This is a genomic window from Brucella sp. NBRC 12950, assembly GCF_030268145.1.
Classification (GTDB): domain Bacteria; phylum Pseudomonadota; class Alphaproteobacteria; order Rhizobiales; family Rhizobiaceae; genus Brucella.
The window spans coordinates 343,975-399,854 of the sequence record NZ_BSQC01000003.1; the positions used below are offsets into that span (position 1 = coordinate 343,975).

Here is a 55,880-nt window from a genome sequence, read left to right on the forward strand (position 1 = left end):
TCGACGTGAGAAGCCCCGCCCTGTTTGCAAAAGGTCATGTGCCAGGAGCGATCAACTTGCCGTATGGTAAGATAATCCGATCAAAACTCTCCGATTGGCCTGAGGGCACGATGTTTGTCACCTATTGCGCAGGCCCACATTGCAATGGCGCAGCACGCGGTGCCTTGCGGCTGGCTGAGCTCGATCGACCGGTCAAGATCATGGCTGGCGGTATCGCTGGATGGCTTGATGAGGGGTTCGAACTTGCAACAGGGGGGCTGTGAGTACGGTAATTCGCCGCGCCACTCCAAAGACGTGACCGAGCTTCTAAACTTCGAGACCATGCCGCGTTTTCACGCTGCATGGTAGATCAACCAAAATTCCGTGAACTTCCAAAGAAAGTCAGGCTGCTTTGAATTGGTTGCATTCCGAGACGCGGGAAGGCAGCCGACTGACAGCTATTAGACAAGCTTGCCGAACAATCGGACAATTCAGCAATCGACAAGGATTACAATGTGGGATTCCCCTGCCACCGACTTGAAAATTCCCGTGCGGCTTGGATAAAGGCACTGAACGCAGCAGGTGGATTTTTCCTGCCTGGATAGTAGAGCGCGAGAGGGGCAAGGGGGGGTGTCCAATCTTCAAGAACACGCACGAGACGTCCCCGCGCAATGTCCTCACGCACATCTGCTTCCATGACATAGCCAAGGCCAATTCCATTTTGAGCGGCAATTCGAACGAGGCTTGGTTCATCCAGGGTTATGGAGCCTTGCACGTCAATCTGCACGGCCTCGCCGTTCTTCTCAAAGCGCCATCGGAAGAGCGCGTTATTTGGCAAGCGCGCGGGTATACAGCGGAAGCGATAGAGGTCGGTGGGAACGATTGGCTTGCCGTGTGCGCGCACAAATTCGGGCGACGCAACCACCGCATTGCTGCGCGCGCCACCCAGAGAAACAGCGATCATGTCGCTTGGAACGAGGTCGATCGGTCTTAGTCCCATGTCGAAGCCATCGGCAACGATGTCGACCAGCCTCCCTTCAGTGACCAGATCAATATGAACCTGCGGGTGCCGCCGAAGAAAGGACAAAATAAGTGGAGCGATGATTTCTCGAGCAGCGGAAGCAAAAGCATTGATGCGCAAGGTGCCCATCGGTGTCTCCTGAAGCGATTGCACCGCATGCATTGCGTCATGAATGTCAGTCAGCGCTGGTCCCACCCGCTCAACAAGGGTCTGTCCGGCATCAGTCAGTGACACGCTTCGCGTCGTGCGATTGAACAGGCGAATTCCGAGGCGTTCTTCGAGCTTGGCAATCGCGTTACTCAAAGCCGTCGTGGACATGCCTAACTCGAGTGCGGCGGCGCGAAAGGATCCTCGCCTCGCGATGGCAAGAACCGCATCGAACTCGATGAAAATAGATCGCGCCATTATCCCTACTTTCGAAATTCGTCGTCCCGCTTTATCCTAATTATCACATCAGTCGTCCAGGTCTAAACTGACAATTGCGGTTCTTGGAAGAACCGGCGAGTAGTCAGCAAGGCTACACACTTGACCTGGAGAGCCCAAATGGCTGTCAAACTTCCCAAAAGCATCGAAGATTATTTTGCCGCCGACCGCGATGACGGTACCGACGCTGTCACCGCGTGCTTTACCGAAGACGCGATCGTCAAGGACGAGGGCAAGACCCATATCGGTCTGGATGCTATCCGCGCCTGGAAGGAAGGTTCGGTCAAAAAATACAGCTATACGGTCGAGCCCTTCTTCATCGCGACTGAGAACGGCAAGACATTGGTAATCAGTCACCTTGTTGGGAATTTTCCGGGAAGCCCGGTCGACTTGCGCTACTTCTTTGTCTTGGTGAACGAAAAGATCACCGAGCTGGAGATCACGATATGACATCGTTTCTCACACTGGAAGGCCGCCGCGCGCTGATTACCGGCGGGACGCTCGGCACGGGAGCCGCAACTGTCGCTCTCTTCCGAGAATTAGGTGCCCGCGTGTTGACAACTGCACGCAACAAACCTGAGGACTTTTCCGATGAGCCTTTCGTTGCGGCCGACCTCACCACCAACGCAGGTGCGCAGACCGTCATCGAGGCGGTGCATAGGCAACTTGGCGGGGTGGACATTCTCGTCAACGTTCTGGGTGGTTCATCCGCGCCGGCAGGCGGTTATGCAGCACTTGGTGACGAGGATTGGCAAAAGGAGTTTGCCCTCAATTTTTACCCTGCAATCAGGCTCGATCGTTCCCTGATCCCCCTCATGATCGCGCAAGGCGGCGGGGTTGTTGTTCATGTCACTTCTATCCAGAGCCGGCTGCCGCTCCCCGAAGCAACAACCGCCTACGCTTCCGCAAAGGCAGCTCTGAACACTTACAGCAAAAGCCTATCTAAGGAGGTCACACCCAGAGGAGTACGGGTGGTCCGGGTTTCCCCCGGATGGATCGCCAGCCCAAAATCCAATGGCCTGGCACTGCGATTGGCGAAAGAAGCCGGCATCGACTATGCCGGCGGTGTGCAAATGATCATGAAGTCGCTTGGTGGCATTCCTCTGGGTCGGCCCGCCGAGCCGGAAGAAGTAGCAAATCTCATCGCTTTTCTGGCATCCGATCGGGCGTCGGCCATTAGCGGGACCGAGCATGTGGTGGATGGTGGCACCATCCCGACTGCGTGAGGGTTTCTACTGCAAGCAATTTGCATTGGGAAACAAGACTACTCGGTTTTCGAGTGTTACCCTGGGAATAGAAAATAACGGCAGCTTCGGACACGCATGATGGGCCTGATCGTCTGAGTTGAGGATCGGAAGCTGCCTGGCTGGCGCAGACATACCGCAACTGCGTGAACGGCAATTTGCAATGCGTGCACATGCAGCTAATATCAGGGCAGTGAAAAAACTTGTCGCCACCGCGAGCAGAGATGCTGGAGCAATCAGTCGCTTTGATCTGTTGGACCCAACGTTCGGAGTTATCAGATCGAGTTATGTCTTTTGCGAAATGTATTTTAGTATCAGACACAAAAGGGAGAGCAGAGTGATGAAATCTCACATTATTTCCATCGCGGTTGGTATGGCCAGCTTGGGCGTTCCCGCTCTCGCCGCTGACTTCAACTACTCCAGCCTGAATGGAAGCTGGCAAGTCAAGGCCGTTTCAGTACCGAAAGAGGGCGTCCAGGCCCTCGTAGATAATGACCCTCAATATATGGGCGCAATCATCCATTTTGGCCCAAACGATATTACCTGGACCAAGGGTACGAAAATTCGGCCGATTGATCCTTCGATCGACAATTGTTCAACTTCCCCCAGCTTGGCACCGTGGAAGGCTGATCCGGATGACGCGGATCAACAGCCCATTAAGGGCGGATTTAGCGTGGTTTGCCGAGACGATGTTTGGGGAACAATAGTTCCTGTCGATCACAAAACCGTCAAGCTACATTACCTTGACAACGGCGTCCTTACGCTCACGCGACAATAAACGAGCTATATATCACCGATTGGGCGGATCGATCGTTCGTCCAATCTGCGCATCGCTAAAGACTATGCCGCTCGCAGATTGTCTGTTAACTCGCTGGAATTCGATCACTGCGATAATTCGGCGCATAGCTTTACACCCTTACTGCTTGTGGCCGCGCTCATGTGCGAGGTCCGGGTTCGCGCGCTATTCTTGACGTTGTTAGCAGTCGCCAGGAAGGCGCCCAATCCCGCAAATTCGCTTGGCATTTCACACCTGCCACAAACCGGTCGCTCGATTTATGACGCTTTCAGCGTCCACGAAGGAAGCGGGTGCGGGGGATCAGGTGTGGACCTTTCACCGTGAGTGGTTGCGGCAGACTTGATCGCCTATTCAGGCCACTCGATTCCGCGGCCATTAGAAAGCGCATCTCGGCTTACTCGGGTCGTCGCGCTTCGAAACTGATGATTTCATCGTCCTTGCGTGGGGCTTTTCCGTGCAGGTAGTTGCCTGATACAACCACATCGACAAAGCCGGTGCGCTGAAGAGCCATCGACAACTCTTCGACGCCCCACCACCGCAACTTAAAAAAATCGAGTTCGGATTTCACAAGATTTCCATCCTGCCAAAGCTCATAGCGGAGATGGGCTAGGGTGGTCTGCGCGATATAATCTGTTTCCACCCGATGATCCGAGAGAGTGAGCAGATCGCCGTTTTCCGTTTTCCAGCTTCGAACTGACCCTGTTGGCCCAAAGAAACTGCCTATTGCATCGAGGTCCAGGAACAATTTCGCGCCGGGGATGAGATAATCATAAAACCGCCTCAGTACAGTGATCGCCGAGGTGGTATCCGTGACCAGCTGAAACGATCCCGCGGGGATGATGACGGCTGCAAAGCGTTGGCTGTAGGAGAACCCTTCGAATGTCTGTCGTGTCACCCTCGCAGAGAGGTTCCTCTTCCTGCATTCCTCCTGGCAGTAACCGAGCATCTCGTTAGACGCGTCAAATCCCTCTATTGAGAATCCGGACTCGAGCAACGGCACATAAACTCGACCGTTACCGACCGCAGGTTCCAGGATCGGACCTTCGAGTTCCCCAAGGCGTTGCTGATAATACTCCACATCGCCAAATGAACGTCCGACCGGCTTATCCAGATTATAGACCCAAGAAGCCAGTGTTCCGTAACGATTGTTCATTCGAGACCTGTAGGATTGATCTTGCCACGACGCTTTCGCCATATGCGGAAGCGACTGTCTTATAATTGAAGGAAATGACTCTCGCCAGTTTTAAGTGGCCATCCATGGTGCGGGAACGGCCCTTCGTGCACACGCCTGCTTTTGGCACAAGGCAGCCATTATCAGTATCGGGCTTGAATGCCAGCTTCCGGTGGGCATTGAGCTTTCAATTCTGCAGCTGTACCCACATTAGAATTTACCGAAAGCCGCGACCCTTGCTTTGATAAAAGGCAAGGTTTGATATGGCTTGTTCTACCTTACAGAAAACTCTTTTGACACGCATTCTTCAGTCTCAACCGCTCAATCCTTTCTGTCATCCCGCCAAACCAAATTCACATGGTGGTCCTACGATCTAAGATGGGTTCGTCCATTAGAAGGTGCTTTTCGTGGTACCGCAATTTTAGAGGCTGAATCCAGGAGCTTACGAAAGGTTGGACATTCGAGATGGCTCGTTGCGCTGCAGTCAGCAACATGCCGAAGTGTATCACGCAAAACGCGCAGCCCAGCCATCTGTCTGTCTAAGTCATCGGCCTTCGCACGCAACTCTTCCCTCGGAAGTTCTAAACGGCCTTCTTGTCCAAGAATTGTAGCAATCTCGGTGAGTGAGAAACCTGCCGCTCTGCCAAGCGCGATCAGGGATAGCTTCAACAAAACATCTTTATCGAACTGCCGCCGCAATCCATGCCTTCCCACCGATCGGATTAATCCAATTTCCTCATAGTATCTAAGGGTAGACGGCTGTACGCCAGCGCGTTCAGCTACTTCACCAATATCCATCGTTTTCATACTTGACCTCAAGTTGACTTAAAGTCGTACGATCTCTTGAAGCAAAGAATATGGCAAGGGAAATAAGATGGATAATATGCCAAAGGCGGCTGAAGTGGCTATCTGGCGAGACAATCGCGCTGTTGCGCTGTTGATGGCGGCGACGTTAACGGTGATGGCCAACGCAACGATCAGCCCGGCGCTGCCCGGATTGCAGCACTTATTCGTAGATGAACCCCATTCTGAATTGCTGACGCGGCTTTTGGTGACGGCCCCCTCATTAAGCATTGCGCTTCTAGCGCCTTTGGTAGGGCTCGTCGTGGATCGGATTGGACGGCGCGTTCCGCTACTTGTCGGCATTATTCTTTTTGTAATCGCGGGCAGCGCCGGATTGTATCTCCCTGACTTGCTGACCATATTCCTTAGTCGAATTGTATTGGGGGTTGCCGTCGCATTTATCATGACAGCGCAGACAGCACTGATCGGCGATTATTTTTCGGGTGAGATTAGGAGTACACTGACAGGACTGCAAATCTCCGCACGAAATTTTGGCGGTTTGGTTCTCATCCTATTAGCGGGCTTGGTCGCTACAGTGTCGCCCCGATGGGTCTTTGGTGTGTACGGGCTGGCACTCCTGGTGCTGCCGCTTGCATGGGCGGCGATCGTGGAGCCGCGGCGGTCATTAGACGTTGGCCGGGCTTCCCATTTGCCGGGATCGGAGGGGAAGCCGAAATGGGCGCTGCTTTTTTTTGGGTTGGTCATCCTGCAGTCGGTAACCAACATGTTCTTCTTCATTATGCCTACGCAGTTGCCGTTCTTCCTCGATGCCCAAGGTTACAGCAGTGCCAGCATGACGGGTATGACGCTCAGTCTTTTGATGCTGAGCGGAGGCACAGTAGCATTGGCCTACTCGCGGATACAGCGCACCATAGGCTATGCCGGTGTCTATGCATTTGGCTATGCTGCTATGGCATCTGGTTTTCTGCTGTTGTTGAATTCGGGCGAGGCTTTGTTCATTTTGGCTGGCGCGGCATTAATCGGTGCTGGTTATGCTGCAGTTTCGCCGACGTTCGTCGCGCTGACACTCGCAATGGCACCGCAGCATCGACGGGGATTGGCCGGGGGAATACTGACCTCCTCGGTTTTTGCAGGCCAATTCATGTCGCCACTGCTCAGTACCCCAGTGATCATGACTGCGTGCTATGACGGACTATTTGTGTGTGTGACGGTTCTTCTGGCATGTATGGCGATTATCGTGTGTGCAGCCATCCGGTACGGAACTCGTGAAACGCGAAGCTAATTTTTGGGTACCGGGATGTCGCCCCTGAAGCGGTACCACTACTGACTGCCCACTATTACGCAGGAACAGGGATCATCATTGATGATCCTTACAACGCGTTGATCGCAACGCAACTAGCAAAAACTGAAACCGGGGTGGCATGCTTGTGCGCTGGACTTCTGGATTTTGTGACGAGCCGCTTGGTCAAATACCGACACATGCGTTAATGGCGGAGATTTAGAATATCCCGCTTGCCCACAGGGTCTGGCAAAAGTAGATGGATGTAAACTTGCCCAATGTGTTCACCTTAACTCATATAGGGACTGGACGCAGGCGAATGTTTTGTATTGATCGACTGTTCGGCGATTTTAGTTCTGATTATAGTTTAGGAGACGAAGACATGTATGTCCGATTGGCGAGCTTTGTGACTGCCGGTTTGATTTTTTTGAATGCAGCAGTGGCTGACGAACCTTCAAAGGTGCGTGATATCACTGGCGCAAACGAAATCTCAGAACGTAGCAATGAGTTTGCGAACGATCTCAAAGCGCTCGGCATTGAAGCGAAGCTGAAATGCGGTCTATTAATCGGGACGCAAAACGAAACCGGACAAGAAAGCTTCGGCGGGATTTGCGATATGACGCTAGCAGGTAAAAAGCCAACGTCGATCATGCTGTGCAACGATACGATGATTGGCAAACTGACCATCAAAGCTTTCGGCTTCAGTGAGAACAAGAACGAACTTGCGGCATTCACGAACATGAACTGCCAGCCGGGTGGCTAACACTGCGTAATCCCTTCGCGAGCTATGGGCTTGCTAAAAATCCGGGTGCAGTTCGATTTAGGAAAACTCCGGCAACACCAACACCGAAAAAGCCCTAGTCCGAATGATATGCTTGGGCTTACCTACAAGTGTTTTTTTGGACGGAGTTGCAGAGAACTGCACCTATCCCGGCCAGACAGCTGCGAAACGTTTCACCGAATTGCTGTTCTGGCAGTTACTTCGAAAGCTTTTGGTACCGCTTGATGAGGCGATCGCGCTTGAGCTTTGAAAGACGTTGAAGCCAGAAAATGCCGTCGAGCTGATCGATCTCGTGTTGATGGCACACAGCTAGAAAGCCATCGGATTCTTCAGTTTGCCCCGTGCCATTGATATCCTGATAACGCAAATGAATGCGGGCGCTTCTTTCAACATCGTCCACCACACCTGGCATTGAGATACTTCCTTCCTGATGGCGAATTTTCTCATCGGAAGCCCAGGTGATTTCAGGATTGATGTAGGTCTTGGCGCTGCCGGGGCCGGAAAGCTCCAGCACCACGACGCGCGTCAGAACGCCGATATGCGGAGCTGTGATGCCGATGCCGGGTGCTGCGCGCAGCGTGTCGAGCAGATCCTGTGCAAGAACACGCAGATCACTATCAAAAGCGGTGACGGGTGCTGCTGCTGCACGCAAGGTTGCATCCGGAAATTTGACGATTTCTCTAACGGTCATTCTCTGCTCTTCGCTGTCTGCCGACTGTGGAGCTGAGCAATGTCTTTATTTTGCAGAATGCGCAAGCGGGCACTGCAATATGCAGTGCCCGTCAATGGTTCAGAACGAGACTTACTTGGCGTTCAGGAAATCTGCGACTTCGAGCAGGATAAACTCGTTATTTGCAGCTTCGCCGATCTGGCGACCGCCCGAGAACGGCAGATTGTTATCATTGGCGATCAGGATATGCGTATCGTCTACGCGCATCACGTCTTCAATGGTGAAGAACGGGAAGGTAAACTTCCCCTTGAGGTCGCGTGCAGCTGCGGTGTTCAGGATTGCCTTGTTGTCCGGGTCCTGAATGTCCATCAGATTGATATGACCGATACGGTGGATGTAACCGTCAGCGTCGATCTTTGATGTATCGACGAGAACGATATTCTTGACCTTGGCCGGCAGGGGATAGCAGGCTGAAAGATCGTCGGTCTTGCACTCAAGGCTCGGATCACCTTCGCCATTGTCACGCTCGATGACCAGCGCACGGGTGTCGTCGATGAAGTTGAAGTCACCAATAGCAGTTGCGCCTTCAGCCAGACGGAAGCGGTAGCTGTTGCCAGTCCATTCGCCTTTGCCGGTGTCAAAAGTGATGACGCGCAGGAAATCGCCTTCCGGCTTGCCGCTGTCGTCATAAAGCGGCTTTTCAAGCATGGCCCAGAGCTGGTTGGTCTTTGGCTGCAATGCCATGCCTTCATAGCCGCCCGAACGCTGAACGCGATAATCCTTGCCGGCAACCGCTGGCACGACGACGCCCGGTGTATCTGGCCCGGTCAGCTGCTTACCATCGAGCATGGTTGGATAGACGGCTTTCACGCGGCCATCGAGACCAGCGCGAATGATGTAAGGGCCAAACTCATCACCAATCCAGATCTCGTCATTGAGATACTGAATGCTTTCCGGGTCAAAATCCGCACCCGTCAGGTAACGGCCATCGGTGCCTTCATAGGCGATGCGGAACGGCACTTTCTTGTCGGGATCGCGCAAAAATACCGACTCCACGCGCTCAACCTTGCCGGTTTCAAAATCAGGCTTCATGCGGTGGAAGAACAGCAGTGCATCCGGGCTGTTGGCCTTGGTGCCAAAACCGTTGTCGGTCAGTGTGAAAATGCTGCCATCGGCTGCACGATTCATAGCAAAGCCTGACATGCCCTGTACCGGCTGGCCGATGAAGGGAAGCGAGATGCCGGTGGTGTGGCTGCCATAGGCTTTGCCGACATCGCCCATGACGCTCATCGGCTTGTCATTGCGTGCCTTGCCGGTGAACTTGCCGGAAACCCAGGCATCGCGGGGTGCATCGGCAGGCGGTGTTATCAGCGTCAAAGCTGGCAGATAGGCGTGACCTGCCAGTTTAGCGGTGAATGACTCTTCAGCCATGGCCGAAGCCGTCATAGCAATCGTGGCAATGGAAGCGAGAAGATAACCAAGGCGCATAAGGGACCCCCTAAATTGCGAAAACAAACGCAATGGTCCTTAAAGGGGCCCTGTGACGGGTGATTATCATCACGATTAAGGTTTGATGACAGCTGCTAAGGAAGCTTGATCACGACGAACTGGGTAAACTGGTCGGCATTGAAATTATTGTCAGACACCATCACCAGCGTTTTCGCACCATCGATTTCCGGACCCCATGTGATGGATTCGATATTGTCGATATCGAGGCCGAACGTACCTTCATCAAGACGCAGCAAGAGTTCTTTCTTCAACGGTGTGGCTGCGATCCCCTCAAGCGATGATTTGCTGTTCACATCAGTCGCACCTTCGAAGGATGCGCGATAAACGCTGATGCGATTGCCCACACCGTGAGCGTAGCTTCGCTCCACAGTGAGAAGATTCGACCCATCCGTCATGAACTCGCTTAATCCATTGTCGTTCCAGAAAGGCGGTAGCGTTGCCTTTGCGAAAACCGGATCAGTTTCATAGACATGTTCGGCGGTTGCTTGACCCGATGCGATATCGAAGGAGATGATGCGCGACTTGCTGCCTTTATCAAGCGTGGCAATCTCGCCATCCTGAGCCAGCGCATTTTCAGTGCCTGCAAGCAGCGTCTTGCCGTCCGTAGTGACGGCGAGACTTTCAAAAGCCAGATTGCTTCGCGTGCCGCGCGTCTTATTCTCATCTGGCAAATACGCTTCCGGCAGTTTGAATTCACGAACAAAGCTTCCATCGAGCTTCATTTCACGAACAGAAGGCTTGCCTTTGCGGTCGCCTTCGCTGGACCAGTAAAGCGTCTGGCTTTGAGCGTTGAAGCGAATGCTTTCCGCATCGACATCCTTGATTGCAAAAGGCTTTCCCTCGGCATCAAGCAGGGTGTTGGTTTCCAGAATATCCAATCCGTGAATGCCGGATGCGTCAATATCGAGTTTTAGTTTGTAGAAACGGGCAGGTGCCTTCTCTGAACGGTCATCAGAAATTGCATAATAGATATTTTGGGCCGGATCGTAATCAAGACCGGAAATGCCGCCAAACTCAACGCCATTGAGTTTCAGGCCCGTAGGCAGAACAAACTCGCCGACCAAAGCGGACACTTTTTCTTGCGCAAAGACAGGAAGCACTGTGCTGAGAAGAAGTGCCGTCAATGGAATGGTCGAGAGCGTTTTGCGTATCATATGTCACCTGTCTGATTGATCCGCAGACAATTAGCCCAAGTTTTTTACACCTGCATGAATACGAGAGAATTTGAAAAATTATTATTTAAAAACAAATAGATGGATAAAATAAGCTGTTCTTGTGGGCGGCAGACTCCTTGTTTAGTGGGTGAGTTGCCCTCTCAATAGCCGGCAAAGCAAGTTTTACCAATTAATCGGCAAACTGTTATACCAGTGTCATCTAGCTTTCTTATCTGACCCTCACACGCATTACACAGTGGGGATTTCTGATATGCGCAAACTGCTTCTTGCTCTCGCCTCAGCAACCATGCTGACGACTGCGGCTGGTGCTGCAACCGTCTATCCAATTGACCGGGCGACAATCCTTGTCAATTCGCCCTTCGACTTCAAGGTTGAGTTCGATAAGGTCGTTAAGCCAGAGGACGTGAAAGTTACCGTTAATGGCCAGGACTATGAAGCTGTTTTTGGCAGCAAAGCCGAGTTTACCGCTGAAGAAAAAGGCGCAGAAGACAAGGTTTTGGGTTCCGCTCTCATTCTTCGCGGACTGAAAATCGGCAAGGCCGGTGACTACAAGGTTGAAGTTTCTGCAGGCGACGAAACCAAGTCAGTCAATTGGGATGTCTATGCGACCGGCAATGAAGCCAAAGCCAAGAACATCATCTTCTTGATTGCTGATGGTCTGTCGGTTGCTCACCGTACAGGCGCGCGCATCATGTCGAAGGGCATGAGTGAGGGTAAAGCCAATGGTCGCCTCAACATGGATGATATTCCGCCTGTTGCTTTCATCGGAACGTCTTCTACCCATTCGATTGCGACTGACAGTGCCAACACCATGTCTGCTTATATGACCGGCCATAAGTCACGCGTGAATGCACTTGGCGTTTATGCCGACCGTACGCCTGACAGCCAGGACGACCCAAAGGTTGAAACCATTGCAGAAGCAATGCGTCGTGAAACCAAGAAGTCCATCGGCATTGTTTCGACATCCGAACTTCAGGACGCCACACCGGCCGCGCTGGTCGCACATACGCGCAAGCGTTCCGACAAGGCTGATATTGTTGGAATGATGTATGATGTGAAGCCTGATGTCATTCTTGGTGGCGGTTCTGCTTACTTCCTTGCAAAGGATGTTCCAGGTTCCAAGCGCAAGGACGACAAGGATTATATTCAGTTGTTCAAGGATGCCGGATACGCGCTGGTCACAAGTAAGGACGAGCTTGCTGCATCGGGTGAGTCAAATCAGGACAAGCTCCTCGGTCTTTTCCATACCGGCAATCTCGACGTCACGCTTGATCGCGAATTCCTCAAGAAGGGTACGGTCGACAAATTCCCCAACCAGCCAGGTCTTGTGGAAATGACCAAGACGGCTCTTGAAAAGCTCTCCAAGAACCCGGAAGGCTTCTTCCTGATGGTTGAAGGCGCATCGGTTGATAAGATGAGCCATCCGCTTGATTGGGATCGCGCACTTGTCGAAACCATCGAGTTCGACAAGGCCGTTGGCGTTGCCCGCGAATTTGCAGAAAAGAACCCGGACACGATGATTATCGTCACCGGCGATCACACCCATGGCGTTGCCATCATTGGAACAGTTGATGACGAAAAGCCGGGCGATGAAATGCGCGAAAAGGTTGGCACTTATGATGCCGCCGGATTCCCGAATTACGAAGACACCAATGGCGACGGTTACCCGGATCGCATAGATGTTTCGCGTCGTCTGTTCCTCGCCGCCAATAACGGTCCGGATCATTACGAAACCTTCCGTCCAAAGATGGATGGCGCCTTCGTGCCGGCCGTTAAGAACGAGAAGGGCGAATATGTAGCCAATGAGGCTTACAAGGATGTTCCGGGCGCAGTCTTCGTTCAGGGCAACATTCCTAAGGAAGATGACACCGGCGTTCACGCTGTCGATGACGTTGTTCTTCAGGCAACGGGTCCAGGCTCCGAGGGTCTTCGCGGCTATATGGAACAGAGCGATGTTTACCGTGTGCTTGCTGACACCTTTGCGCTCGGCAAGGCAAAGTCTGAGTAATCTTCGTTTGAGTAAGGGCAGGCGGGTTTTCCGCCTGTCCACTTACCTTCAGGAGGATAGGATGCGCACAGGACCGCATTTCAATCGCAGGCAACTCATGCTTGGTGCATTGGCAACTGCGCCTTTGATGTGCGTTGCAAACAGGGTACAAGCCGCAGAGCAGCTTGGCTTTGACAATCTGTATAAAAGCTTTGGCGTTCTGGGTCTGGAGTTTTCCGATCAGGTCAAAAATGCTTCCGGCAAGGAAGTGGCAATCAGCGGGTTCATGGCACCGCCACTCAAGGCTGAAGCCAATTTCTTCGTACTGACCGAAATTCCGATGTCGATCTGCCCATTCTGCTCGTCAGATTCGGATTGGCCCGATAATATCATGGTCGTCTATCTGGCATCCAAACAGACGTTCGTACAGTTCAACGCGCCGATTCTGACGCGCGGTACGTTGGAATATGGTTCATGGACAGATCCTGAAACGGGTTTCGTCAGTCAGCTTCGTCTGCGTGATGCTTCTTTCGAAACGGTCTGACGATGATGCTTGCCAAGCCATCGGGCCTGTCGCTCGATATTGCCGATCTGGAAGTGCGCTTTCAAGGTTTGGCTCTCCCTGTGCTTTCCATTGAAAAGTTTAATCTGGCTGCTGGTGGTCATCTGGCAATTACCGGTGCCTCCGGCTCGGGCAAAAGCACGATGGTCAACGCCATAACGGGGCTCGAACCTGTGAAATCCGGCAAAGTGGTGTGGGGCGAAACGGAAATCAGCAGCCTGTCTTCCTTCAGGCGTGATGCATTTCGTGCGCGCAACATCGGTCTGGTGATGCAGGATTTTCACTTGTTTCCCGGCCTTTCGGCACTGTCCAATGTGCTATTGCCGCTCAAATTGAGTTTTGGGGTGAAAGCTGACGATCGCACGCGCGCTCTTCAATTGCTTCAAACAGTCGGAATAGCTCGCCCCGACCAACATATCGAAACGCTGTCGCGCGGTGAGATGCAGCGCGTGGCTATCGCGCGTGCGCTTCTTTCTAAGCCCGGCGTGATCGTGGCCGATGAGCCGACAGCAAGCCTTGATCAGAAAACTGGGGCGGATGTCGCTGAGCTTCTGGTTCGGCTTGCCACCGAAGAAAAGGCGACATTGGTGGTCGTCACGCATGATCCGCAGTTGATGCAATATTTGCAGCGCCGCATCCGCCTTGAGGGCGGAAAGATTGTAAGCGACAGCGTGGAGATGGAATTGTCATGATCGCATTCATTCTTGCGGATCTGCGCCGCTTCTGGAGTGGTGCTGTCGCCATCATCGTTTTGCTGGCATTGTCGGTTGCATTAAGTTCGGTCGTGACCGTGCAGGAACGGGCTGTGCGGCTTGGCACGGCGCGGGCATCTGACAAGTTTGACCTTGTGATCGGTGCCGCAGGAAGTGACACGCAACTCACACTTTCGTCGGTCTTTTTGCAGCCATCGCCTCTGCCGCTTATGTCGGGTGCGATGCTGGGCAAACTTGCAAATGACAAGCGTGTGGCCTTCGCGGCTCCAATCGGCTTTGGCGACAGCGCGATGGGCTTTCCCATTGTTGGCACGACAACCGAGCTTATTTCCGCCCTGTCACCACAGCTCGCCGAAGGCACGATGTTCGCACGTCTGGGGGAGGCGGTTATTGGTTCGGCAGTCGATCTAGCGGTCGGCGCTAAAGTCAATCCAATGCATGGAACTGTTGAAACTGGCGGACATGCACATACGGAGCTGAGCTATCATGTAGCTGGCAAAATGGCTGCGACCGGCACTGCATGGGATCGGTCTATTCTGGTTCCCATTCGCACTGTCTGGCAGCTACATGGCATGGAAGCTTACGAAGAGCACGAGCATGGCGACCATGCTGAAAAGCCGGGTAACGGATTTGGTGTGCTTATCAATGAAAAGCCGCATGACCATGATCACGAAATCGACGTCAATGCGCCGCTTGATGAGGCTTTCGATGCTGATAGCCCTGGTGTTCCGGCTATTCTTGTAAAGCCAAAGACCATTGCGGATGCCTATCGGCTGCGGCAGGAATATCGTTCTGATCGCACATTGGCGATCTTCCCGGCAGAGGTTCTCACCCGGCTCTATTCGACATTGGGAGATGCACGCCGCCTGCTGCTTGGTATCGCAATCGGTACGCAGGTGATTGTGGTTTTTGCTTTGTTGTTGGTTGCGGTCATGCATATAGGCGTGCGAAAGCGTCAAATCGGTGCGCTGCGGGCGCTTGGTGCGCCGGTTCGCTCCATCATGGCGATTGTCTGGGGTGAGTTGTTTTTCCTGCTGATGCTTGGAATCTTTCTTGGACTGGCAATCGGTTATGCGGCAGCGCGTGCCATCACATCATGGCTCACAGCAACAACAGCAGTCAGGATGCCGGTGGAATTTGCAATGAGCGATGTCTGGCTTGTTATTGGCTTTATCGCGGTTGCGGCAGTGGTTTCGCTCGTTCCGGCGTTGATGACACTGCGGATGAGTCCGGCGTCTGCTTTACGTTCATGATCTAAAAAAGTGGCCGCAGCATCATTTCCAAACCTAGCAGCAGCAAAGAGATCAGAAAGCCGCGCCTGAATATGACGGGACTGATTTTCCTGCGAATGACTTGTCCGGCCCACATTCCAGCAAGGGCTGGAACAATTGCCATGGTGGAGATTGCGAGTTGATCAAGAACCAGCACTCCTTGAACCCCGAGACCTAAAGCCAAAGCGATTGTCGATATGGTGAAGGACAGGCCCAGTGCTTGAACAAGTTCGTCTTTCTCAAGTCCAAGTGCTTGCAGGTAAGGCACTGCCGGAATCACGAACACGCCAGTCGCTCCCGCAATAAGGCCTGTGATCGCCCCCACGATCGGTGACAGCCAGGTCTCAAGTCCCGCAGGCACCTTGAAGGGATGCGCCAGCAGTGTGAAGGCTGCATAGAGGCTGAGACAGGCGCCCAATGTACCGGTCGTGATGGTGGCATCACTCTTCGCCAGCCAGGAAACGCCGAGCATAGTTCCGGCGATGATTGCGAGCATCATCGGCCATAGCCGTCTGACCAGCGCGAGCGAATTTGGTCCTGCAATCATCTGCCAAATATTGGTTGTGAAAGACGGTACCAGCAGGAGGCTTGCCGCTGCCAGTGGAGAAATGAAGCTGCCAAGCACGCCCATTGCCAATGTGGGCAAGCCCATGCCAGTGATGCCTTTGACAATACCGGCAGCAAAGAACGTAGCCGCAATCATGAATACAAGTGTCGTTGATAAATCGAACATGGCCTTGCATGGACGATCTCAAATACTGGAACAATGTGGAAGTTCCGCATCATGGCTTCGGCTGGCCCGAAGCCTAATTATGCGATAGTCTTGCCTGATGCGCTTTGACCTGACTGACCTTCGCTTGTTTCTTGCTGTGGTAGATGCTGGCAGTATCACCCATGGAGCGGCGGATGTTGGACTTTCACTGGCGGCTGCGAGTGAGAGGCTGCGTGATATGGAAACTCTCAGCGAAGTGATGTTGCTTGAACGTGGGCGACGCGGCGTCACAACAACCGAAGCTGGCGACGCGCTGGTGCATCATGCTCGTGCGATCCTCCAGCAGATCGCGCAGATGCGGGGTGAGCTTGGCGAATATGCAAAAGGTCTGCGCGGGACAATCCGCGTTCTGGCCAATACCGCTGCGATGACCGAATTTCTTCCGGCGCGGCTTGCTCCCTGGCTCGCGCGCAACACTCAGGCCGATATCGACCTGAAGGAGCGACAGAGCATTCAGATTGCCAGAAGTATCGCAGGAGGTTTTGCGGAGATCGGTGTTCTGTCCGATACCGTCGATATCAGCGGCTTGCATTTACAGCCCTTTGCTATTGATCGTTTGGTGCTGGTCAGCGCGAGAGATCATCCGCTCGCCGTACGTAACAGCGTTCGGCTCGACGAATTGCTCGACCAGCATTTTATCGCGCTGAGCACAGGCGCATTACAGGATCACATCGATGCGCAGGCTCTGAAAATCGGACTGCGACTTAAGACGCGTATCAAGTTGCCGACCTTTGAGGGTATTTGCCGGGTGGCAGGCGAGGGCGTGGGCGTTGCCATCATACCGGAAACGGCGGCGCGGCGTTTCCGGCGATCTTCTTCGATAGCGATCATCAAGCTTTCCGACAGTTGGGCAACGCGCCAACTGGCAGTTTGTGTGCGAGATGAAACCGCGTTGGCGCCTCTGGCAAGGAGCCTGTTTGCACATCTGACCTCATACGAGCGACAGGCTTGATATATTCTGCGAAACAACCTGACTTGCGGCTGTAATCAGCCGCTTGCCGGTGTCCGCACTGAAAAAATGCAGCTTATCGACGGCTGCCGTCAATTGCATATGGTCGCTGATCGGGAGCTGAGGCGGAAAGGCTGCAGTTATCCGCTGCTCGCCAACCATACCATGCACGAGGCGCTGGGCGCCGAGTTCTTCAACATGATCGAGCATGAAACTAAGTGCGTTCTCACCGTTCTGGGCCAAGACAAGATCCTCCGGCCTGATACCCACTGTTAGAGAACCGGATGAGGGAAGACTGCCTGAAAGCTGCAGAACAGCTTCATCGATCATCAGACGGTTGCCGTCGAGCCGGGCGTTGAGGAGGTTCATGGCTGGTGAACCGATAAAGCTCGCAACAAAAGTCGAGGCTGGATTGTGATAAACCTCAAGCGGAGTTCCGATCTGCTCGATACTGCCCTTGTTTAACACGACAAGACGATGCGCGAGGGTCATGGCTTCGAGTTGGTCATGCGTTACATAGAGCGAAGTCGTGCCCAGTCGCCTTTGCAGTCGCTTGATCTCACCGCGCATGGTGACGCGCAATTTGGCATCAAGATTGGATAGTGGTTCGTCAAAAAGGAAAACGGAAGGCTTGCGCACGATTGCGCGCCCCATGGCAACCCGCTGGCGCTGACCACCCGACAATGCCTTTGGTTTGCGATCAAGGAATGGTTCGATCTCCAACATACGTGCCGCTTCCGCCACGCGCGTCTCGATTTCGGCTTTTGGGGTTTTGCGATTGCGCAAGCCATAAGCCATATTGTTATAGACGCTCATATGTGGATAAAGCGCATAGTTCTGAAAGACCATTGCGATGTCACGATCAGCAGGTTCAACGTCGTTGACGATGCGACCGCCAATGCTGACCTCACCCCCTGAAATGTCTTCAAGACCAGCGACCATGCGCAGCAATGTGGATTTTCCACAGCCTGAGGGCCCCACCAGAACGATAAATTCACCCGCACGGATATCGATGGATACGCCTTTCACGGCTTCCACTCCACCAGCATAGACCTTCTTGAGGTCCTTCATGATGATACCGGCCATTTTTCTCCATTTCCGCAAAGCAAAATGTCCCGCGCTTTGCATCTTCAAATTCGAGTTTCCAAAGCGGGATGCGCGTGAAAACAAATGGATAGAGCATTTCCAATGACTCAAACAAAACAGGAAATGCGCGAAAGCGCCTACTGCTTCTCCTGATCCCGCTGATCCAGCCAATCGGCGGTTGCCTTGCTGGCTTTGCTCGCGGCATCTTCAATCGCTGTTCCAGAAAGCAGCTCGGATACAAGATTGGCACTGAAATGGTCGCCCGCGCCGATCGTGTTTTTGACAACCGCGCGCTTCATGGGTGTAACATTTCTTATTTGCTCGCCATCATGAATGGTGATGTCGCGCGTACCATCGGTCATGACGAGATGCTTCAGGCGAGAACCACAGAAATGCTGTGCTTTGCGCCAAAGCGCATTGTCACCCAATTCCGGAAAGTCGCCTTTTGAGCCGATCATGAGATCTGCGGGTCGCTGCACGGAGTTTTCAGACAAGGGAAACTGAGACGCGACCAAACCTATTTCATCGAGCGCTTTAAGAATCGTCGCATCTGGATTGAAGCAATTGATATAGGCGGCGTCGGCCTTAACGTCTCCATCAAGCCGGAACAATCGCATCGGCCCCTCGGCCGGCGTTAAAATCGTGCGTTCTCCGGAAGGCTCAAGCAGAATATCGGTGATGTGGGTACCACTATCTCGCTTGCATACATGCTGCATATCAAAGCCGAGCTCCAAGAGCTCGGAGCGGGCTGTTTCGCCAAGCCCATCATTGCCAAGCGAGCTTACAAGCGCCACCTCATGTCCCAGTGCCAGAAATGGTGAGCCTGTGAAATAGCCACCGCCGCCGAGTCTTGTCTCACGCTTTCCCCACGAAACGCGGGAGCCGGATTTGAGTGGCCCGTGGAGCTCCCAGATTCGATCATGGTTGAGATGTGCGATTACCAGAACACGCGCCATTATTTCTCTCCTGTGCCAGCAGAGAATGCTTCAACGATGTAACGTTGCGCCAGAAGAAACATGCCGAGCACGGGCAATACGGAGAGAAGGCTGGTTGCCATCAGTGGTCCCCAGGGGGTTTCAGCACCATCCACATCAGCAAACATGGCGATGCCCGTGGTGAGTGTCTTTCGGCCGGTGTCTTCGAGAACGAGCTGCCCCCAAAGGTAGATGTTCCACGCTCCCATGAAAGAAATCACAGAAAGTGCAGCAATGGCAGGCAAAACGTTCGGTATGGCCACGTCCTTGAACTGTTTCCAGATACCGCAACCATCGATGCGCGCTGCTTCAAACATTTCGTCTGGAAGCGAACGGAAAGATTGTCTGAAATAGAAGACATAAAAGCCGATATAGGGGATCGAAGGGATGATCATGGCCCAATAGGTATCGAAGGCATGTATCCTCACCACCGCGATATAGGTGGGAATGATCGCGAGAACCGTCGGAAAGGACATGGTGGCAATCACCACCCAGAAGAGGAAATGTTTGCCGCGAAACTCCATTCGGGCGAAAGCATAACCCGCAGGCAGGCTGATGATGAGCTTGCCCAGTGTGATGGCAGCGGATGTCACCACGGAGTTAAACAGCCACCACCAGATCGGATAACGATCAGCTGCAAGCTGGAAGTTCGACAATGTGATCTGTTCGGGCCAGAACCGCAGCGCCTTTTGAGCAATCAGTTCGTTTGGTGTGAAGGCAGATGTGACCATCCACAGCAATGGAAACAGCGTCATGAGCGACAGTACAATGAGAAGAATATGGAGTGTGCCGCGCTGGAGCGTGGCGCTGAGAGAATTTGCAGTCATTGATAATGCACCCGCTTTTCGCCGAAGCGGAACTGTGCCCAGGTTATGAGAAGGACTGCCACGATGATGATCATGGCAACTGCACTCGCTCTGCCGAATTGAAAGAACTGCAGGCCCTGCTGCCAGAGGAAATAGAGCAGATTGGAGCTTCGGCCCGCTGGTCCGCCTCCCGTCAGAACGTCAACAACGCCCACAATATCGTCGAGCACCGAAAATACGGTTGTAACCGAAATGAAAAACGCGGTCGGTGTGATCAGCGGCAGTTCGATAGTGAAAAAGCGCCGCCATGCACCAGCACCATCCAGTCGAGATGCTTCGCGCAATGACTGCGGAACATTGGCAAGCGCCGCGATCCACAACAGCATGTTGAGGCCGAAACTTTTCCAGAACGTGACGACCGATACAGATAAGAGTGCGAGATCCGGATCAAGGTGCCACATGGATGTCGGCAATCCGAACCAGACGAGAACTTCGTTGAAAAGCCCGTTGACCGGATTAAGCAGCCACGACCATGCAACGCCTGCGACAGAATAGGCAAGGATAGTTGGCAGGAAGAAAGCGCCGCGATAGATGCGTTCAAGCTTGGAGCCCTGCACCGCATGGATCATCACGGCGATAATCAGCGGTAATATGATCTGTGTCGGAACGAGAATAATGCAGTAAAGCACCGTGTTCCAGGCTGCGAGCCGAAAATCGGCATCAGCAAACAAGCTTTTGTAATTGTCGAGCCCCACAAAGCTGACATCGGTTGAAAGCAGGTTCCAGTCAATAACCGACAGAACCGCGGAGGCAATGATCGGGCCATAAAGGAAAACAATGACGGAAACGACGGCTGGACCCGCGAAAATCCACGGAGCCAGCTTTGCAAACAGAGATTTCGACATTTCGCGTCAGGCATCCACCAGCACGGTTGCAAGTTCGTCATGAGCCGATTTGAGGCCGGATTTGATATCCGTTTCTTTCAGCAACATGCGTGATACCCACTTGCGCCAGATGTTCTGGCCTTCAAGCCCGCGCTTGCCCGGCCAGATGGTTTCGGAAGTCAAACCGTCGGTAAGCTGACCCGCAGCAGGTTTCATGAAGTCGTTAATCAGCGGAATGTCGTGAACGGATGTGTTAAGATAGCCAACTTCCGACCAGATCTTCTGGCCTTCAGGTGAGGCGCAGAATTCGAGAAACGCAAGTGACGCCTTAGCCTGTTCGTCATTCTTCGCATAGACCGCGAGAAAGTTTCCGCCGCTGTTCATGTTGCGGGCATGGCCGGCAATGCCGGGGAAGCGCGCCGTGATCGCCTTAGCATTACCAAACGGGAAGCTTACAGCGCGTGTCGAGCTTGTGGTGCAGATCGCAAGCGCGCCAGCTTCAAAAGCGGCATCCTGCTCTTTGCCGCTGACGGGGGTCCAGAGCCCTTGGTGGGCTGGCTGGCAGAATAGTTCCATGCCCTTTGCAGCCTCATCGCTGTTAAGTGCAAGCTTGCCTTCGGGGTCGATGATGTAGCCGCCCGCATTCTGAATGAATGACTGGCTGGTCCATTCATTGTTGGAAAGAGCCAGTGCCGACCGATAGGTGGCATGTCTGCCCTTGAGCTTTTCATCAAGTGTGTGTGCAGCCTTATAGAGCCAATCTGTATCTGGATAATCCGGAAGGTCTGGATCAAGGCCGGCTTCAGCCCAAAGAGTGCTGTTGATGAAGGTTATCGGCGTCGACATTGCCCATGGCAAGCCAATCACAGCATCGTCAATGGTGACCAGCGGCATCAGCGAAGGAACGAAGTTCGCAATAATGGCCTTTGCCTTGGTATCATCGATTTCGTTGAGGTCGCGGGCACCAAGAGTGCGGCGTGCGAAATAGCCGAACTTCCAGCCCGTTACCATGATTGCTGGTGGTTTGCCCGCAGCGATACCAGCGAGCGCTTTGGCAGTCGCTGTTTCATAATCGCCATCGAAGCGGTTGGTGACGGTGACGCCACTCTTCAATGCGTTGAAGGCGTCTACGACTTTCTGAAATGGTTTGTCCGGTCCCCAGATGCTGGAGATTTCAATTTTGGCATCGGCAGAAAAAGCCGAAGAAATGCCAAAGGTGCTTGTGGCTGCCAATGAAGCGGAGGCTGTCAGAAAACTACGCCTTGAAAGTTCAACCATGTCCGTCACTCCTGTGTCCGATTTGGGCACAAACTATCGGGCGTGAATGACATGCGAATTGTGAGTTTCGACCGGTTCTTGCGCTATTTGCCCGTTTAATGACCGTCTTGGCGAGATTTTGTCGTATTCCTGTGAGGTAAGTTCGTTAGGTCTGCCGCGACGTAACAATGGCATGAACTTAAAATGGCACAACGACCTCTTCGACCATCGGATCGGCAGGATCGGATCCGCGATCGTCTGATCAGACAGGGCGATACCACTTGCGCGGAGCTCGCCGGTATATTCGCGGTTTCAGAAGAAACGATCAGACGAGACCTCGCCTCTCTGGAAGAAAGAGGGCAAGCGATGCGCGTGCATGGCGGTGCGCGTGCCGTCACGGCAAAGGGACTGCCGCATATTGACTTGCGTATCGGAGCAGATCGTGAAGCCAAGGAGCGAATTGCCCGGATTGCCCATGGATTGCTCAAACCGGGTATGTCGGTATTTTTCAGTGGCGGTTCAACCGCCCTGGCAACAGCGTGGGAGGCGCGTCACGAACCACCGATCATCGCCACATCGCTGATGGTCGATATCATGATCGTCCTGTCTATGGGCGGGCAGACTGATCTTACGCTTTGCGGTGGGCAATTCGACAAGCACTCCCGTGCTTCCTTCGGTTTTGAGGCGATGGAAATCATCTCGCGCCGTGTTTTTGATGTCGCCTTCATGGGAGCAAGCGGGTTTGATGTGCAGCGTGGATTGCTTGGGCCGTCGGACAGGCATCTCCAGCTTGCGCAGGTGGTGCGGCGGCAAACAAGAAAGTTCGTCGTGCTGGCAAGCCACACGGCTCTGCAAAGATCGGACAAATTTTCGATCCTGCCAACATCGGGCATTGATCTGGTGATCACAGATCAGCCGCCGCCAAATGCGGTTTATGCAGCGTTGGAAAGAGCAGGGGTGGAGATCATTTACTGATCTTGAAATCGGCCCGGACCAGATGGGCCGGGCCGATGTTTTTTTGGCAGTCTTATGACTGATGATGGCTGACAGACTTTTCCGCGTCTTTGGTCTTTACAAGCGATATGACAACGCCCGCACCAAGGATCGCAAAGGTAATGCCGAGCGACCAAGAAGGCGGGAATTTTTCCCAACCCATCAGATCCGCAATGAACATCTTGGAGCCGATGAAGATCAACAGGATCGAAAGCGCGTACTTAAGATAGGCGAAGCGATGTAGGATGGCCGACAGGGCAAAGAAAAGCGCTCTTAGGCCAAGAATTGCAAAGATATTCGATGTGTAAACGATGAAGGGATCGGTGGTGATCGTGAAGACCGCCGGTACGGAGTCTACAGCGAAGATCAGATCCGCAACTTCGATCATGATAAGCGCCAGGAATAGTGGCGTCGCGAAGCGTACCATCTTGCCGGTCGCGCTGTCTTTCAACCGTACAAAGAAGGCATTGCCGTGCAGTTCATCCGTGACACGCATGTGTTTACGGGCAAAGCGCAGCAGCGGATTTCGGCTCATATCCGGTTCGTCATCTTCTCCAGAAAACAGCATCTTGATGCCGGTGATTATGAGGAAGACCGCAAACAGATACAGCACCCAGTGGTAGTTTGCCACGATTGTAGCGCCAAGGCCGATCATGATGCCGCGCAACACGATCACACCGAGAATACCCCAAAATAGGACGCGGTGCTGATATTTGCGCGGGATTGCGAAGAAGCTGAATATCAGCGCGATAACGAAGATGTTGTCGAGAGCCAGCGTTTTCTCAACCACGAATGCGGTGAGATATTGCGCCGTCGCCTCGCTGCTCATCTGCCACCAGACAAAGCCGGAAAAAGCCAGTCCAAGTGTGATGTAGAAAGCCGACATTTTCAGGCTCTCACCTATATCGATCTCATGGTCTTCCTTGTTGAAGACGCCAAGATCGAGCACCAGCAATGCCAGAACGATGCCGATAAACACCAGCCACATCCAGACCGGCGTTCCCATGAAGAGTGAAGTAAATATTTCCATATCCGACCTCTGTTCAAATCTAACAAGGTCGGCTTCGGGTTACCGGGCTGACCTCGAGCTTGCTCGAAGTGTCCGACATCACGGTTTGTAAAAACCGCCAGAGGGGCCCGGTCCACTGGCTATCACGTAAGAAGCGATTTTGCAGTTTCAAGCCGGGCTCTGCTTATTTTTACGCAATAGAGCAGATTTACAGATTCTGGACTGAACCCACGCTTTCTTAAATGGCCTTCTGGATCGCCTGCAGCAATTCGGCGGGATCAATCGGCTTGTGAAGCAGCATATAACCGCTCGCGGACGCTTCACGCAGTCTTTCAGGCGATGTATCGCCCGTCAGGATGATCACGGGCAGCTCGTAACCAAGTTGATCGAACAATCTGCGTGCAGCTTGTGTTCCAATCATGCCCCCTTCAAGGCGGTAGTCCACGATGACAAGGTCGGCTTGAGAGGGCTTCGCTGTTTTATCAGCTTGCCAGGCGGCATATGTTTCGACAGCGTTGCGCCCCGAAAAGGCTTGGTAACCCCAAACGTCGACAAGCCCTGTGAGAGCTTCAAGAACGGTGCTTTCATCATCAATAATGAAAATGTTTCCACCTGTCTGAAGCGGGCTTCTGGTGGCCTTCTTCGGTTGGCGCTGATCAACGACAAGCGGTACGACGATTGAAAACATCGATCCCGTACCGGCTTGCGAGCAAAGCCGGATCGGATGATTGAGCAATTCTGCTGTTCGTTTCACAATCGACAAGCCAAGTCCCAGTCCTTTGTCGCGATCGCGTTCAGGATTATGCAGCTGCACGAATTCTTCAAACACTGTTTTGTGCTGGTTTTCGGCGATACCGATCCCGGTGTCATAGACCTGAATTTCGATATTACTGCCTCTGAGACGACAGCCAAAGAGTATGCCTCCGCTTGTCGTGTAGCGGATCGCGTTGGCAATCAGATTGGCAATTATCTGCCGCAGCATCATGGGGTCGCTGTCTGTATGAAGGTCACATCGGACCATTCTCCATCGAAGACCTTTGCTTTCAGCGAGGCTCGCAAATTCGTTGCGAAGATCATCCTGTAATTCACCTATCGAGATGGTTTCGCGATTGGGCGTCACGATCTGAGCGTCGAGACGTGAAACATCGAGCAATGCGTTGAGCAGATAGCTCAGATTGGCAACGACGCTTCTGATCTTTCCAGAAATATTAGCCGCGTCGGCGCCATTGACATTCCCTCTGCCTGCGAGTGCTGCCAAGGTCGAATTGAAGAGACCAAGTGCGTGTACTGGTTGCCGAAGATCGTGACTTGCAGCTGCAAGGAAACGTGTCTTTGCGCGATCGGCCGCTGCCACCCTGTCCCTTTCACTTTTGAGCTGATCAACGAGTGTTTCGTTTTCAAAGCGCAATCGAATCGTCTCGGCCAGATCCCGGTGGGTCACACGTCCATGATGCACGTTGATGATAACCAGACAGGCGATCAAAAACAGATAGGCGTTATAAATCTCCCCCTCACTCATGAGGCAATAGATCGTGCTTGGGAGAACGGTCGTGAATAACGATCCGACGAGGACCGGCAGAAATGCTGATGAAGTGGGCACGGACCCGCAGGTCAGACCCGTCATGACGATCATTGCGAATGAAAGAAGGTGTGGTTCGCCCGAAAGAAAACCGATCAAGCCCAATAATCCCCAGTTCATACCCGACAACCACGAGAAGCCAGCCGCCATCCATGCCCATTTCGGATAGTTGTTCGGTGTTTTCGTATGGCGAAAAAAAGCGCGGGTGCCGATCATACGGAGGATTGTCAGCAAATAGACAGAAACGCACCATGCAACGAGCCAGGTATTGGGTACCTTGCCCCAGAAGATCAGCAGCGAGGGGATCGGCACGAAAATGTTGGTCAGCAGTACGCCGGCCGAATGCTTGTAAAGCGTATTGACCAACGCCTGCTTTATACGCGTCTCGTCTATGGGATTAACTCTCGTCGATTTTTTGTGTTTTTCAGGGAGCGTTAAAGCCACCATAATGCTATCCTGTATTCGCTTGTGGGCTTGAGGGGCATCTTATCGATGAGGGAAAACTACCGGGTAGTCTTGGCTGACGATCACAATATCGTCCGCGAGGGGCTTAAACTACTTCTTTCCACGTTAAGCGAAACGGTTGTGGTTGGTGAAGTGGGTGATTGCTCGTCTTTGTTGAGGCTTTTGGCTCGGACGCCTTGCGATATGGTCCTGCTTGATCTTGGGATGCCGGGATTTCACGGCTTTCAGTTCATAGAACAATTACGAGCGACCCATCCAAAGTTAAAAATTCTTATTCTGTCTGCAAACAGTGAATCCCGTTCGATCCGTGCAGCACTCGACGCTGGTGCTAGTGGTTATCTGACGAAAGATGGCGATCCGAGCGAACTGCTTGCCACCATCGCCAATTTGAAAAACGGTCGCAGCAACGGCGCAATTCACATTGGTTCCTCGATCAACCGTCCAAATGGTCATGAGCCTGGACCCAATATCGATGTCGTGTCGCCTGTCCCGCTCACAAGGCGTGAGTTACAGTTTTTGGCATTGATCCCACAGGGTGCGACGACCAGGGAAATAGCAGATCGGCTCGGCATCAGCGTTTTCACCGCCCGTAAGCATCGCGAAAACCTCATGCGCAAACTCGACCTCCATAGTAGCGCTGAACTGACAGCTTATGCGGTGCGTCTTGGATTGCCATCGGCTTAATCTTCCGGTCGCGGCTCTGGCAGAAGCCCCCAACTGCCAGAACCGCCATTCAAGCAAGGATTTGCTTGAATGAAAGCCTATATGCCTCTGTTAGCCAGAAGCTACCAAGATGGCCTAAGGCATGAAATACGGCACCTGTCGTATTTTAGCAGGTACATCAGGAGAATATGGTCCCGACTAATCCGCTGACAGATCGTCGGCGGTATAATGGGGCGGCGAGCATGTTTCGCAAATACGCAAATTTTGGTGAGGAAAGGCGGTCGGTTCTGATCTCAATTCTGGCGCTACTGCTGGGGTCGTTTTTGCTTGCGAACGAGAAAGCACGAGCGGGGGAGGCTTTACGCTCAGATAGAGTTGATGCAGCGGTTGTTTTTGCTGTCGATCGGTCATCGTTGCCAGATATCGACGATGTTCAGATGGTTCGCGAGGGGCATATAGCGGCCCTGCGTTCTTTGTACCACGTTATGACCAGCGGCCCGAACCAGTGTGTGGCAATTGCCTATATCGAGTGGTTGGACGACAGCCAATCCGAAACCGTTCTGCCATGGAGGCGCATCTGCGATGAAGGCGATGCTGAAGCAGCGGCTACAGCAATAGCACTTTATCGCCCTGATGATCACAAAGGCGAGGCAGGCTCCATGCTGATGGCAATCAATGCGGCCTTGGATGAAGTGAAAATGGCGACCTGGAGCGCAAACAGGCTCATTGTAAATCTTTCGATTTTTGATGACAAGCCTGTGGGGGTTGCCCACACAAACGCCGATACAACCAACATCATTACAGTGCAGAAGGATTGCCTGCACAATCAAGGATCGGGCAGACATTTGCAGGTCGCATCATCTACGGATTACTTGGCCGCAATTGAGCGGAGTTTGATGTTTGACGTGGGTGGCGACAGGGCCTTTTACATGAAGGCAGAAGAGCCAGATATCAGAACGGCAAAGACCGATATCATACCTTAAAAAGGTGGCGCTTCGGGGCGCTGGTCCCCGAGGCGATTGTGCATCTATCTGCTTTGATTTGAGACAAGCAAATCCTTCACTTCTCGCAGAACAGTAACCAGACTAGCCGCGTCGCGAGCACCATCATATCGCGTGCCGTTGATGAAAAGCGTTGGTGTGCCATTGACGCCACTTCGCAATCCACCGCGGAAATCTGTTTCAATGCGCTCCTGAAAACGGCCGTCGAAGGCGGTTGCGACGGTCGCTGGCGCTATGCCGAGAGCTGTCGCATATGCGAGGAGATCATGATCGGTCAGCGCGTTTTGGTTTTTGTAGAGAAGATCATGGGCTTGCCAGAACAGGCCTTGTGTAGCTGCCATTTCAGCAAATTCCGCAGCGTGAAGCGCATGGGGATGTATTTCTGCGAGCGGGAAATTACGGAACACGAAGCGTAGATCCTCACCCATTGCCTTCTGCACTGCTTTCAGAACGTAATAAGCTTCGCCGCAATAAGGGCATTCATAGTCGCCATATTCGACAAGGGTTACAGCGGCTGTCTCATAACCCTGGATGTGATCCTGTTTACTGACAGGAATGCTCAACTTGCTCATGGTTGCAGCTCCGTAGCGGTTGGTTTGGCCTCAAGCATGTCGAGTGCTTCAAGAATGCCATCGGCTCCCGGGTTGATGCCGAGGGGCGAAACATAGCTCCATCGGATAATGCCATCGGCATCGATGACGAAGAGCGCACGCTCTGCAACGCCATCTTTCTGGCGATAAACGCCATAGTTCCGGGCGACTTCACCTTTGGGCTCAAAATCTGCGAGAAGCGGGAAATGCAATTTACGCTCTGCTTCAAAGGCGGCATGGCACCACACACCATCCACTGATATGCCGAGCAGCTGTGCCTTCGAATGATGAAATTCCGGCAGTATTTCGTTATAAAGTCCCATCTGATCGCTGCAGACCGGGCTCCAGTCAGCCGGGTAAAATGCGAGTATCACCGGAGCGCCACGCAGATCGCTGAGCGATACCGTCTGATCCGCCGTAGCAGGTAAAGTGAACGCAGGCGCAACGGTGCCTGCAGCGAGTGCGTGTGAAAGAGGATTATCGCCCGGCATGATCGAACTCCTTTGCAACGTCGATATGCTCCCAGCTTAGGCAGCGAAGCAGGGCAGCTCAATCAGATGAACGGATAGTGTTCAGATACTTAGGTCTATTGGGCCGCAGAGTTGGGGCCTATACCTTAGGTATAGGTTCGCAACTGGCGGTGCCAGCCGCCTGGCGCAAAGAGCTGCCTGATCTGAATGAGGGTCAGAACCTCAAATGGCACAACTGTAGGATGAAGATTTTATGTTTTCACTTTGCTTGATTGCGCTTAGCCCAGTCAATCAACGTGCGCACGTCTCTCGTCCGCTCGTTTTCCGAGGGAGACTTCAAACTGACAGTGACAAGCAATCTCTCTCCTGGCGCCTGGGAAACGACCACGATATTGAAAAGACCTGGAACGAGTGCCCCCGTTTTACCACCAATGATATCATAGTCCTTATAGAGGGGATTTGGGTTCGATAGTGCTAATTTGCGCGCGTGAGGCCCCTCGACTACTATAGTATACTGTTTGTCTCCCCACACTCTTGATACTTCAGAATATTTCAGTGCTTCGACCGCGAGCTTCGCGAGATCCTTGGCTGTTGTTACCTGTCCCGAAGCTGAAAGCCCTGATGGGTTCATGAAGACAGTTCGCGTCATGCCAAGCGTCTGGGCTCTATTGTTCATCTGGCGTACGAAAACGTCTGGGTCGCTTTCTTTGTGATGCTCCTCTCTTCTCATTACAGCGCCCATGCTTCGGGCGACAGCATTCGCCGTCACATTCGACGAAGACAGCATCAAGTTGGCGATTGCAGCCTCAAGTGGTAATACATCGCCGACCTTCAGATTGTTTCCTGATCCACCCACCAGATCGTCCGCATGAACCACTATTTTATGCGATAGGCCCAGTCGTAACTTTCTGCTGATGTCAATTGCGACGATTGCAGTCATCAGTTTGGTCACGGATGCAGGCGGGAGCTGCTTCTCGCCCGCTTTAGAGAACAGGATTTTCTGCGTGTTATCGGTAGCATCCGGTATCAACACGGATAAAGCGCTCTCGGCACTAACATAGGGCGGGGGTATTGTCAGAACTTCTGGTGATTTGTTTCGCTCTTCCCTCGATGCGATCTGACTGGCATCATGTAGCGCAAGCGTTCGTCGTATTTCGGCAGAACTGTTACCCTGTGCAATCATAGCAGCAGCAATTTTCGCGTAATTGGAAAGTAAATGGTGTGACGGATCTGGTGCATGCGCAAATATATGGTGCGGATCGAAGCCTGTTGTTTTGAGCCGGCGTACATAGCGCAACTGCGTAAAGAAAGGGATTGTCTGGTCTTCCGGATCCGAGATAACGTATACGTCCGGACGGTCAGATTTCGCAACATTCTTTAAATGGTCAATGGGATCGTAAAACTCGCGGGAATCGTAAAGAAGACGTCCTGGAATGTTCCGGCGAAACTCCCAGTAATCTGTGACCTGCTTTACGGAAACAAGGCCGGAAGATATGACCGCTGCCCTTATATCGTCGCGTTTGTTGAGAAGACCTGCAACTATTTGTCCGCCGCCCGAATGACCTGCGAAGATGAAAGATTGGATCTGGTAGCGATCCTTGAGGAGAGAAATCGCGTGTTGCATAAGCTCGATTTCCCGATTTTGTCGACGTTTATTGTGATCTCCTGAGGATCCAAAAAGACCGGGGCGGGCTAGAAAAATCGCTGGGACACCGGCGGCCTCCGACCATTCCGTCATTTCTTCAGTAATCGAAGAAGGTGATTGTTTTCCGTAAGACGGAACCACGCTTCTTTGCCCGTCGGCGTTGCGTAACAGCACATCGCCACTGAAATAAACCATTACCATGGGGTTAGCGCGGTGCTGAAGGCCCGAGCGATAATAGCGAATGCATTCGCCACGCCCCGCGGCATTTACCCAAAGCGAATTCGCTATTGCGGAACATTGCTCAGAGCTTGCGGTGGAGCCATGCAGGGCCTCACGTATATCGAAATGCTCTGCATCCTTTGGCTCCTGCAATACCTGCGGATTTGTTGCAGTAAATGGGCCGAGTTTTTCCCGCTCGTCCGCTCTCGCCCCGATCAGTAGTGGAATACCAGCGAGCACGAATGCGCTTTTTAGAAAGCGCCATTTTAACAACGACCACGAGCGTTTCAGAGTTGTAAGGACAGCGGAGTATATTGCGCTCATGGTCATGGGGTCCTTTACTTGTTTCTGAATGGCGACGTTGCAGAGAGGGAACCCTTCGCCTCAATGCGGTCCTAGGTCGAAATGCAGAGAAGAAAAGCCTGCTCAGCATTCAGAGCTTAATGATTTGAACTGAGCCTGTCACAGAGGCAAACATGCTTTCAGAAGCTCATCTCCGATACGCTGGCGTTCCTGCTTGCTCTGAGCACTCAGGATGACACAGATGAACAACTCACCCTTTACCGTCCGTGTAAGCACGACGTGGTGTCGTGAGGGACCCAGAGAGCCTGTTTTAAGTCCGGTTATGCCACTGTGTCCGAGAAATGGGTTGATGTTCAGATATGTCTTTCCCTCAAAGTGAAAATCCTTTTGAGCAAAAATCTGAAGCAGTGCGGGAAAATTGGCGTGGACATGACCCGCAAGTATCGCCAGATCCCCGGTCGTTGTTTTCTGTCTGATGCCGATGCCACTGGGAGAACAAAAAAGCGTTTCCCGCATTCCAACAGATCGCGCATAAGAGTTCATTTCCTCTACAAAAGCGGCGATTGAACCACTGTGCCATTCTGCAAGCGCATTGCTGGCCTCGTTCGCACTGATGATGGCGTTGGCTTTGATTAGTGTGGCGAGTGTTTGAGGATTTCCTGCCCTAAAACCCCACAGGCTTTGAATATCAGTGGCAGCTTCTGATACGGGAACTGTCGTCTCACCGTTGATCTGAAGCTTTTCCATGCGCCGCTGCACGAGACATAGTGTAACGATCTTTGCGATTGATGCAGGTGGGTGTTTTAAATCTGCGCCCTGATTGAATAATATCTGTCCGTCGCTCCACCGCAGCAGAAGAGCACTTGTCTCGTTCGAAACATTAAGTGCACTTCGGATCGTAGCTTTTGCCTTGAGACTTTCGACGATTTCGTGCACGCGCGTGCTGTTAGACCCTTTCAGCAAGATCGTATCATCAGACCTGGTCGCTGCTAGAAGATACTCACGAAGATCAGTTAAACTCTGCGCAAAATGCCCGCGGCGATGATCTGCCAGCGCTTCCCAGAATTTTGTATAAAGCTCTCCGTAGATATAAACCTTATCGATCGGAAGCTTGTTAATCAGTGTCGCAAGTTCGGTGTGGTACCGTTCGGCATCTTTGCCCAGTTCCGCCATTTGTCCGAGTACAGCGATCCGACGTCCCTTTGTTTTTTCTTCACTTAGGCGGTTCAACGCAGCAGTCATCGACCCGGGATTGGCATTATATGCGTCGTCGATAACAGTTATATTTTTGCCTCCGATGCAGATCTGCAGGCTTTCGCCTCTGCCTGCCAATGCCCCAAATGTCGAAAAGGAGGCGAGCGCGGCACCCGGATCTAGTCCTGCGCTCTCCAAAGCGGCCAGTACGGCGATGCTGTTTAGCGCCATATGGTGCCCAGCTGCGCCGAGTTTATATTCTCTAATTCCGTAAGGGGTTTTTACCCGGACGAGGTTTTCCTGCGCATCATATTTCAGTATCTGATAATCGCATGCATCACTCTGTCCAAAATGGACAACCCGCAGCTTCGCCTTCGTGGCTGCCGCAAAAACTGTATCCCATTCGAGCATGTCGCGGTTAATAATCGCAATATCGCCCGGCTTCATACCCCAGAAGATCGCGCTTTTTGTATTGGCAATATCTTTTGTTGTATTGGTTTCGGTGAGATGCACAGGCTGAATGTTTGTGAATATCGCAACATGTGGCCGCGCCATTCGGGAACTTACACCCATGCGTCCGATGGCCATCTCCAAAACAATGTTTGAGGCTGTCAAATCGAAAGAAGCCAGATTCCATGCGATGCCATGTGGTAGATTGGCATTATGTGCGGAATGTTGTGTTTTGCCGTAAGGTGATAATGCATGCGAAAGCATTGCAACGCATGTCGTTTTGCCGGCACTGCCGGTTACGCCAAAGACACGACCACGAAATCTGTCTCGAGCGTTGTGCCCGAGATTGAGAATTGCTTTTCCGGTATCTTCTACCAGCAACAAAGGAGTTTCGAATTTTCGGAGTTCGGCAACGTCTGCAGATGTGATTATCGCTGATGGCCTGGTCGCAAGCCTTTGCAGGCCTTGAAGACTGAGGCCTCGTTCCTCATTGTGCCTTGCGACCACAATCATATCTCCGGCCTTGAAGGTCTGAGCCGCGATTGCCAGACCCGTCGCACGCCACCCGAACTGCGGTTCAATCAACCAGCGACCACTGGTTGCTTTGGCAACTTCGTGTAGTGTCCAGGCAAGATCATCTTTCACTTCAAATCCCCCCTGCAAATGCTCAAGAAACTCACACTAAGAAGAAATATTACATGATCAGGAAAAGGCGGAAAACATGCTTTTATTGAGGAATTTTGCTTGCAATTATTATGGATGTCCACACGAAATTACATGTTGGTGCGAAAATAACCTCACGTTATCGAAGATAAAACTGCGTCATCAAAACGACCATCGCACTTTGTCAGGTTTGAACAAATCATCCACAGCAAAAGATAGAGGCTAAATAACCAGAACGTTATGGTGGGTACGAAGAGCGGATGAGGCGCTCGCCATGGCGTTGAGCATTAAAAGACTTGTGTGTTGTTAACGTCGCTATGGACCACCTTAACGAACGGTCCGGCGAACATTGAGATACAGCAACACTCTAGGAAACAATTGTGCACATTCTGAAGTGCGGTGGTGGGTGAGCTAACGGGTACAGTCAATCTTAAGCATCAGATGTTTTTCAAGCAGTCTGTGGCACGAGCGGTTCGTATGAAAGGCGCTATTACGGTGACGGTGCCGCTGATGTTTCGCTTGCTCCACTCTTTGCTTGTTCTGAAAGAGGCTACAATTCCTGCTTACGGAGCGCCGCGAGTTGTTGTTACTTCAAAGTGCTGGCAAAGGTTTACGGTGTTGAAGCACGCATCGAGGCTTGCAATCCGAAATGACTGATGGGCGCGCGCCTTTACCTCTGCGTAAAGAAAACCTCAAACAAGCAGGCACTTGATGCGGTTTCGTCTCACCAATCGTCGATTTCGGATCGCGGATAAGGTTCGTTAGATGATCTGGTTAGCACCCAAACCTAGGTATAGGTTCGCAACCACATAAATTGCTCTATGGTTTCGCGCAGTCGAATCTGGGGAACGACAAAAGATGTCTAAATATGCAGAGGGCATGCACAAACGAGGCAGTGAACTGGCGGTGGGCTTTGTCGCCCTGGCGCTGGCGCTTGGTGTCTTTTACGTTGATACCTTCACCGATATTGAAGGCGCTATTGCCGTTCTCTATGCCATTGTGCTGCTGCTGGCAGCCGAAGTAACAGGGCGCACAGGCATTATCCTGAGCGGCATTGGCTGTTTCATCCTCACCATCACATCCTATTATGCAACCCATGGCCCGGAGCCGGATTTTCAGACAACCATCCGTCTAGCGGTCGCTGTTGCTGCGGTTGTAGTTACAGCCGTTCTCATTTTGAGAAACAAAATGGGGCAGCAGGAATTGCTCGCCTCCCACGCAGCGCTCAAAGATAGCGAAGCACGCTATCGTTCAATTTTTGATCGCACACGCGTTGCCCTTTGCGAGCGTGATTACTCGCGGCTTCGCCAGCATCTGATCCAGCTTAAGGCGCAAGGCGTCACTGATATTGAAGACTATGCCCGCACGCATCCGGATTTCGTCCGGCAATGTATTGGCATGACCGATACGGTTGCTGCCAATGAAGCAGCCTATGAACTTCTAGGGGTTGATCTTGGGCAGGCGCATCAACTCGGCAGTCTCTTCGTACCACGTAATGACCAATTTGCGCATGTGTTGCAGGCGCTGCTCGATGAACAGCGCTATTTTGAGAGCAAGGTCGAATTTCACACCCAAAGTGGTGAAGAGCGGCTGGCGCTGCTCAGCATCAGTTTCCCCAGCGATCCTGCCGCTTTCAACCGCGTTGTGCTGAGCATGGTCGATATTACGCAGCGTGAACTGGCGCAGAAGGCGCTGGTGGAAGCACAGGCTGAATTGACCAAAGCTTCGAGGGCCGCAACCGTCGGTGCCTTGTCAGCCTCGCTTGCCCATGAACTTAACCAGCCGCTTGGCGCCATCATGCTCAATGCGCAGACGGTGCTGCGATGGCTCGACCGCGAGCCCCCGGACCTGACCGCTGTGCGGCGCTCTGCCGAACGGATCATTCGCGATAGTGACCGCGCAAGCGAGATTATCCAGAACACGCGCAATATGCTGAGCCAGGCCAAACGGCGGGTGGAACCCATCGACCTCACCATGTTGGTTCGCGAAACCATTGCGCTCATGGAACATGAGCTGCAACGCAGCAGTACCCAGGTTCGCATGGCACAGACTTGGCGTTCGCCGGTAATTGAGGGCGTGCGGATTGAGCTTCAGCAGGTGATTATCAATCTTGTAACCAACGCCATTCAAGCGATGGAAGCATCCAGAACCCGCTCGCGTTCCATTGTGATCACCATTGGCCGCATCGACAATGATCATGCCGTGATCAGCATTCGTGACAGCGGACCGGGAATAGATCAGGATACGCTCAAGCGGCTATTCATGCCCTTTCATACAACCAAGGCTTCCGGTATGGGCATGGGGCTTTCGATCTGCCGCAGCACGGTTGAAGCAAGCGGTGGAACTCTGACCGGGACCAATCACGAAACAGGTGGCGCGGAATTTGAAATGCGCTTGCCAATCAATTGGGAAGTGCAGGATGCCTGAGATACGCAAGCCTCAAAAACAACTAAACGACAAGCCTGTGGTCTTCATCATCGATGATGATCCGTCGATGCGGGAATCGCTGGCGGATCTGTTTTTATCCATGCAGTTTGATGCGGAAGCATTTGAAACAGCGGCAGCCTTCATGGCCAAATTCCAGGATCAATCACGAATGGAAAGACCGGGCTGCATTCTCCTCGACGTTCGTTTGCCGGGCATCAGTGGCCTTGATTTCCAGAGCCAGCTTGAAAAGTCGGGAATTCGCCTGCCGGTGGTTTTCATGACGGGCTTTGGCGATATTCCGATGACGGTGCGTGCGATGAAGGCAGGCGCCGTCGATTTTCTCACCAAGCCCTTCAAGGAACAGGATGTGCTGGATGCGGTGAGTTCGGCTGTGCAGCGCGATAGCGTGCGCAGACAGGAGGCAGCGCAAAATCAGGCTGTCGTCGAACTGGTGCAAACATTGACCCCGCGCGAGCGGGAGGTGATGGACGCTGTTGTCACCGGCAAAATGAACAAGCAGATCGCCTTTGATCTTGGTATCAGTGAAGTGACGGTTAAGCTTCATCGTGGCAATGTCATGCGCAAGATGGATGTGCGATCTCTTGCCGATCTGGTTCGCAAGGCAGAGTTTATCAGCGAAACGACAAAGTGACCTGTATCTAAGTATGGTATATTTGTGCTCTGCCAGAGCGCATAAAGGGCCTTAAGCTCATCTCTAAAAACAGGAATCGTTTTCGGGATGCGCGATCAGATTCTAGCAATTCAAGGTCCAATATCTTGTCCGCAGCGCAAATTCATACCATAGCCATCGTTGATGATGATCAGGGCATCCGGGAAGCTCTCGACGATCTCGTCAAATCTTGCGGTTATGAAAGCCGTCTTTTCGCTTCAGCCGAAGAGTATCTCGCCTATGAGGCGCAATCGGATATCGATTGTATGCTGGTTGATGTGAAGATGCCTGGATTAAGCGGGATTGAACTTCAGGCCGAACTGAACAAACAGACGGCTCACCCGCCGATGATCTTTATGACATCCTTTGAAGACGACCGTACCCGTAATGCGGCCATGGAAGGCGGCGCTTTCGCTTTTCTGGGCAAGCCGGTCGACGTGACTAAACTGCTCGATCATCTTGAGCACGCACTCCGATTGTAGGCTTGGGAAACAACATACCAATCGCCGGGGATAGATAGACCTCGGTATAGATGTGGCCCTTTCCCTTCTCTCGTAAACTTCTCCTGCATCAGAAATTGTTGCCGCTGGCAACGAGAGGAGAAGCCGCCATGACCACCCATCGCATAGAGACAAAGAGCGCCGACGATCATTCCAGCAAGCCGACATTCGGCAATCCTGATCTGCCGCCGGAAGGCGCAATCAACGCCAATGCCGGAAGTCTGACCGATCCCGGCCCAAAGAACCCGGCGCTCAACGCACAATTCCCATCTTTCCAGAATCCGCCGGCAACCGATATTGGCGATATGCAGCTCTTCTGGGGCTCATTCAACGATGCGCCAAAGCGCATTCAGAATGGTGGCTGGGCGCGTCAGTTGACACAATCCGACTTTGCAATTTCCGCGGAAATATCCGGCGTCAACATGCGCCTGAATGCGGGGGGTGTTCGCGAGATGCACTGGCATCGCGCGGCCGAATGGGCAATCATGACCAATGGTCGCTGCCGCATTACTGTTCTGGACACTGCAGGCCGCGCTTATGTGCAGGACGTTGAAGCCGGTGATCTTTGGTACTTTCCAGCAGGCTTTCCGCATTCCTTGCAGGGGCTCGGTCCTGATGGCTGCGAATTTGTTCTGGCATTTGATGAAGGTGATCAGTCCGAATACAATACGCTGCTGGTAACAGATTGGCTGGCGCATACACCGCCCAGCATTCTTGCCAAGAATTTCGGTATCGATGAAGACGCGATGAAGTCGATCCCGCTTAACAATCTCTGGATTTTTCAGGGTCGCGAGCCGGGGGAACTTTCTAACGACCAGGAAGAGGTTTCATCGGCTGGCCTGCCTCCGTTTCCCTTCACCTACAAGCTCAGCTCTGCAAAGCCATTGAAAGAAAACCGTTCCGGCACCATCCGCATGGCTGACAGTTCGGTCTTCAAGGCTTCGACTACAATTGCTTCCGCAATCGAGACGATTAAGCCCGGCGGTGTCCGCGAGCTGCACTGGCATCCAAATGCCGACGAATGGCAATACTGGATCAAGGGCGAAGGCCGCATGACCGTTTTCGATGCAGGCCCACGCGCCCAGACTGCTGATTTCAGGGCTGGTGATGTCGGCTATGTGAAGCGCAGTCAGGGCCACGTTATCGAAAACACCGGCACCACCGATCTTCAATTCGTCGCTGTGTTCAGGACGGCGGAATATCAGGAAGTGTCGCTTTCTTCATGGCTGACGCATACGCCAGCGGATCTTGTTGCACAGCACCTCAATATTGATGTTGTCGATTTGCGGAAGTTGCCTTCCGACCAGCCGGGCATGGTGCCTCGTTGATGAAACCAACCAGCAAAAAAGGCGGCCAGTGGGCCGCCTTTTTTGTAATCGAAAGCAAAGCTTTCGATTCTCTTTAATGTAGGGCAGCGAAAGAGCTGCGAACACGAAAAGCCACGAATTGGATGACCAGCGCTATGATGGCGAGCGAACCGCCGAGCAGGCTTACATCAAGCCAACCGCCATGCTTCCACGCAAGTGTTGAGAGTGCCGCACCTGCCGCACCACCGAGGAACATAGCTGTCATGAAGATGGTATTAAGGCGGCTCCGAGCTTCAGGGTCAAGTGCATAGATAATGTGCTGATTGGAAACGAGAGCGCCTTGGATGCCGAAATCAAGCACGATCACGCCGACGACCAACGCGATAAGCGAAGACCAGAGGCCGAAGATCATCCATGAAATCAGCGTAAGGATGGCCCCCATAAGCACGACAAAGTGCGGACCTTTGCGGTCGGCAATCCGGCCTGCAAATGGCGCTGCAAAAACACCAACTGCGCCCACAATACCGAAGAGACCGGCAACATCTGCGCCCAAGCCAAATTCAGGTGTTTGCAGGTAAAGCGCGAGAATGGTCCAGAAGGCCGTGAAGGCTGCAAAAAGTGCTGCCTGCGTCAGTGCTGCAATGCGAAGGGCGCTGTGCGTTTTCCAGATTCTAGCCAGCGAACGGATCGCTGTGTGATAGCGCATATGCGATGTTGAACGATGGTTAGGCAGCGCGAAAAACATCAACAAACCCGCAAAGAGCGCCAGCGGCACACCGATCCAGAACATTTCGCGCCAGCCAGCATGTTCACCGACAAAGCCGGAAAGCGTACGGCTGAACAGAATGCCCGAAAGGACGCCCGCCATCACCGTGCCGATGGTCGCGCCGCGCTTTTCAGGCACAGCAAGCGAAGCCGCAAAAGGCACGATCTGCTGTGCGACTGTCGAGCTTGCACCCACGATAAGCGATGCAATCACCAGAGCAAGCGCCGAGGGTGCTACAGCCGCAATGGCAAGCGCTACTGCCAGAATGATGAACTGGCCGATAATCAGCTTGCGCCGGTGAACAATATCCCCCAACGGAAGCAGGAAGAACAAACCAGCGGCATAGCCAAGCTGCGTGGCGGTCGGGATTAGGCCCGTCACCGGATCGTTTGGAAAATCGGCTTCCATGATTCCAAGCAATGGCTGATTGTAATAGATATTTGCAACCGCCACGCCGCTGGCTACGGCCATTGCGAACAGAGCCCCTTTGCCGATACCAGCGCTGGCTTGCCCGGCTTGCGTTGAAGATTGGCTTTTATCGTCCATTTTGCTGCCCTCTTGTGGTTGGTCCCGAGGAAAGTGGGAGGTGCTTTCCGGCGGAACGATGCGTGAAAAACTTTTGGATAGGGCGGCTATCAAAGGCACCTTGAAGCGAGAGCCGCTCTATCGCAATCGGTGCCTGACTATCTAGCTTTTTATCGATTTTCGTTTTAGTGATCTTGAACGATCTGCCTGCATAACGAAAAATGATATAATGAATACGGATGACGTTGTTGTATTTCTGGCGGCAGTGAATGCCGGAAGCCTGGCTGAAGCGGCCCGGAGGCTTGGTCTTCAGCCGATGGTTGCCACACGCCGTCTAGCTGCTCTTGAAACAATGCTTGGTGTCCGGCTGCTGCATCGCACGACACGTTCGCTTTCGCTGACACCTGAAGGTGAAACCTTCCTGCCTTTTGCGCGCGCCATGATTGAAAATGAAACCGAAGCCAAAGCGCTGCTGCGGGCGGAATCCAGAGGTGCGGCAGGTCTTTTGCGTGTTTCGGTTCCCGTTGCCTTTGGCCTTCGCTATGTCACGCCGTTTGTGCCGCAGCTGCTTGAGCAGAATCCAGAATTGCGTATCGCGCTGGATCTCACGGATCACTTGCCCGATCTGGTTGCGAGCGGGACGGATCTCGCGATCCGCATTGCCCGACTGCGCGACAGCAGCCTGATTGCGCAGAAGCTCAGCGACAATCCTCGTTGCATCGTTGCAAGCCCGGACTATCTGGCAAGACGCGGCATACCGCACGCGACTGATGAGATTGCAGAGCATGACTGCCTGCCGCTTGGCTCTGCAACACACTGGACTTTCTCGACTCCCGAAGGCGAAAAGCACATTCGTCTAAACGCCCGCTTTTCCGCCAACACGATGGAGGGCTGTTATGCCACCTGTCTTGCGGGCGGTGGGCTTGCACTTCTATCGACCTGGTATGTGAGTGACGATGTGAAGACGGGGCGTCTGGTCAGGCTCAATTTCGGTGAGGCAAGACCTGAAACACTCAATATCTGGGCGGTCTATCCGACCACCAGACTGGTCTTGCCGAAGGTCCGGGTTTTCATTGCTGCCTTGAGGGAGGCCATTACGGCATCGGCTGAAAACTTTCACGCGTGAAACGTCAGTAGATTTCCGCGACTGCGAGATTTGCTTTGACATTGGGACGTGTCTGATAACGGCGCCAGGCGCTTGGTGTGGTACCGGTGATACGGCGGAACACGCGCGACAGGTGAGCCTGATCGGAAAGGCCACAATCAAGTGCGATTTCACAAAGGGGCGCATTGGAGTTGAGCATCTTGTCCTTGGCAAATTTGACACGGCGTTGGATCACATAATTATGTGGTGAAACGCCAATGCTGTTCTTGAAGGCTGCCGAGAAATAGCTGGTGCTGAGCTTGACCTGACGCGCCATTTCATCAAGCGAAATCGTGTAGGAAATGCGCTCATCGATAAAGCGGCACACACGCTTGATCTGCCAGGGCGCCAGTCCGCCGACAACGATCCGATCCGCTACATCATTGCCGTCAACCATGCGTGTGCCGAGCAGGCTTGAAGCCTGATTGACCAGATCGATAGCGATTGTTTCATCTTCTTCGAGAAGCTGTACGGCATTCAACAACAGGGTAGAGACCTTGATTGATGTCTCGCTTGCGAACTTGTCGAGGGGAAGGCGTGGCTGCTTGTGGTCAACTGGTGTTGCGAAATGTGACATCATTGATCTCCCGTAAAATCGTTGAACTGCGTTTGGATATGGGAGGATTTTGGGATGATGCGGCGCTGTACGAAATCGTACTATGAGTGCAAAACCATACACCTGAGTTTTTGCTACTCTATACTTGTGTATAGGCTGAGCGGGATTGTGCTTCACCTCGCGCACAAACGAAAAAAGGGGCCGACGGCCCCTTCTTTTGTGTGACTGATCCTGCAATCAGCCGTTTGTACCGCGCAGCGTTTCAAACAGGAACCAAACGCGGCGTTCGCCTTCGTCGATCCAGTTTTCGAGCAGGCTTGCGGTTGCCACATCGCCATATTCGTCGCAAAGCTCGTGCAGCACGCGCATACTTTCAACAAGCGCCTTGTTGTCGTCGCGCAGCTCGGCGAGCATTTCATGCGGATGCACAAACTCCGCATCATTATCGAGAATGCGCTGGTGGCGCGAAATATCGCCGATGGAGCGCAGCGTGTTTCCACCAAGCTTGCGTGCGCGTTCTGCCAGATCGTCGGTGATCGCAAAAATCTGATCGCCCTGTTCGTCCAGCAGTAGATGATAATCGCGGAAATGCGCGCCAGACATGTGCCAATGGAAATTCTTGGTCTTAAGATAAATGGCAAACACATCTGCGAGCAGAGCAGTGATACCGCCTGAAATTTCCTTCACGGCTTCTTCCGAAAAACCGCTTGGTGTCTTGAGAGAGGCAGAGCGACGGGATTTTACATTATCAGTCATGATGATGGTCCTTTCGTTCGTAAATGCGTGTTGTCGGTTTGAGAGCAGGAGGATTCTGGCGCGCGCCCTAAGGCAGACTTCAATAAAGGGCGTGGAAAATCATGGCAGCTCAGCCAGTCAACCGGCAGGTCGACGGGTTCAGGCAGCATATCAAGACCGTCACGCACGCGCTCTTCAAACAAGCGAGGTTTCTCAGTCATGACGGATTGCCTTTATAGCGTTGCACAAATGCATACTGTATGGGCCACGAGCCGTAATCTTGCATATTTCGATGCCATTTGGATATGGCATCGCGATCACAAAAGCGAAAACGGCAAGAGAAGGTCCGCTCGCCGTCCCGCTTCGGTATCGAGCCGAATTTACGACTGGATGAATTCCAGAACGTCGGCGTTGAACTTGTCGGCTTCGGTCTCCGCCAAACCATGCGGCGCGCCGGGATAAACCTTGAGCGTTGCATTTTTCACGATCTTGGCGGTCTTTTCGCCCGCGGCTGCAATTGGCACGATCTGATCGTCATCGCCGTGGATCACCAGCGTCGGCACTTCGATCTTTTTCAGATCATCCGTGTAATCGACTTCCGAGAACTCGCGAACGCAGTCGTAGAGCCCCTTGATCGAACCGACCATGCCCTGCAGCCAGAAGTTCTCGCGCAGGCCTTCATTGACCTTGGCGCCTTCGCGGTTGAAGCCGTAAAATGGCAGCGTCAAATCCTTGAAGAACTGCGATCTGTCGGAGCGGGTGCCCTTGCGAATGCCGTCGAAGACTTCAATCGGCGTGCCTTCGGGATTGTTTGCAGTCTTGAGCATCAGTGGCGGAACGGCACCAACCAGCACGGCTTTGGCGACGCGGCTATTGCCGTGGCGGCCAATATAGTGAGCGACTTCGCCGCCCCCGGTCGAATGTCCGACAAGGATCACATCCTTTAAGTCGAGCTTTTCGATCAGCTCTGACAGATCATCGGCATATTGATCCATGTTGTTGCCATTCCATGGCTGATCGGAACGACCATGACCGCGACGATCATGCGCGATAACGCGATAGCCTTTCTCAGCGAAAAATAGCATCTGCACGCTCCAGGCGTCGCCCGAAAGCGGCCAGCCATGCGAGAACAGGATTGGTTGACCTGTGCCCCAGTCCTTGTAGAAAATCTTGGTGCCGTCTTTGGTTTCGATGAAATTCGTCGTCATGGCCGTAGATCCTTTTGCTTGGGAGGAGAGGACTGGACCCGGCTTCAAATGCATTCGCTTTGAAGCTCTGATCTGCCATCCGATCTACAGGCGTGCGCGCCGAGGGTCTTGATGATTTGCCGGGTGTTTGGACAATTGCGGGATCGTCAAAGCAAAAGATACGAATGACCGCTCGCAACGAGCATTCGCATGAAAAATCGAGCAGTCTGCAGCTTATGGGTTGCCGTCGGCAAGACGCTTTATGCCAGCCATACTGATGACGGTTAGTTTCTGACGGCCGCCGCGAACGAAACCCTGACCTTCCCAGTTGCTGAGGATACGCGATACAGTATGCAGCGTTGTTCCCGTCATTTCAGCGATATCCTGGCGGGTGATGGGGAAGTCGATACGGATACCATCCTCTTCCTTTTTACCGGCTTGCCGGGCAAGACGCAGTACGGCGTGTGCAACGCGACGCTCAACTTCCTCGGTCGACATCTCGCGGATTCGGGTATGGGCTTCTTCAAGCCGCTTGCCGATGGTTTGGATTGCATTCATTGCCAGGCCAGGATTCTGTTCGACGAAATAGTCCCAAAGTTCTGTTGGCCATGCCAGAACAATGCTTTCGGCAACAGCCATTGCCGTGCCGGGATAGTCGCTCCTTTGCAAAGCCTTGGCGAAGCCGAATAGGTCACCGGGATGGACCATGCGAACGATGATTTGCTGTCCGTCTGGAGTTACCTGATTAACCTTGAGGCGGCCGTGAAGCAGCAAAAAGAACAGGACGGCATCATCGCCCTGTTCAAAAATGGTTTCGCCCGGAACGACACGCCGCGTTGAGGCGTAAGACACAAGCTTGTCCAGCTCGTCATCGCTCATCTTTGCGAACAACGATAGTTTTCTGACAAGCCCGCGATCTATCGTGGCCATCACGCATCCCCTACTAAAAATCCCCGTTGTCGCTTTAGCACAGCAAGAGGAATAAGGGATAGTCTCGGGGGCATAAAATGGGGCATTCAAGCATAAACCATCATATTGAGAATTCTTTCAGCCGTTTCAGCACGACCGCATACCAGCGACCGTCGCGAACCAGACGAAAGCCCAGATTGTCGGGTGGCACACCAACGCTACAGCCGCCTGTCTTGGGGTTGCGGATGAAAGAGCTCATGGCGGCACGGTGCTTACCATTGACCACATAGACACCGCAAACAGGTGTTTCGGCAACGATTTTGCCATACGCATCGATGTTCACGCGGCGATGACAGGTCTGTGTCCATTCCCATACATTGCCGGCAACGTCTGCGATGCCAAGTTCGTTTTCACCAAATGCACCTGCGGAACGGACTTCAGGACTGCGCTCGAGCTTGCGCGCGCTCTGCTGCTCATAGTCCTTGAGCCACCTTAAAGCGGGGTTGGCTGCGGCATCGTCCTCAATGCCCAGAGCTGTATCGGTAAAGCGTGAACCGGCAGCAAAAGCCCATTGCTCGTCGGTCGGCAAATGCCAGATTTCACCAGTCTTTTGCGATAACCATTTGGCATAGTTTTCCGCATCATCGTAGCTCACGCCGACAATGGGTGCATTGGCGCCCAATCCGTTTCGATTATGCGGTAACGTTTCCGCCGGTTGGCAGAAACCATCGGCGATGCAACGCTCATAGTCGGATGCGCTGACCTGATATTTCATAATCTCAAACGATTGCGCGAGTTTGCGCGTCGTCAGCGGTGCATCCACCGGATAATTGTTCTTTTGAAAGTCGCCATCAGCGCGATAGGTCATGCTGCGCGGCGCAACGACAATGGTCTGCGGGCGCTCAAACTGGGTATCCCGAGAGCTGCGTTCTGCGCGTCCTGCGGCATCCACCACAAACAGACCCGCAACCACCGCCAGCAAGACAGCCGGCACAGCCACGGCCAACTCCCGAAGGCGCTTCTTCTTATTACCTTTGGTCATTTGGTGTCACGGAGCCGCGTCCTTCAATAGATACGGCTCCGAGCCTTTCCTTATTCGACAATCACCAAAGAAGTGTCCGTCTTTCGTTACATCCCAGACGGCGCCAGAACCGACGTCATCAGATCGTCATTCCATTCGCCGGTGACTTTGAAATGCGCGGCTGCACCCAGTTCAAAGGCTTCGATCAGATTGTGGTTCACATAGGCATAGATGCCGGGTTGCTGGAATGTGTAGAAGGCTGCTGCCGCGGCTCCGCCCGGAATGAACCAGGTTTCCTGATCGAGATCTGGCGGTGTGTTGAACTTGCCAGTTGCCCAGACATAGTCACCATGTCCGCCGATGAGGTGAGGTCTCGTATCGCGATTGGCTTGCGAGTGAACGATCAACACCTTCTCGCCGACCTTGGCGGTCATTGCCTTGTCGCCGGTCAATGCACCGACTGCACCGTTAAAGACAACATGCGTCGGTATCAGTGTACGCATCACCTTCACAGTGTCTTCATATGCATCACCTGGAGCGTCGTATTTCTTATACTGACCAGCTTCATCGCGAGGCACATAGAAGTCCTGCTCGCCGACATAATAGATCTTGTCATAAGAAAGCTTGTTACCCTTGCCATCGTGCAGTCCATCGCGTGGCAACACCATGATCGCCCCATTCATGCCCGAGACAACGTGCCAAGGAACCATTCCGGGAGGTGCGCAGTGGTAGACGAAAACGCCGGGCTTGGTGGCCTTGAAACGAAGGACCGTCTTCTCACCGGGGTTGATTTCCGTCAGTCCACCGCCACCCAATGCACCGGTTGCCGCATGGAAATCGATGTTGTGCATCAGCGTGTTGGTTTCAGGATTAATGAGTGTCAGTTCAACATAATCGTCCTGATGCACGACCATCAGCGGACCGGGAACGGTGCCATTGAAAGCCATGGCATGAACTTCAGTCCCCGCATCATCAATGACGATTTTCTTTTCTTCGATCACCATCGTAAATTCAACAACCTTCGGCCCACCCTCTGCGGCCTGGCTGTGAGCGTGGACGAATGGCGGGTTCACCAGTTCCACTTTCTGCCGGGGTAGTGCTGCAATTTCCGCTGCACTGGCCTTCCGAATTGCGCCATTACCCCAGGCGGATGTTGTCGCAAGCACCGGGGCTAGCGCACCAGCGAGTGCTGCTCCTGCCAGTATCGTGCGGCGGTTGATCTGCATCTGGTCTGCCATCGATTCTCTCCTATACGATAGGACCGAGCGCTCTTTGCTCTGTCGTTTTATGTATAGGAGATCCGGGAGGTTCCTTCCTTGACCGCAATCAACATGGGTCATAAATCGAGGAAATAATTATCTTGTATTTACAATGATTTACGTGAAATCAACCAAGTTTTTAAAGGCTTATTTGCGATAGCACAAAGGACGATTACAGCCTGAGCGTGTTGTTAAAAGTAAAACCAGCGATTGATAAATTTCAATCGCTGGCCTTCGCGAAACGGTCGTAGCCATGCTTTCTATAAAGACAGGCCGGTGAAACGAGCTTGTATTTCCGGCAGTGCCATCTCCGGCATCCATATGGGTTCATATGTCAGCTCGACATTGACGCGTGAGACGCCCTCGACCGCTTCCACGCAAGTTTGCACGGCCTCAAGGAGAAATCCTGCAGCAGGACAGCCGGGTGTGGTCGTAGTCATCTGAACGTTGACCAGCCCGCCGGATACGATTTCGATGTGATAGATCATCCCCAGATCAACCAGATTAAAGCCCAGCTCCGGATCGAGGATCAGCCGCAGTGCATTAAGGATCGCATATTCGAGTTGAGCATCTTTTTCGCTGTGCATGGTTTTTTCCTCACGCTTCACCAACACGGATCATGATGCGATAGGCGCTGCCTGTTTCATCGAAGTTGCCGACCCATTCGTGGCCTCGCCGTTCAAGCTCTGGAAATAGGAAGAGTGGTTCGCGGTGCAGCAAAGCAAACAAAACGTCGCCGCGTGTCATACCTTCGAGTTCTGCCAGTATATGAACCATTGGCTCAGGTGGTTGCATGTCTGAGCAATCGAGATAATGCGAAGGGTCAGGCCAGATATCGGGCGAACTCACATTGTTGGAAAGCTGGATTTCCGGCACCGCGTCTTGCGTTGGAGAAAACAGCGTTTGCCAGTCGCCGTCACCGATCGATTGCGGCTCTGCACGAAACCCTTTGCGTTCCATGACGGCAAAAAGCGGAACCGGTTTGAAGGGTGTTACAAGCAGAAGACTCTGGCCGGGCAGCAGATTTTCCGCGGCATCCATGATTGCCTGAAATGGCTCCACCCCGCTTTCGAGCAAGGGACGCACGTCCAGCTCACGATGGGTGATTTCCTGAATGGATGATGTCATTTTAACCTCCTAAAGCGTGTCGCCAGGCTGTGATAAAACGCGGCGCGCTTTAAGCACGGGCGCACCGGCATGAATAAGGTTGGGCAGGATCACGCCATTGGGCAGGCGCAGATTGGTTGGTACGTCAAGAAGCCGCCGGGCGCGGAAGAAGTGAACGCTCAGAGCCAGAATGGCGATAAGGCTGAGTCCGGATGACAGTCTGAAAATAGTCAGATGGTTGAAGATCAGGGCCAATGTGCAGAACCAAACGCTCCCATAATAAAGGATGAACCAGTGCCGTGCATTCTCCTCGCGCACCAAGTCCTGAACACGCGGCGTCTGCACGCGGCCCATGACAGGGCCATAGCATTCGAGCCAGGTGAGAAACGGAACGATTTTATAAAGCTGTGCCAGGCTGAGGCCTGAAAGCCAGCCGAAGACGAAGAGATAAACGAGTGCTGCGACCATCTGGTCGGTCACACCGGTCGAGAGCATCGTCAGGGCAAGCACCATGGAAATCAGCAATGCAGCAAAGGCTGAAATACTGGCCATGCTGTTTAGTTCGATCGCTTTGCGTTTGCGCTGCAGATAGATCGCACGCACGTCAAGAGCATAAAGAGCAATGCAGGCAATAGCCGGAACAAGTGCGATAGATAGGACAATCGCTGGCTGACCGATGCCGAATGCAAAAACTGTGACGCTAAGGCCGAGGGTCGTCAGTGCGGTAACACCGAGCCACCATAGAAACCTGGTTCGTTTCGTGTTGCTGTCTGGCGAAAGCATGAACATGGTGAGCAATCGATAGCTTACACCCATCGCGGTGAAAGTCATCCAGCCGCCAAGTGCAAGTGCTGCATGGATAGAGACAGTTGATCCGGCGATTTCAAGAGCCATGATCTGCTCCGCCGCACCGGACAGGACAAAAGTATAAAGCCCACCAAGACTGGCAACGATCAGCAGGCAGCTAATGCCGACGGCCACAAAGCGCGTTGGTATCGAAATCGGCCGTGCTTTCCAGATGGTCACACCAAGCATTAGAACGATCAGCGAAAAGCCTGCCATCAAAAGCAGCCCGGATATGGGAAGCAGCGCAATTGTATCTTCAAGCAATCCGGCCATTCCGGCGAAGCCCAAAAGCAGTCCGATCAAACCAGCAAGCAGCAGCATCAGGGCTGGCAGTTGAGCGGAACTGCCCCAAAGCGGCTTTGCAACCAGAACCGGCACAAACTGCAGCAGCGCGCCGCTCATCAGCAGTGCCAGCCAGCCGATAGCGATGATATGGACGAGAATGAGAGTTTCTGGTGCCCGAATTCCGTGGAACGGAAAACCAAAGCCGCCTGCCATCATTCCGACCCCGATTATGAGGAAGGAGAGGGAGGCTGCAAAATAGGACAAAGTCCAGCGGGAAAGCGCGGCACCGATCATCTCAAACCTTGATGAAGAACAGCTTAGTGATGGCCGCAAGTGCATTCATGGTCTGAACCATGGATCTTGCGCCGTGCAATTTCGACACGCCAGATAGGACCGTTCTCTTTATAAACCCATAAAAATTCATCGGGATTCCGCGTTTCCAGCTGGCGGCGCAAGGGTACCGGATCGTGATCGTTGACGATCTCCAGCGCATCACCCGGCTCCAGCGTATCGATCATGGAAAAGATCGTCGCATGTCGCGTGATGGGCGGAATGGTGCGCACGTCGATGACAGGAATTGCCGAAACTGGTTCGATTGGCATTATAATTTTCCCAGGCCGTCATTGTCGAAAGATGATGACGACAGCCAGCGCCATCATGAGAGCTTTTCTAATCTGATTAATGAGAGGCTGCTTTGTTGCATCTCAAACAAGATGACGAATAATGGCTCTCAGGCAGAACAGCCTTGTTCTGGATCAATTATGATATGTTCGTGCTCCACTATGATGCAGATCCTGGAAATGTTGACTGAAAAACGATTTCTGAGGTGTAACTTGCGGATGATATCAGATCTCTTCGATCATAACCGGCAATGGGCTGCGGAAAGAAAGCGGGAAGACCCTGGCTATTTCAGGCGACTGTCTGCCATGCAGCGACCGGAATATCTCTGGATCGGCTGCTCCGATAGCCGTGTACCCGCCAACGTAGTAACGGGCTTGCAGCCGGGCGAAGTTTTCGTCCATCGCAACGTCGCCAACCTAGTCCATCGTGCTGATCTCAATCTGCTTTCCGTGCTTGAATTTGCGGTGGAGGCGCTGGAGATCAAACACATTATCGTTTGCGGCCATTATGGGTGCGGTGGCGTCCGTGCAGCAATGGATGGGTATCGTCACGGGATAATCGATCATTGGCTGCAGCCTGTTCGCGATATTGCGCAGGCATCAAAAACCGAACTGGAGGCCATAACGGATCAGGAAGAGCGGTTAAACAGACTTTGTGAGCTGACGGTCGTTTCTCAAGTGCAAAGCCTTTCCCGAACCCCCGTTTTGCAATCGGCATGGAAGGATGGAAAGAGCGTTGCTATTCATGGTTGGATTTACGGCCTTAAAGACGGATTGCTGCGTGATCTTGGCTGCAATTGTACCGGCCCCGATGGTCAATTGTCCTGTACGGATGCAGACAGTTAAGACAATCTAAGCGGGGGCTTATCCAAAAACTTTCCGTTTTTCAGATTCGGCGGCAAGCAAGGCTTCCAGCATTAGGTCTTCAGAGAGGATGTGGCGGCGAAGGCTCTCGAGAAAGCCGCAGATCATATAGGCCACCGTATCGGCTGCGAGCAGGCATCGGCCTTCAGTCACGGCTTGCAGAGTTTCTGCAAGTTCTTCGACTGCAAGCCGGTCGCACCGGTGTTCAGCCTTCAGTCGCTCAATAACCACCGTTGCAAAGCCTGATCCGCCATGATGGTCGAAAGCCGGAAATAGAATTGTCTCCTCCAGCCAGTGGGCTTCTGAAAGAAGCGCAGGAATTTCTTTGGCGAGTGCCTGATAATCGAATGCTGCCGCGGCACCGGTCGCCACATCTTCCCCAGCTTCTTCGAGCTGTAGGCACAATCTAAGCAAGGCATTATGGTGTGTTTCCAACCGACTGATATCGGCTGCTTGAAGAGAGGAGCCAGCGGTCATGTCCGGTCGCTCCTATTGACCGAAGAACAGCACGATGGCGATCACAATTGATGCTGCAACGGCCGACAACGTACCTGCACCCTGCAAGGCGCCCATGCGGTAAAGAACGAGCGAGAAACCGATAATGGCGGGGGTAGCCACCATGAGCCCGATCTGTGCATCTGTCATTGAAATATTCCTTTGCTCTGAAAACGCATAATGCACCTGCGGTCGCGATTTTTCTTTGCCAAAACGCAAAGAACAGCATGGCTGCTCAGTCTAGGCATCACTCATGCTTGGAACGAAAAATACAGCCTTTGCGGCAACGATTTCGGATGATGAGCCGGAGGAAAGCCTCCTGCTTTGGATTCTCGTCTGGAGTGAACTCATCACCTTTGCAGTTTTGCTGATTGCCTTTCTGGTGATGTCGATCACCAATATTTCAGGTGTTGCCCACATGCGGGCGCATCTCAGTCCGGGTCTGGCGGCTGCCAATACGATTGTCTTGCTAATGAGTGGCTGGCAGGCAGCAATTGCCGTGCGGCGACGACATAATGGGAAGGAGGCACGATATCCGCTTTTGTGCGCAGCGTTTTTTGGTCTGACTTTTGTCGTCGTCAAATTCATCGAATATGCGCATGAAATCCAGTTTGTCGGGGATGAAGCGACAGGCTCATTTTTTGAGCTCTATTTCCTCCTCACCGGCTTTCACCTCATGCATGTGCAGTTTGGATCGATCATTCTGGCGCTGGTCGCTTGGCGGCCAACCGCTTCCAATGTTCTGCTCATCACCACTCTTTGGCACGCCATTGATCTTGTATGGCTGGTGATGTTCCCAGTCCTCTATCTTGCATGAGGCAACGAATGAGAAACCAAGACCACATGTCCTTAAATCGCACGTTGCTCATCCTGCTTGTTCTTGCGCTCACTGGCGCACTGATTGCCAGTCTCAGCCATGGAAGGTTGATGGCGATTGTGGTCGTGCTGATTCTCGCCTTCGCAAAAGGCTGGTTCGTCATCCTGGACTTTATGGAAATGCGCTGCACGAAAGGGGCGCTCAAGCCTGCCTTGCTTGCGTGGCCCGCTGCTTTGCTCACACTTGCGCTGGTGCGTTCTGTCGCAGTGCGCTTCCTGCTTTGAAGAACAGCTCTGGTCTTTGCCAAAACGCAAAGACGTCTTTCGCCTGCCCGATAGAAGGGTGAAGTCCCGCGATGCTGGTGAGGGGTTTGACGAGCCGCATAATCGACGGGGGATCAGAGCGCATCCCGAAAAGTATAAAACAGCTTTTGGGCAAAGATGCGCTTTAAGACAAATACTTAGAGCGCCGATCTGGTCCATTCGGATCGAGATGCGCTCGAATGCCGAGGCTCTGCCTTCGGCCAATGAAAGGACGAAGGGGATGGCAGAACGCCTAACCAAGACCGGCGCCCGAAATGTCTTCTACGGCGGTTCTATTTTCTTTTTCGCGATCTTCGTGGGACTGACGGCGCACAGCCATTACTACATGAAAACCACATCCACGGATGAAACGACGCTCACTGATGCGGTCGCGCGCGGCAAACACATCTGGGAGAAAAACTCCTGCATCAACTGCCATACGTTGCTGGGGGAGGGCGCCTATTTCGCGCCCGAACTGGGCAATGTCTGGAAGCGTTGGGGCGGCGAAGAAGACCCTGAAGGGGCTCGCGAAACGATGAAAGCCTGGATGCAGGCGCAGCCTACCGGAATCGAGGGGCGTCGTCAGATGCCGCAGTTCAACCTGAGCGAACAGGAACTCAACGATCTGGCTGATTTCCTTGAATGGACAAGCCGCATCAAGACGCAGGACTGGCCACCCAATGAGGCGGGCTGAGGCGCGGGATGAACGGAGTTTTATGATATGAAATATGAAAGCCAAAAGGTTGCGATGCTCTATTTTTATGGAGCGCTCGTCCTGTTCGTAGCACAGGTCGCATTCGGTGTTCTTGCCGGTACGATCTATGTCCTGCCCAACACGCTCTCTGAGCTTTTGCCCTTCAACATCGTCCGCATGATCCACACCAATGCGCTGATCGTCTGGTTGCTGATGGGCTTTATGGGTTCAACCTATTATCTCCTGCCCGAAGAGACAGAAACCGAACTTTATAGCACCAAGCTTGCTGTCATCCAGTTCTGGATGTTTTTTGTTGCCGCAGGTGTTGCCGTTGTGGGGTATCTCTTCAAAATCCATGAAGGCCGGGAGTTTCTCGAACAGCCCTTCATCATCAAGGTCGGCATCCTCGTCGTCTGTCTGATATTCATGTTCAACATCACAATGACAGCCTTGAAGGGCCGCAAGACCACAGTCACCAACATTTTGTTGTTCGGTCTATGGGGATTGTCTCTGTTCTTCCTCTTTGCGTTCTATAACCCGGTCAATCTCGCCATCGACAAGCTTTACTGGTGGTATGTGATCCATCTCTGGGTTGAAGGTGTGTGGGAGCTGATTATGGCTTCGATCCTGGCCTTCCTGATGATTAAGCTCAATGGTATCGATCGCGAAGTCGTCGAAAAGTGGCTCTATGTGATCGTTGGTCTGGCCCTGTTCTCAGGCATTTTGGGCACAGGACATCATTATTACTGGATTGGTGCTCCTGGTTATTGGCAGTGGATCGGCTCGCTGTTCTCGACGCTGGAAGTCGCCCCGTTCTTCACCATGGTCATCTTTACCTTCGTGATGACATGGAAGGCTGGTCGCAAACATCCAAACCGTGCCGCATTGCTCTGGTCGATCGGTTGCTCGGTGATGGCATTCTTCGGTGCAGGCGTATGGGGCTTTCTGCACACGCTATCCTCCGTCAACTATTACACCCATGGTACACAGCTGACTGCAGCCCATGGCCACCTCGCCTTCTTCGGGGCCTATGTCATGCTCAACCTTGCAGTCATGGCCTATGCCATCCCCGAGTTGCGCGGCCGTGCGCCCTATAATCAGATGCTCTCCATGGTGAGCTTCTGGGCGATGTGTACGGCGATGTCTGTCATGACCTTCGCACTTACTTTCGCAGGGGTGGTGCAGACCCATCTGCAACGTGTATTGGGCGAAAGTTTCATGGTCGTGCAGGACCAGCTGGCACTGTTTTACTGGATACGTCTGGGTTCCGGCGTCGTCGTCGTAATCTCTGCCTTCATGTTCATTTGGGCGATGCTCGTTCCAGGCAAGGAACGCCGGGAAAACGCAACTGGCTTTGTACAGCCCGCTGAATGACTGACACGAAAGCCTCGCCTGCGGGCGAGGCTTCTTCACTGAGAGCGGCTCCAGTTAAAACTGAATAGCTATTGCCCCTCTAATCATTTGTTTTCTTGCATTTCCTCACGCAAAGGCTCTTCGCACTTTTGCTGCAAATGCTTTGACCAAAGGAAGACGGTCATGAACAGCATCCTCAAGAACGTTGAAGTAATCGATTCATCGATTCCCGCTTACAGCCCATCCGGCAGTGAATGCGCCTTGTTTGAAATGGCATGGGAACGAAAGCTACCGCTGCTTCTTAAAGGCCCGACCGGCTGCGGAAAGACGCGCTTCGTGAGCCATATGGCAGCGAAGCTCGGTCTGCCGCTCTCAACCGTTTCCTGTCATGACGATCTCGCAGCAGCTGATCTGACTGGCCGCTTTCTACTTAAAGGCGGGGATACGCATTGGGTTGATGGGCCATTAACCCGTGCGGTGCGGGAAGGTGGCATTTGCTATCTCGACGAGATTGTAGAGGCACGCAAGGATGTGGCCGTGGTTCTGCATCCACTGACTGATGATCGTCGCGTTCTGCCGCTTGAGCGCACCGGCGAACTGCTCGAAGCGCCAGAACATTTCATGCTGGTTGTGTCGTATAATCCCGGCTACCAGAACTTGCTCAAGTCACTGAAGCCCAGCACACGCCAGCGTTTTGTGGCTATCGAATTTGATTTTCTGCCCAAGGATCAGGAAATTGCGGTGGTGAGTGCGGAAAGCGGACTTGATGCCCATCAGGTTGCGCCGCTTGTGGCGCTTGCTCATCGTCTGCGCGGCCTGAAAGGACATGATCTTGAAGAAGGCGTTTCCACACGTCTGCTGGTTTACTGCGCGTCATTGATAGACGCTGGCATGTCACAGCGTGAGGCTGCTCGTGCCGCCATGATCGAACCGCTCACCGACGAGCCGGACGTGAAGGCAGCATTGCTTGAAATCGCCGATGCGATGTTGAAATAGGCAGATATGTCATGCTGGATTTTCTGGAGCTTGAGGAAACCGTTGGCCGGGCCTGGCATCGGCTTATTGGTAAGACGGGATCTTGGCCGCAATATCCCGGCCAAACGGTAAGGCTTGCCGATATTCGCCAGAGGCTTGCCATCTGCTTCCGTGGTTTTGGCGGCGATGTTGCGGTGCAGATTGCGCCAGCGCGGGCAAGAACTTCCGGGCATCGGCTTGGCTTGCGGCAGCGTATGGCTCTGGGTGAAGAAAAACTCAGCCACCCTTTGCGCGATGAAGCAACGCTGATGTTACCGCCCGAGATTGCGCTCTTTCCTGATCGCACACTGAATTATGATCTCTATGTCTGGCTCGCGGGCTATATGGCGATCATGCCCACTGATATGAGTGCTGTGCCTGATGATCCGTTACGCCGCGATCTTGCGACGCTCGATATGGGTGCAGTAACGGCGGCAAAAGCCTGCCAATTGTTTCCGGGGCTTGAAGATCGCTATGCGCGGCTCTGCGATGCGGTGCTGGAGGCGCGGCCAAAAAGACGGCTTAATCAACTCGAGCAGCTTGTCGAGGATCGGGTTATTTCCTCGTTGAAAGAAGGGGCCGGGTTGCCTGATTTCAGCCTTGCAACGATTTTCCCTCATCGCGCACCTGCGGGCTATTTGCCGCTTCTTCCGGTGCCGCTTTGGCCGGGATTGATCCGGCGCGATGAAACCACATCGCGGAACGCAGAAGATGAACCTGTGCACGACTCTCATGCCGAAGGTTCGGAAACAGGCCGACAGATAGCGCAGCGCGAGAAGCAAGATCCGCGATTTGCTGACAGAAGCCCGTTCATTCTCAATCGCTTTGAGAAAATTCTCGCCATGGCTGAAATGGTCAGTGTTGATCGACCTTCGGATGATAGCGACGAGCAGAATGCCAAGTCGGCTGACGAACTCGATGATCTAACGCTGGGCGAGCGCAAGGGCAGACCCGCCTCACGCTTTCGCTTTGATCTTGATCTCCCACCAGAGGCGGTGGACCACAGTATGCTTACCGCCAAACTGACCTATCCTGAATGGGATTACCGTAGAGCGACCTATTTGCAGGATCACTGTAGTGTGCTGCTAGCGCCTGTGAAGGATCATGACGATGCGCTTAA

58 protein-coding genes (2 of these 58 only partly in view) are annotated in these 55,880 nt (G+C 53.0%); 26 read left to right on the forward strand and 32 right to left on the reverse strand.

The window, feature by feature from the left end; all coding sequences use genetic code 11:
• On the forward strand, positions 1-263 hold the 3' portion of the coding sequence (locus tag QSJ70_RS06960; RefSeq protein ID WP_285535306.1) for a rhodanese-like domain-containing protein. 136 nt of this gene lie to the left of the window's left edge; the window shows 263 of its 399 coding nt (coding positions 137-399); its start codon lies beyond the left edge, outside the window; the stop codon is at positions 261-263.
• 224 nt (positions 264-487) lie between these two features.
• On the opposite strand, the gene QSJ70_RS06965 is transcribed toward QSJ70_RS06960, so the two are convergent.
• Positions 488-1,405: a LysR family transcriptional regulator gene (locus QSJ70_RS06965; protein ID WP_215777853.1), complete on the reverse strand. Its 918-nt coding sequence runs from the start codon at positions 1,403-1,405 to the stop codon at positions 488-490.
• A gap of 138 nt (positions 1,406-1,543) precedes the next feature.
• On the opposite strand from QSJ70_RS06965, the gene QSJ70_RS06970 reads away from it, so the two are divergent.
• The 3 genes from QSJ70_RS06970 to QSJ70_RS06980 all read left to right on the forward strand — a co-directional run bounded on the left by QSJ70_RS06970 (position 1,544) and on the right by QSJ70_RS06980 (position 3,445).
• Positions 1,544-1,873, forward strand: coding sequence for a nuclear transport factor 2 family protein (locus QSJ70_RS06970; protein ID WP_215777832.1), 330 nt, complete (start codon positions 1,544-1,546; stop codon positions 1,871-1,873).
• Entirely contained in the window at positions 1,870-2,649 is a 780-nt protein-coding gene (locus tag QSJ70_RS06975) for an SDR family oxidoreductase (RefSeq protein ID WP_215777830.1), read from the forward strand. Before QSJ70_RS06970 ends, QSJ70_RS06975 begins: the two co-directional genes overlap by 4 nt.
• A 358-nt stretch (positions 2,650-3,007) precedes the next feature.
• On the forward strand, positions 3,008-3,445 hold the full coding sequence (locus QSJ70_RS06980) for a hypothetical protein (protein WP_215777829.1): 438 nt from the start codon (positions 3,008-3,010) through the stop codon (positions 3,443-3,445).
• Between the two features lie 412 nt (positions 3,446-3,857).
• Here QSJ70_RS06980 and QSJ70_RS06985 read toward each other — a convergent pair whose 3' ends face one another.
• Together QSJ70_RS06985 and QSJ70_RS06990 are read right to left on the reverse strand one after the other, a co-directional pair.
• Positions 3,858-4,616: a class I SAM-dependent methyltransferase gene (locus QSJ70_RS06985; protein WP_285535310.1), complete on the reverse strand. Its 759-nt coding sequence runs from the start codon at positions 4,614-4,616 to the stop codon at positions 3,858-3,860.
• A gap of 384 nt (positions 4,617-5,000) precedes the next feature.
• Positions 5,001-5,441 (reverse strand): helix-turn-helix domain-containing protein, encoded by a 441-nt coding sequence (locus tag QSJ70_RS06990; RefSeq protein WP_215777825.1) that lies wholly within the window; start codon positions 5,439-5,441, stop codon positions 5,001-5,003.
• 67 nt (positions 5,442-5,508) lie between these two features.
• Between QSJ70_RS06990 and QSJ70_RS06995 the strand changes: the two genes are divergently transcribed.
• A complete protein-coding gene (locus QSJ70_RS06995) occupies positions 5,509-6,720 on the forward strand; it encodes an MFS transporter (RefSeq protein WP_285535312.1) in 1,212 nt (403 codons plus the stop codon).
• Positions 6,721-6,976: 256 nt separating this feature from the next.
• Entirely contained in the window at positions 6,977-7,480 is a 504-nt protein-coding gene (locus tag QSJ70_RS07000; RefSeq protein ID WP_285535314.1) for a hypothetical protein, read from the forward strand.
• 214 nt (positions 7,481-7,694) lie between these two features.
• On the opposite strand, the gene QSJ70_RS07005 is transcribed toward QSJ70_RS07000, so the two are convergent.
• The 3 genes from QSJ70_RS07005 to QSJ70_RS07015 form a co-directional block, all read right to left on the reverse strand.
• Positions 7,695-8,189 carry a peptide deformylase gene (locus tag QSJ70_RS07005; protein WP_285535316.1) on the reverse strand — a complete coding sequence of 165 codons (495 nt, stop codon included), beginning with the start codon at positions 8,187-8,189 and terminating at the stop codon, positions 7,695-7,697.
• A 111-nt stretch (positions 8,190-8,300) separates the two neighbouring features.
• A complete protein-coding gene (locus QSJ70_RS07010) occupies positions 8,301-9,656 on the reverse strand; it encodes an esterase-like activity of phytase family protein (protein ID WP_285535318.1) in 1,356 nt (451 codons plus the stop codon).
• A 95-nt stretch (positions 9,657-9,751) separates the two neighbouring features.
• A complete protein-coding gene (locus QSJ70_RS07015; RefSeq protein ID WP_285535319.1) occupies positions 9,752-10,831 on the reverse strand; it encodes an esterase-like activity of phytase family protein in 1,080 nt (359 codons plus the stop codon).
• A gap of 271 nt (positions 10,832-11,102) precedes the next feature.
• Between QSJ70_RS07015 and QSJ70_RS07020 the strand changes: the two genes are divergently transcribed.
• The 4 genes from QSJ70_RS07020 (at position 11,103) to QSJ70_RS07035 (ending at position 15,367) form a co-directional block, all read left to right on the forward strand.
• Complete coding sequence (locus QSJ70_RS07020) at positions 11,103-12,860, forward strand: alkaline phosphatase (RefSeq protein ID WP_285535321.1); 1,758 nt, start codon at positions 11,103-11,105, stop codon at positions 12,858-12,860.
• Positions 12,861-12,921: 61 nt separating this feature from the next.
• Positions 12,922-13,383 carry a hypothetical protein gene (locus QSJ70_RS07025; protein WP_215777813.1) on the forward strand — a complete coding sequence of 154 codons (462 nt, stop codon included), beginning with the start codon at positions 12,922-12,924 and terminating at the stop codon, positions 13,381-13,383.
• Positions 13,384-13,385: 2 nt separating this feature from the next.
• Positions 13,386-14,093: an ABC transporter ATP-binding protein gene (locus QSJ70_RS07030; protein ID WP_285535324.1), complete on the forward strand. Its 708-nt coding sequence runs from the start codon at positions 13,386-13,388 to the stop codon at positions 14,091-14,093.
• Entirely contained in the window at positions 14,090-15,367 is a 1,278-nt protein-coding gene (locus tag QSJ70_RS07035; protein WP_285535326.1) for an ABC transporter permease, read from the forward strand. Before QSJ70_RS07030 ends, QSJ70_RS07035 begins: the two co-directional genes overlap by 4 nt.
• Position 15,368: 1 nt before the next feature.
• On the opposite strand, the gene QSJ70_RS07040 is transcribed toward QSJ70_RS07035, so the two are convergent.
• Complete coding sequence (locus tag QSJ70_RS07040; protein WP_285535328.1) at positions 15,369-16,118, reverse strand: sulfite exporter TauE/SafE family protein; 750 nt, start codon at positions 16,116-16,118, stop codon at positions 15,369-15,371.
• 97 nt (positions 16,119-16,215) lie between these two features.
• Here QSJ70_RS07040 and QSJ70_RS07045 point away from each other — a divergent pair, with 97 nt between their 5' ends.
• Positions 16,216-17,109: a LysR family transcriptional regulator gene (locus QSJ70_RS07045; protein WP_285535330.1), complete on the forward strand. Its 894-nt coding sequence runs from the start codon at positions 16,216-16,218 to the stop codon at positions 17,107-17,109.
• On the opposite strand, the gene QSJ70_RS07050 is transcribed toward QSJ70_RS07045, so the two are convergent.
• The 5 genes from QSJ70_RS07050 to QSJ70_RS07070 all read right to left on the reverse strand — a co-directional run bounded on the left by QSJ70_RS07050 (position 17,089) and on the right by QSJ70_RS07070 (position 22,134).
• Positions 17,089-18,192: a sn-glycerol-3-phosphate import ATP-binding protein UgpC gene (locus QSJ70_RS07050; protein ID WP_285535331.1), complete on the reverse strand. Its 1,104-nt coding sequence runs from the start codon at positions 18,190-18,192 to the stop codon at positions 17,089-17,091. The genes QSJ70_RS07045 and QSJ70_RS07050 overlap by 21 nt on opposite strands.
• Before the next feature lie 137 nt (positions 18,193-18,329).
• On the reverse strand, positions 18,330-19,148 hold the full coding sequence (locus QSJ70_RS07055) for a PfkB family carbohydrate kinase (RefSeq protein WP_285535333.1): 819 nt from the start codon (positions 19,146-19,148) through the stop codon (positions 18,330-18,332).
• On the reverse strand, positions 19,148-19,993 hold the full coding sequence (locus QSJ70_RS07060) for a carbohydrate ABC transporter permease (protein ID WP_285535334.1): 846 nt from the start codon (positions 19,991-19,993) through the stop codon (positions 19,148-19,150). Before QSJ70_RS07060 ends, QSJ70_RS07055 begins: the two co-directional genes overlap by 1 nt.
• Positions 19,990-20,877, reverse strand: coding sequence for a carbohydrate ABC transporter permease (locus QSJ70_RS07065; RefSeq protein ID WP_285535336.1), 888 nt, complete (start codon positions 20,875-20,877; stop codon positions 19,990-19,992). Before QSJ70_RS07065 ends, QSJ70_RS07060 begins: the two co-directional genes overlap by 4 nt.
• Positions 20,878-20,883: 6 nt before the next feature.
• Positions 20,884-22,134: an extracellular solute-binding protein gene (locus QSJ70_RS07070; RefSeq protein ID WP_285535338.1), complete on the reverse strand. Its 1,251-nt coding sequence runs from the start codon at positions 22,132-22,134 to the stop codon at positions 20,884-20,886.
• A gap of 183 nt (positions 22,135-22,317) precedes the next feature.
• On the opposite strand from QSJ70_RS07070, the gene QSJ70_RS07075 reads away from it, so the two are divergent.
• Positions 22,318-23,088, forward strand: coding sequence for a DeoR/GlpR family DNA-binding transcription regulator (locus tag QSJ70_RS07075; protein WP_285535339.1), 771 nt, complete (start codon positions 22,318-22,320; stop codon positions 23,086-23,088).
• A 52-nt stretch (positions 23,089-23,140) separates the two neighbouring features.
• Here the strand turns inward: QSJ70_RS07075 and QSJ70_RS07080 are convergent, their stop codons facing one another.
• Positions 23,141-24,136: a TerC family protein gene (locus QSJ70_RS07080; RefSeq protein ID WP_285535341.1), complete on the reverse strand. Its 996-nt coding sequence runs from the start codon at positions 24,134-24,136 to the stop codon at positions 23,141-23,143.
• A gap of 217 nt (positions 24,137-24,353) precedes the next feature.
• Positions 24,354-26,141 carry an ATP-binding response regulator gene (locus QSJ70_RS07085; RefSeq protein WP_285535343.1) on the reverse strand — a complete coding sequence of 596 codons (1,788 nt, stop codon included), beginning with the start codon at positions 26,139-26,141 and terminating at the stop codon, positions 24,354-24,356.
• Between the two features lie 45 nt (positions 26,142-26,186).
• On the opposite strand from QSJ70_RS07085, the gene QSJ70_RS07090 reads away from it, so the two are divergent.
• Positions 26,187-26,843, forward strand: coding sequence for a response regulator (locus tag QSJ70_RS07090; RefSeq protein WP_285535345.1), 657 nt, complete (start codon positions 26,187-26,189; stop codon positions 26,841-26,843).
• Between the two features lie 221 nt (positions 26,844-27,064).
• Positions 27,065-27,805 carry a DUF1194 domain-containing protein gene (locus QSJ70_RS07095; RefSeq protein ID WP_285535347.1) on the forward strand — a complete coding sequence of 247 codons (741 nt, stop codon included), beginning with the start codon at positions 27,065-27,067 and terminating at the stop codon, positions 27,803-27,805.
• A gap of 44 nt (positions 27,806-27,849) precedes the next feature.
• Here QSJ70_RS07095 and QSJ70_RS07100 read toward each other — a convergent pair whose 3' ends face one another.
• The 4 genes from QSJ70_RS07100 to QSJ70_RS07115 form a co-directional block, all read right to left on the reverse strand.
• Positions 27,850-28,395 (reverse strand): DsbA family protein, encoded by a 546-nt coding sequence (locus QSJ70_RS07100; RefSeq protein WP_285535349.1) that lies wholly within the window; start codon positions 28,393-28,395, stop codon positions 27,850-27,852.
• Entirely contained in the window at positions 28,392-28,904 is a 513-nt protein-coding gene (locus QSJ70_RS07105) for a peroxiredoxin (protein ID WP_215777790.1), read from the reverse strand. Before QSJ70_RS07105 ends, QSJ70_RS07100 begins: the two co-directional genes overlap by 4 nt.
• 238 nt (positions 28,905-29,142) lie before the next feature.
• Positions 29,143-31,071 (reverse strand): serine hydrolase, encoded by a 1,929-nt coding sequence (locus tag QSJ70_RS07110; RefSeq protein WP_285535351.1) that lies wholly within the window; start codon positions 31,069-31,071, stop codon positions 29,143-29,145.
• Positions 31,072-31,209: 138 nt separating this feature from the next.
• Positions 31,210-33,339 (reverse strand): Mur ligase family protein, encoded by a 2,130-nt coding sequence (locus tag QSJ70_RS07115; RefSeq protein WP_285535353.1) that lies wholly within the window; start codon positions 33,337-33,339, stop codon positions 31,210-31,212.
• Positions 33,340-34,215: 876 nt separating this feature from the next.
• Here QSJ70_RS07115 and QSJ70_RS07120 point away from each other — a divergent pair.
• From QSJ70_RS07120 to QSJ70_RS07135, 4 genes are all read left to right on the forward strand, one after another.
• Complete coding sequence (locus QSJ70_RS07120; RefSeq protein ID WP_285535355.1) at positions 34,216-35,784, forward strand: sensor histidine kinase; 1,569 nt, start codon at positions 34,216-34,218, stop codon at positions 35,782-35,784.
• Positions 35,777-36,436, forward strand: coding sequence for a response regulator transcription factor (locus QSJ70_RS07125; RefSeq protein WP_285535357.1), 660 nt, complete (start codon positions 35,777-35,779; stop codon positions 36,434-36,436). Before QSJ70_RS07120 ends, QSJ70_RS07125 begins: the two co-directional genes overlap by 8 nt.
• Before the next feature lie 125 nt (positions 36,437-36,561).
• A complete protein-coding gene (locus QSJ70_RS07130) occupies positions 36,562-36,936 on the forward strand; it encodes a response regulator transcription factor (protein WP_285535359.1) in 375 nt (124 codons plus the stop codon).
• A 128-nt stretch (positions 36,937-37,064) separates the two neighbouring features.
• Positions 37,065-38,282 carry a cupin domain-containing protein gene (locus tag QSJ70_RS07135; protein ID WP_285535360.1) on the forward strand — a complete coding sequence of 406 codons (1,218 nt, stop codon included), beginning with the start codon at positions 37,065-37,067 and terminating at the stop codon, positions 38,280-38,282.
• A gap of 73 nt (positions 38,283-38,355) precedes the next feature.
• Here the strand turns inward: QSJ70_RS07135 and QSJ70_RS07140 are convergent, their stop codons facing one another.
• Complete coding sequence (locus tag QSJ70_RS07140) at positions 38,356-39,573, reverse strand: MFS transporter (RefSeq protein ID WP_285535362.1); 1,218 nt, start codon at positions 39,571-39,573, stop codon at positions 38,356-38,358.
• Between the two features lie 208 nt (positions 39,574-39,781).
• On the opposite strand from QSJ70_RS07140, the gene QSJ70_RS07145 reads away from it, so the two are divergent.
• On the forward strand, positions 39,782-40,678 hold the full coding sequence (locus tag QSJ70_RS07145) for a LysR family transcriptional regulator (RefSeq protein WP_285535364.1): 897 nt from the start codon (positions 39,782-39,784) through the stop codon (positions 40,676-40,678).
• Between the two features lie 4 nt (positions 40,679-40,682).
• Here QSJ70_RS07145 and QSJ70_RS07150 read toward each other — a convergent pair whose 3' ends face one another.
• From QSJ70_RS07150 to QSJ70_RS07200, 11 genes are all read right to left on the reverse strand, one after another.
• Positions 40,683-41,273, reverse strand: coding sequence for a helix-turn-helix domain-containing protein (locus QSJ70_RS07150; RefSeq protein ID WP_285535366.1), 591 nt, complete (start codon positions 41,271-41,273; stop codon positions 40,683-40,685).
• Between the two features lie 216 nt (positions 41,274-41,489).
• On the reverse strand, positions 41,490-42,008 hold the full coding sequence (locus QSJ70_RS07155; RefSeq protein ID WP_007877542.1) for a Dps family protein: 519 nt from the start codon (positions 42,006-42,008) through the stop codon (positions 41,490-41,492).
• Positions 42,005-42,208, reverse strand: coding sequence for a hypothetical protein (locus tag QSJ70_RS07160; protein ID WP_285535369.1), 204 nt, complete (start codon positions 42,206-42,208; stop codon positions 42,005-42,007). Before QSJ70_RS07160 ends, QSJ70_RS07155 begins: the two co-directional genes overlap by 4 nt.
• Before the next feature lie 159 nt (positions 42,209-42,367).
• Complete coding sequence (locus QSJ70_RS07165; RefSeq protein WP_215777774.1) at positions 42,368-43,195, reverse strand: alpha/beta fold hydrolase; 828 nt, start codon at positions 43,193-43,195, stop codon at positions 42,368-42,370.
• Positions 43,196-43,408: 213 nt separating this feature from the next.
• Complete coding sequence (locus tag QSJ70_RS07170; RefSeq protein ID WP_007877544.1) at positions 43,409-44,104, reverse strand: Crp/Fnr family transcriptional regulator; 696 nt, start codon at positions 44,102-44,104, stop codon at positions 43,409-43,411.
• Between the two features lie 100 nt (positions 44,105-44,204).
• Positions 44,205-45,125, reverse strand: coding sequence for an SUMF1/EgtB/PvdO family nonheme iron enzyme (locus QSJ70_RS07175; protein WP_215777772.1), 921 nt, complete (start codon positions 45,123-45,125; stop codon positions 44,205-44,207).
• An 86-nt stretch (positions 45,126-45,211) separates the two neighbouring features.
• Positions 45,212-46,342, reverse strand: coding sequence for a copper-containing nitrite reductase (nirK, locus tag QSJ70_RS07180; RefSeq protein WP_285535377.1), 1,131 nt, complete (start codon positions 46,340-46,342; stop codon positions 45,212-45,214).
• Between the two features lie 281 nt (positions 46,343-46,623).
• Positions 46,624-46,950: a metal-sulfur cluster assembly factor gene (locus tag QSJ70_RS07185; protein ID WP_285535379.1), complete on the reverse strand. Its 327-nt coding sequence runs from the start codon at positions 46,948-46,950 to the stop codon at positions 46,624-46,626.
• Positions 46,951-46,960: 10 nt separating this feature from the next.
• Complete coding sequence (locus tag QSJ70_RS07190; protein ID WP_285535381.1) at positions 46,961-47,491, reverse strand: DUF2249 domain-containing protein; 531 nt, start codon at positions 47,489-47,491, stop codon at positions 46,961-46,963.
• Positions 47,492-47,500: 9 nt separating this feature from the next.
• Positions 47,501-48,895, reverse strand: a complete 1,395-nt coding sequence (locus QSJ70_RS07195) for a hypothetical protein (RefSeq protein WP_285535383.1) — start codon at positions 48,893-48,895, stop codon at positions 47,501-47,503.
• A gap of 23 nt (positions 48,896-48,918) precedes the next feature.
• The gene (locus QSJ70_RS07200) at positions 48,919-49,203 is read right to left on the reverse strand and encodes a DUF2249 domain-containing protein (protein ID WP_285535385.1); all 285 of its coding nucleotides are present in this window, start codon (positions 49,201-49,203) and stop codon (positions 48,919-48,921) included.
• A gap of 237 nt (positions 49,204-49,440) precedes the next feature.
• Here QSJ70_RS07200 and can point away from each other — a divergent pair, with 237 nt between their 5' ends.
• On the forward strand, positions 49,441-50,067 hold the full coding sequence (gene can / locus QSJ70_RS07205; protein ID WP_285535387.1) for a carbonate dehydratase: 627 nt from the start codon (positions 49,441-49,443) through the stop codon (positions 50,065-50,067).
• 18 nt (positions 50,068-50,085) lie between these two features.
• Here can and QSJ70_RS07210 read toward each other — a convergent pair whose 3' ends face one another.
• Positions 50,086-50,562, reverse strand: coding sequence for a hemerythrin domain-containing protein (locus QSJ70_RS07210; RefSeq protein WP_285535389.1), 477 nt, complete (start codon positions 50,560-50,562; stop codon positions 50,086-50,088).
• 12 nt (positions 50,563-50,574) lie between these two features.
• Complete coding sequence (locus tag QSJ70_RS07215; protein WP_007877560.1) at positions 50,575-50,730, reverse strand: hypothetical protein; 156 nt, start codon at positions 50,728-50,730, stop codon at positions 50,575-50,577.
• Positions 50,731-50,833: 103 nt separating this feature from the next.
• On the opposite strand from QSJ70_RS07215, the gene QSJ70_RS07220 reads away from it, so the two are divergent.
• The 6 genes from QSJ70_RS07220 to QSJ70_RS07245 form a co-directional block, all read left to right on the forward strand.
• Complete coding sequence (locus tag QSJ70_RS07220) at positions 50,834-51,397, forward strand: cytochrome c oxidase subunit 3 (protein WP_285535398.1); 564 nt, start codon at positions 50,834-50,836, stop codon at positions 51,395-51,397.
• Positions 51,398-51,405: 8 nt separating this feature from the next.
• Positions 51,406-51,681: a cytochrome C oxidase subunit IV family protein gene (locus tag QSJ70_RS07225; RefSeq protein ID WP_285535399.1), complete on the forward strand. Its 276-nt coding sequence runs from the start codon at positions 51,406-51,408 to the stop codon at positions 51,679-51,681.
• A gap of 259 nt (positions 51,682-51,940) precedes the next feature.
• Entirely contained in the window at positions 51,941-52,393 is a 453-nt protein-coding gene (locus QSJ70_RS07230; RefSeq protein WP_007877569.1) for a c-type cytochrome, read from the forward strand.
• A gap of 27 nt (positions 52,394-52,420) precedes the next feature.
• The gene (locus tag QSJ70_RS07235) at positions 52,421-53,767 is read left to right on the forward strand and encodes a nitric-oxide reductase large subunit (protein ID WP_285535401.1); all 1,347 of its coding nucleotides are present in this window, start codon (positions 52,421-52,423) and stop codon (positions 53,765-53,767) included.
• Positions 53,768-53,929: 162 nt separating this feature from the next.
• Positions 53,930-54,742 carry a CbbQ/NirQ/NorQ/GpvN family protein gene (locus QSJ70_RS07240; RefSeq protein ID WP_215777755.1) on the forward strand — a complete coding sequence of 271 codons (813 nt, stop codon included), beginning with the start codon at positions 53,930-53,932 and terminating at the stop codon, positions 54,740-54,742.
• Between the two features lie 11 nt (positions 54,743-54,753).
• Positions 54,754-55,880, forward strand: the 5' portion of a protein-coding gene (locus QSJ70_RS07245) for a nitric oxide reductase activation protein NorD (protein WP_285535404.1). Its footprint extends 775 nt past the window's final position; only the first 1,127 of its 1,902 coding nucleotides appear in the window; the start codon lies at positions 54,754-54,756; its stop codon lies beyond the right edge, outside the window.

Bases quoted from the DNA above. Each gene is read 5' to 3' on its own strand.
- QSJ70_RS06965 (WP_215777853.1), bottom strand. From the start codon at position 1,405: ATGGCGCGATCTATTTTCATCGAGTTCGATGCGGTTCTTGCCATCGCG.
- QSJ70_RS06970 (WP_215777832.1), top strand. From the start codon at position 1,544: ATGGCTGTCAAACTTCCCAAAAGCATCGAAGATTATTTTGCCGCCGAC.
- QSJ70_RS06975 (WP_215777830.1), top strand. From the start codon at position 1,870: ATGACATCGTTTCTCACACTGGAAGGCCGCCGCGCGCTGATTACCGGC.
- QSJ70_RS06980 (WP_215777829.1), top strand. From the start codon at position 3,008: ATGAAATCTCACATTATTTCCATCGCGGTTGGTATGGCCAGCTTGGGC.
- QSJ70_RS06985 (WP_285535310.1), bottom strand. From the start codon at position 4,616: ATGAACAATCGTTACGGAACACTGGCTTCTTGGGTCTATAATCTGGAT.
- QSJ70_RS06990 (WP_215777825.1), bottom strand. From the start codon at position 5,441: ATGAAAACGATGGATATTGGTGAAGTAGCTGAACGCGCTGGCGTACAG.
- QSJ70_RS06995 (WP_285535312.1), top strand. From the start codon at position 5,509: ATGGATAATATGCCAAAGGCGGCTGAAGTGGCTATCTGGCGAGACAAT.
- QSJ70_RS07000 (WP_285535314.1), top strand. From the start codon at position 6,977: ATGGATGTAAACTTGCCCAATGTGTTCACCTTAACTCATATAGGGACT.
- QSJ70_RS07005 (WP_285535316.1), bottom strand. From the start codon at position 8,189: ATGACCGTTAGAGAAATCGTCAAATTTCCGGATGCAACCTTGCGTGCA.
- QSJ70_RS07010 (WP_285535318.1), bottom strand. From the start codon at position 9,656: ATGCGCCTTGGTTATCTTCTCGCTTCCATTGCCACGATTGCTATGACG.
- QSJ70_RS07015 (WP_285535319.1), bottom strand. From the start codon at position 10,831: ATGATACGCAAAACGCTCTCGACCATTCCATTGACGGCACTTCTTCTC.
- QSJ70_RS07020 (WP_285535321.1), top strand. From the start codon at position 11,103: ATGCGCAAACTGCTTCTTGCTCTCGCCTCAGCAACCATGCTGACGACT.
- QSJ70_RS07025 (WP_215777813.1), top strand. From the start codon at position 12,922: ATGCGCACAGGACCGCATTTCAATCGCAGGCAACTCATGCTTGGTGCA.
- QSJ70_RS07030 (WP_285535324.1), top strand. From the start codon at position 13,386: ATGATGCTTGCCAAGCCATCGGGCCTGTCGCTCGATATTGCCGATCTG.
- QSJ70_RS07035 (WP_285535326.1), top strand. From the start codon at position 14,090: ATGATCGCATTCATTCTTGCGGATCTGCGCCGCTTCTGGAGTGGTGCT.
- QSJ70_RS07040 (WP_285535328.1), bottom strand. From the start codon at position 16,118: ATGTTCGATTTATCAACGACACTTGTATTCATGATTGCGGCTACGTTC.
- QSJ70_RS07045 (WP_285535330.1), top strand. From the start codon at position 16,216: ATGCGCTTTGACCTGACTGACCTTCGCTTGTTTCTTGCTGTGGTAGAT.
- QSJ70_RS07050 (WP_285535331.1), bottom strand. From the start codon at position 18,192: ATGGCCGGTATCATCATGAAGGACCTCAAGAAGGTCTATGCTGGTGGA.
- QSJ70_RS07055 (WP_285535333.1), bottom strand. From the start codon at position 19,148: ATGGCGCGTGTTCTGGTAATCGCACATCTCAACCATGATCGAATCTGG.
- QSJ70_RS07060 (WP_285535334.1), bottom strand. From the start codon at position 19,993: ATGACTGCAAATTCTCTCAGCGCCACGCTCCAGCGCGGCACACTCCAT.
- QSJ70_RS07065 (WP_285535336.1), bottom strand. From the start codon at position 20,877: ATGTCGAAATCTCTGTTTGCAAAGCTGGCTCCGTGGATTTTCGCGGGT.
- QSJ70_RS07070 (WP_285535338.1), bottom strand. From the start codon at position 22,134: ATGGTTGAACTTTCAAGGCGTAGTTTTCTGACAGCCTCCGCTTCATTG.
- QSJ70_RS07075 (WP_285535339.1), top strand. From the start codon at position 22,318: ATGGCACAACGACCTCTTCGACCATCGGATCGGCAGGATCGGATCCGC.
- QSJ70_RS07080 (WP_285535341.1), bottom strand. From the start codon at position 24,136: ATGGAAATATTTACTTCACTCTTCATGGGAACGCCGGTCTGGATGTGG.
- QSJ70_RS07085 (WP_285535343.1), bottom strand. From the start codon at position 26,141: ATGGTGGCTTTAACGCTCCCTGAAAAACACAAAAAATCGACGAGAGTT.
- QSJ70_RS07090 (WP_285535345.1), top strand. From the start codon at position 26,187: ATGAGGGAAAACTACCGGGTAGTCTTGGCTGACGATCACAATATCGTC.
- QSJ70_RS07095 (WP_285535347.1), top strand. From the start codon at position 27,065: ATGTTTCGCAAATACGCAAATTTTGGTGAGGAAAGGCGGTCGGTTCTG.
- QSJ70_RS07100 (WP_285535349.1), bottom strand. From the start codon at position 28,395: ATGAGCAAGTTGAGCATTCCTGTCAGTAAACAGGATCACATCCAGGGT.
- QSJ70_RS07105 (WP_215777790.1), bottom strand. From the start codon at position 28,904: ATGCCGGGCGATAATCCTCTTTCACACGCACTCGCTGCAGGCACCGTT.
- QSJ70_RS07110 (WP_285535351.1), bottom strand. From the start codon at position 31,071: ATGAGCGCAATATACTCCGCTGTCCTTACAACTCTGAAACGCTCGTGG.
- QSJ70_RS07120 (WP_285535355.1), top strand. From the start codon at position 34,216: ATGTCTAAATATGCAGAGGGCATGCACAAACGAGGCAGTGAACTGGCG.
- QSJ70_RS07125 (WP_285535357.1), top strand. From the start codon at position 35,777: ATGCCTGAGATACGCAAGCCTCAAAAACAACTAAACGACAAGCCTGTG.
- QSJ70_RS07135 (WP_285535360.1), top strand. From the start codon at position 37,065: ATGACCACCCATCGCATAGAGACAAAGAGCGCCGACGATCATTCCAGC.
- QSJ70_RS07140 (WP_285535362.1), bottom strand. From the start codon at position 39,573: ATGGACGATAAAAGCCAATCTTCAACGCAAGCCGGGCAAGCCAGCGCT.
- QSJ70_RS07145 (WP_285535364.1), top strand. From the start codon at position 39,782: ATGAATACGGATGACGTTGTTGTATTTCTGGCGGCAGTGAATGCCGGA.
- QSJ70_RS07150 (WP_285535366.1), bottom strand. From the start codon at position 41,273: ATGTCACATTTCGCAACACCAGTTGACCACAAGCAGCCACGCCTTCCC.
- QSJ70_RS07155 (WP_007877542.1), bottom strand. From the start codon at position 42,008: ATGACTGATAATGTAAAATCCCGTCGCTCTGCCTCTCTCAAGACACCA.
- QSJ70_RS07160 (WP_285535369.1), bottom strand. From the start codon at position 42,208: ATGACTGAGAAACCTCGCTTGTTTGAAGAGCGCGTGCGTGACGGTCTT.
- QSJ70_RS07165 (WP_215777774.1), bottom strand. From the start codon at position 43,195: ATGACGACGAATTTCATCGAAACCAAAGACGGCACCAAGATTTTCTAC.
- QSJ70_RS07170 (WP_007877544.1), bottom strand. From the start codon at position 44,104: ATGGCCACGATAGATCGCGGGCTTGTCAGAAAACTATCGTTGTTCGCA.
- QSJ70_RS07175 (WP_215777772.1), bottom strand. From the start codon at position 45,125: ATGACCAAAGGTAATAAGAAGAAGCGCCTTCGGGAGTTGGCCGTGGCT.
- nirK (WP_285535377.1), bottom strand. From the start codon at position 46,342: ATGGCAGACCAGATGCAGATCAACCGCCGCACGATACTGGCAGGAGCA.
- QSJ70_RS07185 (WP_285535379.1), bottom strand. From the start codon at position 46,950: ATGCACAGCGAAAAAGATGCTCAACTCGAATATGCGATCCTTAATGCA.
- QSJ70_RS07190 (WP_285535381.1), bottom strand. From the start codon at position 47,491: ATGACATCATCCATTCAGGAAATCACCCATCGTGAGCTGGACGTGCGT.
- QSJ70_RS07195 (WP_285535383.1), bottom strand. From the start codon at position 48,895: ATGATCGGTGCCGCGCTTTCCCGCTGGACTTTGTCCTATTTTGCAGCC.
- QSJ70_RS07200 (WP_285535385.1), bottom strand. From the start codon at position 49,203: ATGCCAATCGAACCAGTTTCGGCAATTCCTGTCATCGACGTGCGCACC.
- can (WP_285535387.1), top strand. From the start codon at position 49,441: ATGATATCAGATCTCTTCGATCATAACCGGCAATGGGCTGCGGAAAGA.
- QSJ70_RS07210 (WP_285535389.1), bottom strand. From the start codon at position 50,562: ATGACCGCTGGCTCCTCTCTTCAAGCAGCCGATATCAGTCGGTTGGAA.
- QSJ70_RS07215 (WP_007877560.1), bottom strand. From the start codon at position 50,730: ATGACAGATGCACAGATCGGGCTCATGGTGGCTACCCCCGCCATTATC.
- QSJ70_RS07220 (WP_285535398.1), top strand. From the start codon at position 50,834: ATGCTTGGAACGAAAAATACAGCCTTTGCGGCAACGATTTCGGATGAT.
- QSJ70_RS07225 (WP_285535399.1), top strand. From the start codon at position 51,406: ATGAGAAACCAAGACCACATGTCCTTAAATCGCACGTTGCTCATCCTG.
- QSJ70_RS07230 (WP_007877569.1), top strand. From the start codon at position 51,941: ATGGCAGAACGCCTAACCAAGACCGGCGCCCGAAATGTCTTCTACGGC.
- QSJ70_RS07235 (WP_285535401.1), top strand. From the start codon at position 52,421: ATGAAATATGAAAGCCAAAAGGTTGCGATGCTCTATTTTTATGGAGCG.
- QSJ70_RS07240 (WP_215777755.1), top strand. From the start codon at position 53,930: ATGAACAGCATCCTCAAGAACGTTGAAGTAATCGATTCATCGATTCCC.